The 56,347-nt window shown below is 69.4% G+C and carries 55 protein-coding genes (1 of these 55 cut by a window edge); 30 read left to right on the forward strand and 25 right to left on the reverse strand.

All coding sequences use genetic code 11. The features are described 5' to 3' along the window. The 7 genes from ACWESM_RS27695 to ACWESM_RS27725 all read right to left on the reverse strand — a co-directional run. The coding region (locus tag ACWESM_RS27695; RefSeq protein WP_452494211.1) for an AMP-binding protein at positions 1-822 on the reverse strand (822 nt) is incomplete at its 3' end. Positions 823-873: 51 nt separating this feature from the next. Next, positions 874-2,511 (reverse strand): solute symporter family protein, encoded by a 1,638-nt coding sequence (locus tag ACWESM_RS27700; RefSeq protein ID WP_355078338.1) that lies wholly within the window; start codon positions 2,509-2,511, stop codon positions 874-876. After that, a complete protein-coding gene (locus ACWESM_RS27705; RefSeq protein WP_452494213.1) occupies positions 2,508-2,864 on the reverse strand; it encodes a DUF485 domain-containing protein in 357 nt (118 codons plus the stop codon). Before ACWESM_RS27705 ends, ACWESM_RS27700 begins: the two co-directional genes overlap by 4 nt. A gap of 153 nt (positions 2,865-3,017) precedes the next feature. Beyond that, positions 3,018-4,772 (reverse strand): sodium/solute symporter, encoded by a 1,755-nt coding sequence (locus tag ACWESM_RS27710; protein ID WP_452494215.1) that lies wholly within the window; start codon positions 4,770-4,772, stop codon positions 3,018-3,020. A gap of 139 nt (positions 4,773-4,911) precedes the next feature. Further along, positions 4,912-5,277, reverse strand: coding sequence for a hypothetical protein (locus ACWESM_RS27715; RefSeq protein WP_355078335.1), 366 nt, complete (start codon positions 5,275-5,277; stop codon positions 4,912-4,914). After that, on the reverse strand, positions 5,274-6,071 hold the full coding sequence (locus ACWESM_RS27720; protein WP_452494217.1) for a LytR/AlgR family response regulator transcription factor: 798 nt from the start codon (positions 6,069-6,071) through the stop codon (positions 5,274-5,276). Before ACWESM_RS27720 ends, ACWESM_RS27715 begins: the two co-directional genes overlap by 4 nt. A 393-nt stretch (positions 6,072-6,464) precedes the next feature. Continuing rightward, entirely contained in the window at positions 6,465-7,661 is a 1,197-nt protein-coding gene (locus ACWESM_RS27725; RefSeq protein WP_452494219.1) for a sensor histidine kinase, read from the reverse strand. A 480-nt stretch (positions 7,662-8,141) separates the two neighbouring features. Here ACWESM_RS27725 and dnaE point away from each other — a divergent pair, with 480 nt between their 5' ends. Further along, positions 8,142-11,690, forward strand: a complete 3,549-nt coding sequence (gene dnaE / locus ACWESM_RS27730) for a DNA polymerase III subunit alpha (protein ID WP_355078332.1) — start codon at positions 8,142-8,144, stop codon at positions 11,688-11,690. Between the two features lie 346 nt (positions 11,691-12,036). Here the strand turns inward: dnaE and ACWESM_RS27735 are convergent, their stop codons facing one another. Both ACWESM_RS27735 and ACWESM_RS27740 read right to left on the reverse strand, forming a co-directional pair. Further along, positions 12,037-13,206 carry an epoxide hydrolase family protein gene (locus ACWESM_RS27735; RefSeq protein WP_452494221.1) on the reverse strand — a complete coding sequence of 390 codons (1,170 nt, stop codon included), beginning with the start codon at positions 13,204-13,206 and terminating at the stop codon, positions 12,037-12,039. Positions 13,207-13,491: 285 nt separating this feature from the next. Next, positions 13,492-13,815 carry a rhodanese-like domain-containing protein gene (locus ACWESM_RS27740; protein WP_356967711.1) on the reverse strand — a complete coding sequence of 108 codons (324 nt, stop codon included), beginning with the start codon at positions 13,813-13,815 and terminating at the stop codon, positions 13,492-13,494. Between the two features lie 85 nt (positions 13,816-13,900). Here ACWESM_RS27740 and ACWESM_RS27745 point away from each other — a divergent pair, with 85 nt between their 5' ends. Beyond that, positions 13,901-14,362 (forward strand): MarR family winged helix-turn-helix transcriptional regulator, encoded by a 462-nt coding sequence (locus tag ACWESM_RS27745; RefSeq protein ID WP_355078324.1) that lies wholly within the window; start codon positions 13,901-13,903, stop codon positions 14,360-14,362. A 309-nt stretch (positions 14,363-14,671) separates the two neighbouring features. Here ACWESM_RS27745 and ACWESM_RS27750 read toward each other — a convergent pair whose 3' ends face one another. From ACWESM_RS27750 to ACWESM_RS27760, 3 genes are all read right to left on the reverse strand, one after another. After that, on the reverse strand, positions 14,672-14,872 hold the full coding sequence (locus ACWESM_RS27750) for a hypothetical protein (protein ID WP_364430592.1): 201 nt from the start codon (positions 14,870-14,872) through the stop codon (positions 14,672-14,674). Positions 14,873-15,221: 349 nt separating this feature from the next. Further along, positions 15,222-15,578: a hypothetical protein gene (locus ACWESM_RS27755; protein WP_364430589.1), complete on the reverse strand. Its 357-nt coding sequence runs from the start codon at positions 15,576-15,578 to the stop codon at positions 15,222-15,224. A gap of 118 nt (positions 15,579-15,696) precedes the next feature. Continuing rightward, positions 15,697-15,939, reverse strand: a complete 243-nt coding sequence (locus ACWESM_RS27760) for a hypothetical protein (RefSeq protein WP_452494224.1) — start codon at positions 15,937-15,939, stop codon at positions 15,697-15,699. A 161-nt stretch (positions 15,940-16,100) separates the two neighbouring features. Here ACWESM_RS27760 and ACWESM_RS27765 point away from each other — a divergent pair, with 161 nt between their 5' ends. Both ACWESM_RS27765 and ACWESM_RS27770 read left to right on the forward strand, forming a co-directional pair. Further along, positions 16,101-16,994, forward strand: a complete 894-nt coding sequence (locus ACWESM_RS27765) for a helix-turn-helix domain-containing protein (protein ID WP_452494226.1) — start codon at positions 16,101-16,103, stop codon at positions 16,992-16,994. After that, positions 16,991-17,200 (forward strand): DUF397 domain-containing protein, encoded by a 210-nt coding sequence (locus ACWESM_RS27770; RefSeq protein WP_452494228.1) that lies wholly within the window; start codon positions 16,991-16,993, stop codon positions 17,198-17,200. The genes ACWESM_RS27765 and ACWESM_RS27770 overlap by 4 nt, the downstream gene beginning before the upstream one ends. Before the next feature lie 81 nt (positions 17,201-17,281). On the opposite strand, the gene ACWESM_RS27775 is transcribed toward ACWESM_RS27770, so the two are convergent. Together ACWESM_RS27775 and ACWESM_RS27780 are read right to left on the reverse strand one after the other, a co-directional pair. Continuing rightward, on the reverse strand, positions 17,282-18,481 hold the full coding sequence (locus tag ACWESM_RS27775; RefSeq protein WP_452494230.1) for a Cmx/CmrA family chloramphenicol efflux MFS transporter: 1,200 nt from the start codon (positions 18,479-18,481) through the stop codon (positions 17,282-17,284). Positions 18,482-18,554: 73 nt separating this feature from the next. Then, the gene (locus ACWESM_RS27780; RefSeq protein ID WP_452494232.1) at positions 18,555-19,127 is read right to left on the reverse strand and encodes a TetR/AcrR family transcriptional regulator; all 573 of its coding nucleotides are present in this window, start codon (positions 19,125-19,127) and stop codon (positions 18,555-18,557) included. Positions 19,128-19,283: 156 nt separating this feature from the next. On the opposite strand from ACWESM_RS27780, the gene ACWESM_RS27785 reads away from it, so the two are divergent. After that, on the forward strand, positions 19,284-19,685 hold the full coding sequence (locus tag ACWESM_RS27785; RefSeq protein WP_355078316.1) for a hypothetical protein: 402 nt from the start codon (positions 19,284-19,286) through the stop codon (positions 19,683-19,685). 4 nt (positions 19,686-19,689) lie between these two features. Here ACWESM_RS27785 and ACWESM_RS27790 read toward each other — a convergent pair whose 3' ends face one another. Next, positions 19,690-20,307 (reverse strand): class I SAM-dependent methyltransferase, encoded by a 618-nt coding sequence (locus ACWESM_RS27790; protein ID WP_364430570.1) that lies wholly within the window; start codon positions 20,305-20,307, stop codon positions 19,690-19,692. A gap of 228 nt (positions 20,308-20,535) precedes the next feature. On the opposite strand from ACWESM_RS27790, the gene treZ reads away from it, so the two are divergent. Together treZ and ACWESM_RS27800 are read left to right on the forward strand one after the other, a co-directional pair. Continuing rightward, on the forward strand, positions 20,536-22,275 hold the full coding sequence (gene treZ / locus ACWESM_RS27795; protein WP_452494235.1) for a malto-oligosyltrehalose trehalohydrolase: 1,740 nt from the start codon (positions 20,536-20,538) through the stop codon (positions 22,273-22,275). Positions 22,276-22,388: 113 nt separating this feature from the next. Beyond that, positions 22,389-23,639: a serine hydrolase domain-containing protein gene (locus ACWESM_RS27800; protein ID WP_355078313.1), complete on the forward strand. Its 1,251-nt coding sequence runs from the start codon at positions 22,389-22,391 to the stop codon at positions 23,637-23,639. A 460-nt stretch (positions 23,640-24,099) separates the two neighbouring features. Here the strand turns inward: ACWESM_RS27800 and ilvA are convergent, their stop codons facing one another. Together ilvA and ACWESM_RS27810 are read right to left on the reverse strand one after the other, a co-directional pair. Beyond that, positions 24,100-25,455 (reverse strand): threonine ammonia-lyase IlvA, encoded by a 1,356-nt coding sequence (ilvA, locus tag ACWESM_RS27805; RefSeq protein WP_355078312.1) that lies wholly within the window; start codon positions 25,453-25,455, stop codon positions 24,100-24,102. 75 nt (positions 25,456-25,530) lie between these two features. Continuing rightward, the gene (locus tag ACWESM_RS27810) at positions 25,531-25,965 is read right to left on the reverse strand and encodes a nitroreductase family deazaflavin-dependent oxidoreductase (protein ID WP_355078311.1); all 435 of its coding nucleotides are present in this window, start codon (positions 25,963-25,965) and stop codon (positions 25,531-25,533) included. An 88-nt stretch (positions 25,966-26,053) separates the two neighbouring features. On the opposite strand from ACWESM_RS27810, the gene ACWESM_RS27815 reads away from it, so the two are divergent. Together ACWESM_RS27815 and ACWESM_RS27820 are read left to right on the forward strand one after the other, a co-directional pair. After that, entirely contained in the window at positions 26,054-26,287 is a 234-nt protein-coding gene (locus ACWESM_RS27815) for a hypothetical protein (RefSeq protein WP_452494237.1), read from the forward strand. Between the two features lie 93 nt (positions 26,288-26,380). Continuing rightward, positions 26,381-27,673, forward strand: coding sequence for a DUF2235 domain-containing protein (locus tag ACWESM_RS27820; protein WP_355078309.1), 1,293 nt, complete (start codon positions 26,381-26,383; stop codon positions 27,671-27,673). Here ACWESM_RS27820 and treY read toward each other — a convergent pair. The 3 genes from treY to ACWESM_RS27835 all read right to left on the reverse strand — a co-directional run bounded on the left by treY (position 27,566) and on the right by ACWESM_RS27835 (position 33,495). Further along, the gene (gene treY, locus ACWESM_RS27825) at positions 27,566-29,974 is read right to left on the reverse strand and encodes a malto-oligosyltrehalose synthase (RefSeq protein ID WP_356967888.1); all 2,409 of its coding nucleotides are present in this window, start codon (positions 29,972-29,974) and stop codon (positions 27,566-27,568) included. The genes ACWESM_RS27820 and treY overlap by 108 nt on opposite strands. 35 nt (positions 29,975-30,009) lie before the next feature. After that, on the reverse strand, positions 30,010-32,130 hold the full coding sequence (gene glgX / locus ACWESM_RS27830) for a glycogen debranching protein GlgX (RefSeq protein ID WP_452494238.1): 2,121 nt from the start codon (positions 32,128-32,130) through the stop codon (positions 30,010-30,012). A 429-nt stretch (positions 32,131-32,559) separates the two neighbouring features. Continuing rightward, complete coding sequence (locus ACWESM_RS27835; protein WP_364430559.1) at positions 32,560-33,495, reverse strand: bifunctional helix-turn-helix transcriptional regulator/GNAT family N-acetyltransferase; 936 nt, start codon at positions 33,493-33,495, stop codon at positions 32,560-32,562. A gap of 165 nt (positions 33,496-33,660) precedes the next feature. On the opposite strand from ACWESM_RS27835, the gene ACWESM_RS27840 reads away from it, so the two are divergent. Then, entirely contained in the window at positions 33,661-34,941 is a 1,281-nt protein-coding gene (locus tag ACWESM_RS27840; protein ID WP_355078306.1) for an adenosylmethionine--8-amino-7-oxononanoate transaminase, read from the forward strand. 4 nt (positions 34,942-34,945) lie between these two features. Here the strand turns inward: ACWESM_RS27840 and ACWESM_RS27845 are convergent, their stop codons facing one another. Further along, entirely contained in the window at positions 34,946-35,317 is a 372-nt protein-coding gene (locus ACWESM_RS27845) for a cupin domain-containing protein (protein WP_364430553.1), read from the reverse strand. A 61-nt stretch (positions 35,318-35,378) separates the two neighbouring features. Between ACWESM_RS27845 and ACWESM_RS27850 the strand changes: the two genes are divergently transcribed. Beyond that, positions 35,379-35,861 (forward strand): MarR family winged helix-turn-helix transcriptional regulator, encoded by a 483-nt coding sequence (locus ACWESM_RS27850; protein WP_364430550.1) that lies wholly within the window; start codon positions 35,379-35,381, stop codon positions 35,859-35,861. On the opposite strand, the gene ACWESM_RS27855 is transcribed toward ACWESM_RS27850, so the two are convergent. Next, entirely contained in the window at positions 35,848-36,243 is a 396-nt protein-coding gene (locus ACWESM_RS27855; protein ID WP_355078303.1) for a hypothetical protein, read from the reverse strand. The two genes, ACWESM_RS27850 and ACWESM_RS27855, sit on opposite strands and share 14 nt — an antisense overlap. Positions 36,244-36,302: 59 nt before the next feature. Between ACWESM_RS27855 and ACWESM_RS27860 the strand changes: the two genes are divergently transcribed. The 10 genes from ACWESM_RS27860 (at position 36,303) to ACWESM_RS27905 (ending at position 46,825) form a co-directional block, all read left to right on the forward strand. After that, a complete protein-coding gene (locus ACWESM_RS27860) occupies positions 36,303-37,451 on the forward strand; it encodes an 8-amino-7-oxononanoate synthase (protein WP_397279455.1) in 1,149 nt (382 codons plus the stop codon). Further along, a complete protein-coding gene (bioD, locus tag ACWESM_RS27865) occupies positions 37,448-38,122 on the forward strand; it encodes a dethiobiotin synthase (protein WP_355078301.1) in 675 nt (224 codons plus the stop codon). Before ACWESM_RS27860 ends, bioD begins: the two co-directional genes overlap by 4 nt. Positions 38,123-38,383: 261 nt before the next feature. Further along, a complete protein-coding gene (locus ACWESM_RS27870) occupies positions 38,384-38,590 on the forward strand; it encodes a hypothetical protein (RefSeq protein WP_364430543.1) in 207 nt (68 codons plus the stop codon). A 44-nt stretch (positions 38,591-38,634) separates the two neighbouring features. Beyond that, the gene (locus ACWESM_RS27875; protein WP_364430540.1) at positions 38,635-39,798 is read left to right on the forward strand and encodes an alpha/beta hydrolase; all 1,164 of its coding nucleotides are present in this window, start codon (positions 38,635-38,637) and stop codon (positions 39,796-39,798) included. Between the two features lie 64 nt (positions 39,799-39,862). Then, positions 39,863-40,954: an ABC transporter substrate-binding protein gene (locus tag ACWESM_RS27880; RefSeq protein ID WP_355078298.1), complete on the forward strand. Its 1,092-nt coding sequence runs from the start codon at positions 39,863-39,865 to the stop codon at positions 40,952-40,954. Then, the gene (locus ACWESM_RS27885) at positions 40,954-41,817 is read left to right on the forward strand and encodes an ABC transporter permease (protein WP_364430537.1); all 864 of its coding nucleotides are present in this window, start codon (positions 40,954-40,956) and stop codon (positions 41,815-41,817) included. The genes ACWESM_RS27880 and ACWESM_RS27885 overlap by 1 nt, the downstream gene beginning before the upstream one ends. Further along, positions 41,793-42,545: an ABC transporter ATP-binding protein gene (locus ACWESM_RS27890; protein WP_355078296.1), complete on the forward strand. Its 753-nt coding sequence runs from the start codon at positions 41,793-41,795 to the stop codon at positions 42,543-42,545. Before ACWESM_RS27885 ends, ACWESM_RS27890 begins: the two co-directional genes overlap by 25 nt. Then, positions 42,542-43,891: an LLM class flavin-dependent oxidoreductase gene (locus ACWESM_RS27895; protein ID WP_452494244.1), complete on the forward strand. Its 1,350-nt coding sequence runs from the start codon at positions 42,542-42,544 to the stop codon at positions 43,889-43,891. Before ACWESM_RS27890 ends, ACWESM_RS27895 begins: the two co-directional genes overlap by 4 nt. A gap of 469 nt (positions 43,892-44,360) precedes the next feature. After that, on the forward strand, positions 44,361-45,581 hold the full coding sequence (locus tag ACWESM_RS27900; RefSeq protein ID WP_452494246.1) for an MFS transporter: 1,221 nt from the start codon (positions 44,361-44,363) through the stop codon (positions 45,579-45,581). Between the two features lie 101 nt (positions 45,582-45,682). Continuing rightward, a complete protein-coding gene (locus ACWESM_RS27905; protein ID WP_452494247.1) occupies positions 45,683-46,825 on the forward strand; it encodes an alpha/beta hydrolase family protein in 1,143 nt (380 codons plus the stop codon). A 31-nt stretch (positions 46,826-46,856) separates the two neighbouring features. On the opposite strand, the gene ACWESM_RS27910 is transcribed toward ACWESM_RS27905, so the two are convergent. Further along, positions 46,857-47,441 (reverse strand): TetR/AcrR family transcriptional regulator C-terminal domain-containing protein, encoded by a 585-nt coding sequence (locus ACWESM_RS27910; RefSeq protein ID WP_355078292.1) that lies wholly within the window; start codon positions 47,439-47,441, stop codon positions 46,857-46,859. A 103-nt stretch (positions 47,442-47,544) separates the two neighbouring features. Between ACWESM_RS27910 and bioB the strand changes: the two genes are divergently transcribed. The 6 genes from bioB (at position 47,545) to ACWESM_RS27940 (ending at position 51,112) form a co-directional block, all read left to right on the forward strand. Further along, entirely contained in the window at positions 47,545-48,558 is a 1,014-nt protein-coding gene (gene bioB, locus ACWESM_RS27915; RefSeq protein WP_355078291.1) for a biotin synthase BioB, read from the forward strand. Positions 48,559-48,590: 32 nt separating this feature from the next. Then, on the forward strand, positions 48,591-48,818 hold the full coding sequence (gene bsaP, locus ACWESM_RS27920; protein WP_355078290.1) for a biotin synthase auxiliary protein BsaP: 228 nt from the start codon (positions 48,591-48,593) through the stop codon (positions 48,816-48,818). After that, positions 48,818-49,471 carry a DUF2567 domain-containing protein gene (locus tag ACWESM_RS27925; RefSeq protein WP_397279444.1) on the forward strand — a complete coding sequence of 218 codons (654 nt, stop codon included), beginning with the start codon at positions 48,818-48,820 and terminating at the stop codon, positions 49,469-49,471. The genes bsaP and ACWESM_RS27925 overlap by 1 nt, the downstream gene beginning before the upstream one ends. Before the next feature lie 89 nt (positions 49,472-49,560). Next, entirely contained in the window at positions 49,561-50,094 is a 534-nt protein-coding gene (locus ACWESM_RS27930) for a DUF1353 domain-containing protein (RefSeq protein WP_452494250.1), read from the forward strand. A 152-nt stretch (positions 50,095-50,246) separates the two neighbouring features. Next, positions 50,247-50,792: an AAA family ATPase gene (locus ACWESM_RS27935; RefSeq protein WP_355078287.1), complete on the forward strand. Its 546-nt coding sequence runs from the start codon at positions 50,247-50,249 to the stop codon at positions 50,790-50,792. Between the two features lie 140 nt (positions 50,793-50,932). Further along, positions 50,933-51,112, forward strand: a complete 180-nt coding sequence (locus tag ACWESM_RS27940; protein ID WP_364430515.1) for a hypothetical protein — start codon at positions 50,933-50,935, stop codon at positions 51,110-51,112. Positions 51,113-51,182: 70 nt separating this feature from the next. Here the strand turns inward: ACWESM_RS27940 and ACWESM_RS27945 are convergent, their stop codons facing one another. Beyond that, positions 51,183-51,947: an NUDIX hydrolase gene (locus tag ACWESM_RS27945; RefSeq protein WP_364430512.1), complete on the reverse strand. Its 765-nt coding sequence runs from the start codon at positions 51,945-51,947 to the stop codon at positions 51,183-51,185. A 77-nt stretch (positions 51,948-52,024) separates the two neighbouring features. Here ACWESM_RS27945 and nadA point away from each other — a divergent pair, with 77 nt between their 5' ends. From nadA to nadC, 3 genes are all read left to right on the forward strand, one after another. Then, positions 52,025-53,068: a quinolinate synthase NadA gene (gene nadA / locus ACWESM_RS27950; protein WP_364430509.1), complete on the forward strand. Its 1,044-nt coding sequence runs from the start codon at positions 52,025-52,027 to the stop codon at positions 53,066-53,068. 109 nt (positions 53,069-53,177) lie between these two features. After that, positions 53,178-54,746 (forward strand): L-aspartate oxidase, encoded by a 1,569-nt coding sequence (locus ACWESM_RS27955; protein ID WP_364430506.1) that lies wholly within the window; start codon positions 53,178-53,180, stop codon positions 54,744-54,746. A 67-nt stretch (positions 54,747-54,813) separates the two neighbouring features. Next, positions 54,814-55,674 (forward strand): carboxylating nicotinate-nucleotide diphosphorylase, encoded by an 861-nt coding sequence (nadC, locus tag ACWESM_RS27960; RefSeq protein WP_355078283.1) that lies wholly within the window; start codon positions 54,814-54,816, stop codon positions 55,672-55,674. A 106-nt stretch (positions 55,675-55,780) separates the two neighbouring features. On the opposite strand, the gene ACWESM_RS27965 is transcribed toward nadC, so the two are convergent. Next, positions 55,781-56,347, reverse strand: partial view of a winged helix DNA-binding domain-containing protein gene (locus ACWESM_RS27965; protein ID WP_364430501.1) — the end only. The gene runs 612 nt beyond the window's last position; only the last 567 of its 1,179 coding nucleotides appear in the window; the start codon falls outside the window, past its right edge; the stop codon is at positions 55,781-55,783.

A 56,347-nucleotide genomic window follows, 5' to 3' on the forward strand; every position in this document is an offset into this window, starting at 1 on the left:
GAGGATGCCTTTGGGTTTTCCGGTGGTGCCGGAGGTGTAGAGGATGAACAGGGGGTGTTCGGCGTCGAAGGGTTGGGGTTCGTGGTGGGGTGCGGCGGTGGTGACGGTGTCGTGCCACCACAGGTCGCGGCCTTCGGTCCAGGGGACTTCGATGCCGGTGCGGCGCACCACCAGCACATGCTCGACGGTCGATGGCCCGTCACCCAATGCCTCGTCCACCCCGGCCTTGAGCGGCGCTGCCGTGCCGCGTCGCCACTGCCCGTCGGTGGTGATCACCAGGCGCGCCCCGGCGTCGTCGACGCGCTGGCGCAACGCGGTGGGGGAGAATCCGGCGAAGACGACGGAGTGGGTCAGCCCGAGGCGAGCGCAGGCCAGCATGGACACGATGGCCTCGGGCACCATCGGCATGTAGATGGCCACCCGGTCGCCCGCGACCAGGCCCAGTTCGGTGAACGCGTTGGCGGCCCGGCAGACCTCGTCCCGCAGTTGTTCGTAGGTGATGGCGCGTGAGTCGCCGGGTTCGCCTTCCCAGTGGATGGCGACCTGGTCGCCGTGTCCGTCCAGGACGTGGCGGTCCACGCAGTTGTAGGCGACGTTGAGCTTGCCGCCGACGAACCATTTCGCCACCGGAGCCTCGCTCCAGTCCAGCACCTGGGTCCACGGCTGCTCCCAGTGCAGCCTGCGAGCCTGTTCGGCCCAGAACTCCAGCCGATCGGACCGCGCCCGGTCGTACAGCGCCTCGCTCGCGTTCGCCTGGGCGGCGAACTCCGCGGCGGGCGGGTAGGCGGTGGTGTCGCGGTCATCGGTGGTTGCGCTGGTCACGCGAGATCTCCTAACGAAAGAACAGAGGGGACGAGGAATGCCGGGCAGTGCTCAGTGCACCACCGCCTTCTCGGCGCCGACGCCGGTGAGCGAGCGGACTTCCATCTCCGCGGCCTTGGCCGGGTCCTCGGTCTTGCCTCCCACGAAGGTGCCGATGATGCCGAGCAGGAACGCCAACGGGATGGAAACGATGCCCGGGTTGGACAGCGGGAACCAGTCGAAGTCCGAACCGGGCAGCATGGCGGTCTTGCTGCCGGACACCGCGGGGGAGAACACGATCAGCACGATCGTCGAGATCAGGCCGCCGTACATGCTCCACAGCGCGCCGGTGGTGTTGAACCGCCGCCAGAACAGCGAGTACAGGATGGTCGGCAGGTTCGCCGACGCCGCGACCGCGAACGCCAGCGCCACCAGGAAGGCGACGTTCTGGCCGTTGGCCAGGATGCCCAGCGCGATGGCCAGTATGCCGATCACCACGGCGGTGATCCGGGAGACCCGGACCTGTTCGCGCTCACCGGCTTTCCCGCGCTTGATGACATTCGCGTAGATGTCGTGGGCGAACGACGCCGACGCCGTGATGGTCAGGCCCGCGACCACCGCGAGGATGGTGGCGAAGGCGACCGCCGAGATCACCCCGAGCAGCACCACGCCGCCGAGTTCGAAGGCCAGCAGCGGCGCGGCCGAGTTCTGCCCGCCCGCGGCCGCGAGGATGCGATCGGGCCCGACGATCGCCGCCGCGCCGTAGCCCAGGACCAGGGTGAACAGGTAGAACGCGCCGATCAGGCCGATGGCCCAGACCACCGAGCGTCGCGCCTCTTTGGCGGTGGGCACGGTGTAGAAGCGCATCAGTACGTGCGGCAGGCCCGCGGTGCCGAGCACCAACGCCAGGCCCAGCGAGAGGAAGTTGAGCTTCGAGGTCTCGCTGCCGCCGTACTGCGCGCCGGGTGCGAGCACGTCGCGTGCAGCGACGGCCTTGTTCGCCGAACCGGAGACCGCTTTCTGCGCGGAGCCGAGGATCTCGGAGAAGTCGAAACCGAACTTGGCGAAGACCATGACGGTCATCAGCGCCGCGCCCACGATCAGCAGCACGGCCTTGATGATCTGCACCCATGTGGTGCCCTTCATGCCGCCGACCAGGACGTACACGATCATCAGCACGCCGACGACGGCGATCACGATGGACTGCCCGGTCTTGTCGGTGACATCCAGCAGCAGCGCGACCAGCCCGCCCGCGCCCGCCATCTGCGCGAGCAGGTAGAACAGCGACACCGTCAGCGTGGACAATGCCGCGGCGGTGCGCACCGGGCCTTCTTTCAGCCGGAAGCTCAGCACATCGGCCATGGTGAATTTGCCGGTGTTGCGGAGCATCTCGGCGACCAGCAGCAACGCGACCAGCCAGGCGACCAGGAATCCGATCGAGTAGAGGAATCCGTCGTAGCCGTAGACCGCGATGGCGCCCGCGATGCCGAGGAAGCTGGCGGCCGAGAGGTAGTCGCCCGCGATGGCGACGCCGTTCTGCGGACCGGAGAAGCCGCGCCCGCCGGTGAAGTAGTCGGCGGCGGTGGCGTTGTTCCGGCTGGCGCGGATCACCACGATCATCGTGATCGCGACGAAGACGCCGAAGATGGCGATATTGGCGACCGGGTTGCCGACCGTCGCCGCCGCGGCGTAGGTGTGCACGGTGTTCATGCCCGGTCTCCCTCGAGGTAGCCGCGGATTTTCGCTGCGCGCGGATCCAGTTCCCGGTTGGCGAACCGGACGTACAGCGCGGTGATGGCGAAGGTGGAGACGAATTGGCCGAGGCCGAGCAGCAATCCGGCGTTGATCTCGCCGAAGACGGGGCGGCTCATGAAGTCGTGCGCGTAGGCGCCGAGCAGGACATAACCGAGGTACCAGAGCAGGAACAGCGCGGTCATCGGAAATACGAAGCGGCGCAATCGCGTTCGCAGTTCCTGGAATTGGGGGCTCGCCTGGACTTCGGCGAATTCTGTTGCGCTCGGCGCTCGCCGCCCTGCGGTGTCGTCGAGTTCGGTACTGGTCATGATGGTCCTACCAAGTGACGTGGCTTACTTCTCGAGGACGGTAAGCCAGGGATAGGGGCCACCAGTAGGCTGTGGTGTGGGTCACTCCACGAAGGTGTCCGAATCTGCGGTGAGCGGTCGGTACGGCGCGACGAACGGTCGGCGCGAGCCCGCTCAGTCCGAACGCAGGCTGCGCTCGCGGTCCGCGCCCATGCCCAAGCGCTCCGGCGCGTGCATCCGGACGAAGATCCGGCTCACCGTCCTCGCGCCGAGCCCACGGGTGAACGAACTCACCAGCACCATGGTGGCGAACGCCAGCGGCACGCTGATCGCCGCGGGATAGCTCAGCAACGCGGCGGGCCAGCCGCCCGCCACGTCGTCGGAGAAGCCGCCGGTGACCGAGACGGCGGTCGCGGCGCCCGCCGCGAGCCCGCCCGCGACCAGACCGGCCGCCGCGCCCGTCGCGGTCAGCCCGCGCCACCAGATGCCAAGGACCAGCAGCGGGCACAGCGTGGAGGCGGCCACGGCGAAGGCCAGGCCGACGGTGCGGGACAGATCGAGCGACACCACCGTCAGCGACAACGCCAGCGGTACCGAGCCCGCGACCAGTGCGGCCGTGCGGAAGTCCCGGATGCGCCCGCGCAGCATGTCGGTGCTGAGCACGCCCGCGATGCTCACCAGCAGCCCCGACGACGTGGACAGGAACGCGGCGATCGCGCCCGCCGCGGCCAGCGCCGCGAGCAGCTGACCAGGCAGCCCCGCGACCACCGACCCGGGCAGCAGCACCACCGCGGCGTCGGAGGTTCCGGTGATCAGCAGTTGCGGCACGTACAGCCGGGCGAAAACGCCCAGTAGGACGGGGAACAGATAGAAGAGGCCGACCAGGCCGATCACCGCGAGCGCGGTCGTGCGCGCGGCCCGCCCGTCGGGGTTGGTGTAGAAGCGCACCAGCACGTGCGGAAGGCCCATGGTGCCGAGGAAGGTCGCCAGGATCAGCGAATAGACCTGGTAGCTGGGATGCGGACCGCCGAGTCCGCCGCCCGGCGTCAGCCAGCCCGCGCCGTCGGCGGGGGCGCCGGCCACCACCGGCACCGCCGCTCCGGCCTCGAGCACCAATCGCGTCCCCGCCGCCAGTTCGTGCGTGCCGGGCGTCAGCGGCACCGTGCCGTCGACGGCGTGCTCGTCGATGGTTCCCGTGATCGAAACCTGTTGCGGTGCACCGACCCGCACCACCACGTCGGTGGTCACGTCGACGGTCGTACGTTCGGACACCACCGGCGGTGCGGGCGCGCCGAGCTCCCGTTGGTCGGCGAGGAAGTGCCCGAGCAGCACCAGCGCGGGCAGTGCCACCGCGGTCAGCTTCAACCAATACTGGAACGCCTGGACCAAGGTGATCGAGCGCATCCCGCCACCCACCACATTGGCGATCACGATCGCGCCGACCGCCACCGCGCCCACCCAGTCCGGCACCCCGAGCAGGATGTGCAGCGTGAGTCCCGCTCCCTGGAATTGCGGGATCAGGTACACCGCGCAGATGAGCACCACGACGGTGGCCGCGAGCCTGCGCAAACGCACCGAGCCCAAACGGAATTCGGCGAAGTCGGGCACCGTGTACGCGCCGGAGCGGCGCAGCGGCGCGGCGACGAACAGCAGCAGCGCCAGGTATCCGGCGGTGAAGCCGACCGGGTACCACAGCGCGTCCGCGCCGTATTTCGCGATCAACCCGGCGACCCCGAGAAACGAGGCGGCCGAAAGGTATTCGCCGGAGATCGCGGCCGCGTTCCAGCGCGGCCCCACGCTGCGGGAGGCGACGAGGAAGTCCGAGGTGGTGCGCGCGAGCCGCACGCCGTACGCGCCGATCGCGACGGTCGCCAGGGCCGCGAGGATCAGCGCCGCGATCGTCAGCGCGGGGGCCGTGCCGGAGGTCATGACATACCGATCTCGAACGCGGCGCGCGTGTTCTCGGACCAGGTGCACCGATACGCCGAGCGACGAACGAAGCCCGTCGGACCGGAGCGCATCGATACCGTGGTCCGCGCCGCGGCAGGCATTCGGGCCGGTCGCACCGTCAGTCCTCGGCCAGTTCGAGGAAGTCCTGTTCGTTGCGTTCGGCCAGGCGCACGTAGGTCCGGCCGATCAGGAACAGCAGCGGGTACACGGCGCCGCCGAGCAGCAGCCAGGGCAGCCGGATGCCGAGCACCGTGAACGATCCGATCGAACCGATGCCGAACAGTATGGGCAGCGCGCACAGCAGCGCGATCGTCACCAGGCCCACGCGCAGCGCGAGCCCGAGTTGCGCGCGGATCAGGCCGCCGATGAGCGCCTCGCCGAACTCCGTCTGCTCGGCGACCTCGACTCTCGTGCGCACTCGCCGCGCGCCGCGTCGTTCGGAGAGCACCACGCGCTCGCGCGCCGGACGCTGCGGCGCGGTCACTGAGTGCCCCAGTGTTGCCGGGGCCTGTGCACCAGCCGCTGTTTCAGTTCACGCACCTGCCTTCGGCTCACCGGCAGTTCGACCGCTTGCGCGTCGCCCTCGGCCCGCAGGCACACCACCGTGCCGGAACCTATCGTGCGCAGCCCGGTGACCAGCCGCAACGCCACCAGATACGAGCGGTGCACCCGCAGGAATCCCGCGTCGTGCCAGCGTGCTTCCAACGCCGACAACGGGATCCGCACCAGATGCGATCCGGCGCTCGTGTGCAGCCGCGCGTAATCCCCGTCGGCTTCCACCCAACTCACGCTCGACCTCGGTACCAGCGTGGTCACTCCGCCCAGTTCCACCGGGATGACCTCGCTCGGATCGGCGCGCTCGTCGGCGGCAGGCCGGTGCGGCGCGCTGCGGGACGCCGCGATCCGCCGCACCGCCTCGGCGAGCCGCGCTTCGCGCAGCGGCTTGAGCAGGTAGTCCACCGCGCCCAGATCGAATGCGGCGATCGCCCGGTCGTCGTGGGCGGTCACGAACACCACGGCGGGCGAATTGGCGAACTCCGACAGGATGCCCGCCAGCTCCATGCCGTCCAGGCCGGGCATGTTGATGTCCAAAAACACCGCGTCCACGGGATGAGCGCGCAGCACCCGCAACGCGCTGGTGGCATCGCCCGCCGCGTGGATCTCCCCGATCTCGGCCCGTGCGCGCAGCAGATACACCAGCTCGTCCAGAGCGGGCTTCTCGTCGTCCACGGCGAGCACGCGCAGCGCGCCCGCCGGCTTGCCGGTAACGCGGGTCACAATCGCTCCATCGTAAGGGGCTCGCGCTGGGCAGCCGAGCCGGTGCCGTCGGCGTGAGGCTGCCTACTCGTGTGCGTCCGCGTTCGAGCCGGGATGCCTGGTGGGCACGGGCCCGTGCTTCGAGGCGTTGCATGGGTGGTCTCGTGCCTGCGTCCGGGCGTTGCGTGTGCCGGTTTCGTGGGTGCGGGTAGCCGAAGGCCTCACGCAGTACGTACACCACGCGTTCCTTGGCCGTGAGCGTTCCATGAGCGTGAGCATGGCGATCGACACCGATTCGCGTTGTTGGAGGAATTCCTGGCTGCGGCGGTCAGCGGCCGAACCGACGAGCTGGTGCGGGCCCGATGTGCGTTGTGGGCGCGAGCTGTCCTGCTTAGGGCGCGTCGCGCGCCGGTTTCACGGCCGGATGCCCGCGCGGAATTTCGGAACCCGCAGGCTGACCTTCGTGCCCGCGTCCGGTGCGGTTTCCACGACGAGGCCGTAGTCGTCGCCGAAGGCCGCGCGCAACCGGTCGTCGACGTTGGCCAGTCCGACGTGCGCGGCCTCCCCGGAGCCCGCGGGGCCGGTCCCGGTGTCGACGGCGTCCAGCGCGCCGGAGCGCAAGAGATTCGGGTCCATGCCGACGCCGTCGTCCTCGACGCTGATCACACAGTCGGTGCCCGCGTCGGTGGCGACGATGCTGACGGTGCCGCCGTGGGCGGCGCCCGCCAGTCCGTGCCGCACCGCGTTCTCCACCAGCGGCTGGAGCGCGAGGAAGGGGAGGACCACGCCGAGCACCTCGGGCGCGATCCGCAGCCGGACCTGGAGGGCGTCGCCGAAGCGGGCGCGTTCCAACGCGAGGTAGCGCTCGATGTTGCGCAGCTCGTCCGACAGCACCGTGAACTCGCCCGCGGCGCGGAAGGAGTAGCGGGTGAAGTCGGCGAACTCGAGGATCAGCTCGCGGGCCCGCGCCGGATCGGTGCGGACGAACGAGGCGATGGTGTTCAGCGCGTTGTAGATGAAGTGCGGGCTGATCTGCGCCCGCAGCGCGCGCACCTCGGCCCGGTCCAGCCGGGCCCGCGACGCGTCCAGTTCGGCCAATTCGAGCTGCCCGCAGGCGTACCGCGCCACTTCGGCGACCGCACCCAGCCGCCCCGGCCCCGGCTGCCCGGTATTCACGACGCCCAGCACACCGGCCACGCCGTTCGATTCGATCAGCAACGGTTGCGCGATCAGCGTGCGCCCGGCGTGTTCGCCGCGGCCGGGTCCGGCCACGAGCACCGGACGCTCGCCCGCGACGGCGCGTTCGGCGGCTTCGCCGAAGTACTCGGCCAGTTCGGCGTGCGGCCCGTCCCAGGCGAGCACCGTGCCGTCGGCGTCGGCCAGCGCCAGCGCCTCGGCGCCGGTGAGCGCGCGCAGATGGGGCGCGGCTTCCCGCGCGGACTCCTCGGTCAGCCCGCGCCGCAGCGGAACCGCCGCCAGCGACGCGGTGTGCAGCGCCGAATGCACCGCCCGCTCGGCGGGGGTGGTCACCACTCTGCGGGTGCGCGACCAGATCAGCAACGCACCGGCGATCAACGCGGCCGCGGCCACGACGGCCAGCGCGGTGGTCATGGCCGGCAGCGGCGCGGGGACTTCATGGGCCGATTATCGCGGTGCTCCGATCGCGTGCGGCAGGTGGCGGCCATGTGGTGCGGACGCGGGTGCGCATCCGATCCAGACAGTGCCTGCGCGAACGGGCCGATTCCGGCAACGGGGGCGCAGTGCCGCTTGCCGGGAGATCGTGTGCGGCATGGTGGCGGCCGTGGGCGTGAATACGGGGCGGGCCACCGAGCGCGGGCGCTCGCGCCAGGCGATCGAGACGGCGGTCGGCCGAACGGGCCGAGTCATCGGGGTGTTCCGGCATTCGGCACGATCGCGACACTCGCGGAAATCGGCCGCTCAGACGGCGAGTCGCCAGGACGCGCCGGTGATCTTCCCCACCGACACGCCGGGTGCCCGAGGAGCGCCCGCGAGCCGTTCCGAACCAGTCGGTGCGCCCGCCTAGAATCGGTCCAGCCAACCCCCGTCGAGACCTTGGGAGGAAGGACCGTCTTGGCCGCCTCGTCCGGATCGTTCGTCCATCTGCACAACCACACCGAGTACTCCATGCTCGATGGGGCGGCGAAGATCTCGCCACTGTTCACGGAGGCGAAACGGCTGGGGATGAACGCGGTCGGGATGACCGACCACGGCAACATGTACGGCGCCTCGGAGTTCTACAACTCGGCCAAGAAGCACGACATCAAGCCGATCATCGGCATCGAGGCCTACATCGCGCCCGCCTCGCGGTTCGACACCAAGCGCGTGCAGTGGGGCGATCCGAGCCAGAAGGGCGACGACGTCTCCGGCTCCGGCGCCTACACGCACATGACCATGGTCGCCGAGAACGCGACCGGCCTGCGCAACCTGTTCAAGCTCTCCTCGCTGGCCTCCATCGAGGGGCAGCTCGGCAAGTGGGCGCGCATGGACGCGGAGATCATCGCCCAGTACGCCGAGGGCATCATCGCCACGACCGGCTGCCCCTCCGGCGAGGTGCAGACCCGCCTGCGTCTCGGCCACGACCGTGAGGCGCTGGAGGCCGCCGCGAAGTGGCAGGAGATCTTCGGCAAGGACAATTTCTTCCTCGAGGTCATGGACCACGGCCTGTCCATCGAGCGCCGGGTGCGTGAGGGGTTGCTGAACGTCGGCAAGCAGCTGGGCATTCCGCCGCTGGCCACGAACGACTGCCACTACGTCACCAAGGACCAGTCGAGCAACCACGAGGCGTTGCTGTGTGTGCAGACCGGCAAGACGCTGTCGGACCCCACCCGGTTCAAATTCGACGGTGACGGCTACTACCTGAAGTCCGCCGAGGAGATGCGCGCGCTCTGGGAAGCCGAGGTGCCCGGCGCGTGCGACAACACGGTGCTGATCGGCGAGCGGGTCCAGTCCTACGACGACGTGTGGGCCTTCAAGGACCGCATGCCGGTCTTCCCGGTGCCCGAGGGCGAGGACCAGGATTCCTGGTTGCGCAAAGAGGTCGACCGTGGCCTGGCGCGCCGGTTCCCCGGCGGCGTGCCCGAGGAGTACTACACCCGCGCCTACTTCGAACTCGACGTCATCAAGCAGAAGGGCTTCCCCGCCTACTTCCTCGTCGTCGGCGACCTCGTCAAGCACGCGCGGGAGGTCGGCATCCGGGTCGGTCCCGGCCGTGGTTCGGCGGCCGGTTCGCTGGTGGCCTACGCGCTCGGCATCACCAATATCGACCCGCTGCCGCACGGCCTGCTGTTCGAGCGGTTCCTCAACCCGGAGCGCCCGTCCGCGCCCGATATCGATATCGACTTCGACGATCGCCGCCGCGGTGAGATGGTCCGCTACGCCACCGAGAAGTGGGGCACCGACCGCGTCGCCCAGGTGATCACCTTCGGCACGATTAAAACCAAGGCCGCGATCAAGGACTCCGCGCGCGTCCAGTTCGGCCAGCCCGGTTTCGCCATCGCCGACCAGATCTCCAAGGCGCTGCCGCCGCCGATCATGGCCAAGGACATCCCGCTGTCGGGCATCATGGACCCCGATCACGAGCGGTACAAGGAGGCAGCCGAGGTCCGCGAGCTCATCGGCAGCAACCCGGATGTGGCCAAGATCTACGAGACCGCGCGCGGTCTGGAGGGCCTGATCCGCAACGCCGGTGTGCACGCCTGCGCGGTGATCATGTCCTCCGAGCCGTTGATGGACGCGATCCCGGTGTGGAAGCGGCCCCAGGACGGGGCGATCATCACCGGCTGGGACTACCCGTCCTGCGAGGCCATCGGCCTGCTGAAGATGGACTTCCTCGGCCTGCGCAACCTCACCGTTATCGGTGACGCGCTGGACAACATCAAGGCCAACCGCGGCATCGACCTGGACATGGACAACCTGCCGCTGGACGATCCCGCGACCTACGAATTGCTCTCGCGCGGTGACACGCTCGGCGTCTTCCAGCTCGACGGCGGCCCCATGCGCGACCTGCTGCGCCGCATGCAGCCGACCGGCTTCAACGACATCGTCGCCGTGCTCGCGCTGTACCGGCCCGGCCCGATGGGCATGAACGCGCACAACGACTACGCCGACCGCAAGAACGGGCGGCAGCCGATCAAGCCGATCCATCCGGAGCTGGAGGAGCCGCTCAAGGACATCCTCGCCGAGACCTACGGCCTGATCGTCTACCAAGAGCAGATCATGTTCATCGCGCAGAAGGTCGCCTCCTACTCGATGGGCAAGGCCGACGCGCTGCGCAAGGCCATGGGTAAGAAGAAGCTCGAGGTGCTCGAGGCCGAATACAAGGGCTTCCACGAGGGCATGACCGCCAACGGCTTCTCCGAGGCCGCGGTGAAGGCGCTGTGGGACACCATCCTTCCGTTCGCCGGCTACGCGTTCAACAAGTCGCACGCCGCGGGCTACGGCCTCGTCTCGTTCTGGACCGCCTACCTCAAGGCCAACTATCCGGCCGAGTACATGGCGGGCCTGCTCACCTCCGTCGGTGACGACAAGGACAAGGCCGCGGTCTACCTGTCCGACTGCCGCCGTCTCGGCATCACCGTGCTGCCGCCGGACGTCAACGAGTCCGAGCAGAACTTCGCCTCGGTCGGCAAGGACATCCGCTTCGGTCTCGGCGCGGTGCGCAACGTCGGCGCGAACGTCGTCGCCTCGATCATCCAGGCGCGCAAGGAGAAGTCGAAGTTCACCGACTTCTCCGACTACCTGAACAAGATCGACGCGATCGCCGCGAGCAAGAAGGTCACCGAATCGCTCATCAAGGCGGGCGGTTTCGACTCCCTCGGGCATCCGCGCAAGGGTCTGATGCTGATCCACTCGGACGCCATCGATGCCGTGATGGCCACCAAGAAGGCCGAAGCGATGGGTCAATTCGACCTGTTCGGCGGCTTGGACGCGGACGAGTCGGTGACCTCGGTGTTCAACGTGAAGGTGCCCGAGGACGAGTGGGAGTCCAAGCACCGGCTCGCGCTGGAGCGGGAGATGCTCGGGCTGTACGTATCCGGGCATCCGCTCAACGGCGTCGAGCACGTGCTCGCCGCGCAGGCCGACACGCAGATTCCCGCCATCCTGGAAGGCGACATCAAGGACGGCACTCAGGTGACCGTCGGCGGCATCCTGGCCTCGGTGAACCGGCGCATCAACAAGAACGGTCTGGCCTGGGCCTCGGCGCAGCTGGAAGACCTCACCGGTGGCATCGAGGTGCTGTTCTTCCCGCAGTCGTACTCGGTGTACGGGATGGACGTCGTCGAGGACGCCGTGGTGCTGGTCAAGGCGCGCGTCTCGGTCCGCGACGACCGGATCTCGTTGATCGCCAATGATCTCGCCGTGCCCGACCTCTCCGCCGTCGGCGTGGCCAAGCCACTCGCGGTCACCGTCACCACCCGCATGTGCACACCGGACAAGATCGGCGAACTCAAGCGAGTCTTGTCCAGGCACCCCGGAACGTCGGATGTCCATATCCGGCACGTCGGCGCCCGGGACAAGACCACACTGCTGAAACTCGATGAACGCCTGCGCGTCTCACCGTCGTCGGCGCTGATGGGTGACCTGAAGGCGCTGCTCGGCCCTGGTTGCCTGGCGAGCTGACCGGCGGATTCCGCACAGTCGGGTTCGGGTCGGCGGTCGGGCTGTCCGGCGGTTGTGTGACCCGCAGCGATGCCGGCCCGGGTCGCCGGCCGCTCGTGCCGTCGTCGGGCGGCCTGGGGCCGGTGCGATCGACCGGACAGCCGCGGTGTCGCCGCAATCCGAAAGCAACAGTGTCGGCGCATCCGCTGATGCGCCGACACCACGGACCCCGCCGGATCCAGCCCGGCCTCGATCAGCCGCCTGTATCGCCGATCGGCCGCGTGCCGGCCTCACGTGCGCTTCGCCGCGGCGCGGAGACGGAACGGCACCCGTCAGGGCGAATGGTCACCGCTCCCGCCGTGAGCGATCACCGTTGAGCGGCAAGGCAAGCTCGTCGAGCGGCGCGGGCCTCGGCGACGAACAGTTCTGGTTGTTCCCACGCGGCGAAATGACCACCGCGCGCGGGCTGTCCCCAGTGCACGATGTTGGTGAAGCGCTTGGCTGCCCAGCGCTGTGACGGGCGGGGCACCTCGGCGGGGAACACGCTGCCGGCGGTCGGCACTGTGATCTGGTCGCCGACCGCGGTGGTGAACCACTCGGTGACTTCGGTGATGCTCTCCCAGTAGAGGCGAGTGGAGGAAGCGCCGGTCGCGGTCACCCAGTAGAGCATCACGTTGTCCAATACCCGGTCGCGGTCCAAGACGGTGTCGAGGTCATCTTCGTGGTCGCTCCAGGCCCAGACCTTTTCCATGATCCACGCGCACAGCGCGGCCGGTGAGTCCAGTAACCCATAACCCAGAGTTTGCGGGCGCGTGGCGTGGACCGCCGAGTAGGCGGATCCGGTGCGGGTGCGTTCCTCGAGATCGCTGAGGGCCCGCCGTTCGGCCTCGGTGAGGTGCGCTTCGTTGTGCTCGGGTGCGGCCAGCGGTGGGATGAGGTGCAGGCCCAGCAGTCTGTGCGGTTGCTGCAACGCGATGCTGGTGGAGATGCTGCTGCCCCAGTCGCTGCCTGCGGCTATGAACTTCTCGTAGCCGAGCCGGGTCGTCAACTCGGCCCAGGCATGTGCGATGCGGTGGATGCCCCAGCCCGGCTCGGTGGGACGACCGCTGAAACCGTAGCCCGGCAGGGACGGCGCGACGACGTGGAACGCGTCGGCGGGATCGCCGCCGTGCGCTGCCGGATCGGTGAGCGGGCCGAGGACTTGCTCGAACTCCAGGAACGAGCCGGGCCAGCCGTGAGTGAGGACGAGCGGGACGGCTTCCGGATACGGAGAACGAACGTGGAGCGCGTGTATCGGCACGCTGTCGATCTCGGTGACGATCTGCGGAATTCGGTTCAGCCGCGCTTCGGTGGCCGACCAGTCGTATTCGTCGGCCCAGTACCGGCACAACTCTCGCAGATACGACAGCGGCACACCTTGGGACCAGTCCGTGACCGGCTCACGCTCCGGCCACCGGGTGCGACGGAGCCGTTCGCGCAGGTCACGCAGATCAGCCTCGGGGATATCGATCCGGTAGGGACGAACGCGGTCGGTCATGGTTGTTCTCTCTGCTCTGCCGGTTGAACGGTTTTCACCAGTTGGCGCGCCAGGCCCAGCTAACGGAGTTCGATCCCGACGCCTCCGGTGCGGGGAATCCGCATCCGAGCGGATCACCACATGAACTCGGCGGCAATGGAACCGACCCTCGTCCATTGTCCAGCCACCCCTCGGCAGCGCGGTCCGGCTCTACGCTCGGTCAGGCCCGCGTTCCATCCGTGCGGTCCGACTACCGGATGCCCGGCGGCCCGAAAGGATCCGTCCGCCGGACACCCTCGGATGCGTTCAGCTCTCGACCGGAAGTCCGGCATCGGTCCAATCCTGGATGCCTTCACGGTACTTCCGGACGTTGGTGTAGCCGAGTGCCTCCAGCTTGGTGGCCACGTGCTGGCTGTTGGCGCAGGCGGCATTCGAGCAGTAGGTGACGATCGCGGCGTCCTTTGCCGGAAGGAGTTGCGGGGCTTTGGTTTCCACGTCGGCTTCGACCAGGTTGAGCGCGCCGGGAAGATGCGCTTTGGCGTAGTACTCGGCGCCGAGCGCGTCGATGACGGTCACCGAACCCGCCTCGATCTGCTCGGCGAGTTCCTGGCGCGTGATCAGTTCGGTCATGGCAGTGCCTCCTTCAGGGGAAATTTATGTGCGTGCGCACGCTATTATATGTGTGCGTGTGCACGCAACTGGTATGCTTCGATTCGTGCCGAATTCCGTGAGCCGTTCCCACCCGGCCGTCCGCGCGTGGTCCGCGCTGCTCCAGGTACACGCCAAGCTGGTGCCGGAGCTGGACGCGGAACTACGTCGCGCCACCGCGCTGCCACTGACCTGGTACGACGTCCTTCTGGAACTCGACGGACCGCAGGGGCTGCGGGTGAGCGATCTCGGCGAACGGGTCGTGCTGAGTCGGACGCGGGTGAGTCGCCTGGTCGGCGAACTGGAGTCGCACGGCTTGGTGCGCCGTGAGCCCAATCCGGACGACGGGCGTTCAGCGTTCGTGAGCATCACCGAGGCTGGTCGGCAGCGGCTGCGGGAGGCGGCTCCGCACTATCTGGCCGGGATCGAACGCCGGTTCAGCGGCCTCAGCCCGGACGAACTCCGAGCTCTGGCCGGGGCGCTACGCAAGGCGCTGGGCCCAGCCGACCTGTCCGATCCGAAGCGTTAGCGATCCGGTCGCCGCCGTCTCGCGCTGACGCTGCGCGCGGTCCTGCTTCTGTGCTGCTGCCGCCCGGCGCTGACGCCCGATCGGCTGACCGGCGCTCGAAGCCCTCGATCAATCCCTAGCCGACGCCATCGGGCCTCGCGCAGTGGCCGCCCAGGGCCTCGCCGAGGCAGAACGGCTCGAATGCCACAGGCCGCGGCGCGGCTGGGAGCGCACACCGGTGGCATCGAGGTGCTGTGCGCACCGGCCGCTGCGTTGGCGGCGACTTCGAGGCGCTACCCAGCCCGGGGCGACGCGGCGGGTCGTGCGCGGTCAGGAATGGAGCCACTGCTCGATCTGCTCCAGATTCGCGGCGGAGATGACGTCGTCACCGTTTTCGGCGTCCAGCAGCTTCCAGTCGTGCGGTGACACCGGATCGCGCACCAGGAAATAGCCCGCTCGCGTGGCGCGGTCGGTGAGGTCGCGGAATCGCTCGGAGTTCGGATCCGGTGCGGCCGCTGCGGTTCGATTCATGAGGGATTGCTCCATGGGCGGTGTTGTCGTGCGGAATCCGGCGTGATGCGCCCGGCGGCGACCAACGCGGCGAATGCGGCGCGCTTTCTGGCGCAGTCGTGATCGCGGTGTAACTGCATGGCGTGGTGTGCTGCGGCGACGGTCAGCGGCTGGGCGGGTGCGGCGCATGTCCACGCTTCCGGCCACCGGACCGGGCGCGAATGACTCTGCGAGCGAGTCGGTTTGCGCCGAGGAGCGAATCGGCGCGGCTGATCGGTCGGCCACACGCACCCGACGCCGAGCAGCACAGCGCCACATCCCGCGAATACCGTCACGATGCTCGACAGCAGGGCCCATATCCCCACCCGGCTCACCGCTGGCAGCCGTCGCCGGAACCGGTGCGCAGGTCCTCGGCGAGCTCGTGCAATCCGTCCAGAACCTGCTGGAACGTCCAGAGTTCCGGCGCGGTGTCGGCGTGCGGCAGGTGGCCGGTGTGGTCGGTGGGAAACGCGATACCGCGCCGGTGAGCACGTTCACGCGGGCTCGACTCCTGTGGCACGATCCGGCCGCGCCGTACCAAGGTGTAGAAGGCGACCCACTTCCACGCGCACCGATCGACCCGGCATCCCCGGTGCCGCCGCATAAGCCGGTGCGCCAACTCGACATCAGCCGAGCCGCAGATTCTCGGCGGCGCGACCACCCCGCTGCCTTCCTTCTGATTACGCACGATCTTTCCTATCCCTTCCTGCCCACCCGGGCTGGTGATGTCACGAGTGGCACATGGCTGCGGCATTTCGCGAGTGGGCTCTCCATCATGTGCCGCTGATCTTGAATCTCGGGGGCCTTCACGCTTCGGGTGGGTAAGTAGCCAGCGTGTTTCGGCCGCGGTGGGTGATTTCGTAGCGGTTTCTTCGGGCTCCGGTCACGATGAGGTCGTGGTCGATGAGGTTCGCCAGGGCTTGGCGGGTCTTCCATTCGGTGAGGCTGGCCGACACCTTGATCTGATGTTCGGTGAGCATCCCGCCGCAGTTCAGCGCGCGCAGGATTCGGACTTCGGCGGCGGAGAGGCTTTCATGTCGCGTGGCCATGCGGCTATGTTGCTGCAGGCCAACAGCATCCGGGCTGGGAAAACGGGCGGTCCGATGAAGTCGGCCATCCGCCCAGAGCCCGGACCGGTCCACACGTAGTTCGAAGTCCGAACCGGACCGGCATCTGGGCCGTTTCGGACCGAGCAGGGGAAAGGGGAGCGATGGGGAAGGACGATCAGCCTGGTTCGACATTGCCGCGTCGGCAACTCGGGCGGGCATTACGGGAGGCTCGGGAAGGTGCCGGGTTCACGCTCGAGCGCGCCGCGCAGCTCATGGAAATGGGCAAGACTTCGGTCGGCAGGATCGAGAAAGGGCAGAACGACAAGGTCAGGCTGCGCGACGTAGAGGCGTTCGGCAATCTGTACGGTCTCGGCGCGGAACAGATCGAGGATCTGAAAGTTCTTGCGCAGCAGTCATCTACGAAATCATGGTGGCAGGCGTCGCGTAATCTGATTATGCCTGGATTCAACACATACCTAGGGCTGGAATCCGGTGCATCCCAGCTTGCTATGTACCAACCGCTCGTCATTCCAGGACTACTGCAGGTAGCCGATTACGCGCGAGCAATCGAGCGGCCATACCTTCCGAATGACACTCAGGAGGATATCGAACGCCGTGTCGCACTGCGGTTGCGACGGGCAGCGATCCTGACTCGGCGATCCAAGCCCGTAAGGGCTGAGTTTGTCGTCCACGAAGGGGTTCTGCATACGATCGTGGGATCCCGTGCGGTAATGTCTGCGCAACACCGTCATATGGCAGACATGAGCACTCGTCCAAACGTCACGGTGCGGATACTGCCGTTTACGGCGGGTTTTCCGGGCGACTGCGTTCCCGTATTGCCATACATCATCCTCGATTTCCCGGTAGACGGCCCTGGGGCAGGTGTGGAGCCTCCGGTCGTCTACGCCGAAAACAACACCGGCGCGATGTTTTTCGAGGGCGAAGACGACGTGAAACGCTACCGCGATATTCATGAGACGATCCGGTGCGCCGCGCTGGAGGAACAACTCTCGAGAGACCTGCTCCGGCAGTTGGCAAGGAGATACGAACAGTGACCATCGACCTATCCGGTGCGAAATGGTTCAAGTCGACGCAAAGCGGCACGGGGAACGAGTGCGTCGAAGTCGCCTGGCTCGAGGCGGGGCATGTCGGTGTCCGCGACTCGAAGAACCCGAGCGGTCCGGCGTTGATCTTCGCGCCGGGGCAGTGGGATGCCTTCGCCGCTGGTGTTCGTCACGGCGAGTTCAACCGATTGGGCTGAAGAGGATTCGCACCTGTCCGAAGCAGAGGCCCTGCACCCGATTCGCGCGTTGCCGGGCCAGGGCCGCCGCCTACGTGGGAGCTATCGACCGGCGTCGGCCAGTACCGGGGCGGGTGCGTCGGCCGCAGCCTCGACAACCTCCTTGCGGTGCAGCGCGTGGCTGCAAGCGACGACGGTGAGGGCGGCGAGGCCGAGAATCACGCCGATCCAGGCGACCGCCGGGTAGTCGAGGCCCGCGCTGATGGCCAGGCCGCCGAGCCAGGGACCTGCGGTGATGCCTACGTTGAACGAGGAGATGTTGGTGGCTCCCGCCAGGGTGGGCGCGTTGCCCGCGAGGGTGAAGACGCGGCTGTTCAGGGTCGGGTTGATGCCGAAACCGAAGGCGCCCAAAAGGAACGACAGCAGTACGACGGGGGCGATGTGCTCCATCGTGAGGGCGAGTAGCGCCGAGGTGAGCACGCCGCCGGTAATGCCGACGTACAGGCTGGTCAGCGGGTGATTGTCGGCGGTGCGCCCACCGATGACGATGCCGAGGAACGCGCCGAGTCCGTAGATGCCGAGTACCGCCGGAATCCAGCCGTCCGCCATGCCGGTGGTGCGGGACAGCAGAGCGCCGAGGTAGGCGAAGGTGACCATCAGGGCGGCGATCGCGAGCGCGGTGGTGGCATAGGAAAGCCAGAGCGCGGGGCGCATCATCGTGCGCAGTTCGGTGCTCAGGCGTAGCGGCGCGTCGGTCCGTCCGCCGGGGATCTTCGCCAGCACGCCGATCCCGGCCGCCGCCGACAGCAGCGCGACCGCCCAGAACGCCGCGCGCCAGCCGAGCTGTTGTCCGATCACGGTGCCCGCCGGAAGCCCGATGATGATGGCCAAAGTGAGCCCGCCCGCGACGATGCTCATCGCCTTGCCGCGCGCCGTGGCCGGGACGAGACCGATCGCCGTTGTCGCGGCAACCGCCCAGAACCCGGCGTAGACGAACGCGCCGACGACCCGCGTGGCGAACAGCACCCAGTACTCCGAGGTGAGCGCTCCGACGACGTGAGTGCCGACGAACACCGCGAGGAAGGCGAGCAGTGCGGTGCGCCGCGACCACCGCAGTGTCGCCACCGCCAGCACCGGCGCGCCCACCAGCATGCCCAGTGCGAAGCCCGAGATGAGCAGGCCCGCGCGCGGCACGGAGACGCCCAGGTCTGCGGCCATCTCGGTGAGCAGGCCCGCGAGCATCAGCTCCGAGGTGCCCTGGGCGAAGATCGACAGACCCAGGACGTAGATCGCCACGGGCATCGGTACCTCCTTATTTTGTACTGATCTATCCAAAATTAGGGCGCGGCAAGGGCGTCGCCGAAGCCGACAAGTCTCAGAGGGCGTCGAGGGCGGTGGTCGCGATGGCGGCGAGCGTCTCGCGGTCCGCGCCGCCGCGTGCGGCCACCCGCATCCCTCCGATCGTGGCGATCACGAAGTGCGCCAAGGCGGTCGGTTGTTTGTCCGGCGCGATCTCACCGGCGCGCCTGGCCGTCTCGAACACGTCCGTCAGCACGGCGAGTCGTCGCTGGTAATCGGTGGCGAGAACGGCGGCCAGTTCGGGGTCGCGCGGGGCCAGTTCGATCGTCGAGTTGACCACGAGGCAGCCGAGCGGGTCCTCCTCGGGGGCCTCGACGATCTGCCACAGCAGGGCGCGGATCTTGCCGCGCACCCCAGTCTCGCTGTCGAGCAGGTCGAACGTCGCCGCGTTCTTGGCTGTCATGTAGCGGCGCAGGGCGCGGCCGAACAGGTCCCGCTTGCTGGTGAAGGTGTTGTAGATGCTGCTGCGGCCAAGGCCGGTCGCTGCGCAGAGGTCTTCGGTGGAGGTCGGCTCGTATCCCGCGCGCCAGAACGCGTGCATCGCCGCGTCCACCGCGCGGTCCTCGTCGAAGGTTCTGGGTCGTGGCATGGGTTTACGCTAGCACAGTTTTGAACAGCTCGTTCCAATATACTTCGAAGGGCCTTCTGGCCAGCGTTGTTCCGGAGTCCAAGCGGCTGTTAAGCGTCCGATAGGCGGGCTCGCGGATAGTTCTGAGCGAGTCCACTCCAGGAAACGAGGATCATCATGCAAGCCATCCTGCGCACCCTGCGCCTGCTCGTTCTCGGCGTCACGCTGTTCGTGCCCGCGTTCGCCGTCGCGACGGTCGGCGCGGGCGCCGCGAACGCGGGCGCGGTCGAGCTGATCGAGTTCGCGCCGGGAAGCGATCACGCGTCGGTCGGCGGAGCGGTCGTGCGCGGCGACGCCGACACCTACGTGCTCGAGGCGCGGGCGGGGCAGACCCTGACCACCGAACTCACCTCGGTCGAGGGCAACGCGCGGTTCAGCGCCACCGCCCCGGACGGACGAGTGCTGTGCGCCGAGGAGACCGGGAGCCGGATCACCTTGCCGCAGAACGGTTACTACACGATCTCGGTAGCGCCGAGCCGGGGCAACGCGACCTACACCTTGTCGGTGCGCATCGTCTGAGTCCTCAGGGCGACACCGCGACACCGAGCGTCTGGGCGACCAGGAAGCGGGGAGCGTGCTCCCCGTAGAACGACTCGGCGTCGCGGATCTCGAAACCGGCGTCTGTCACCAGGCCGCGAATGTCGCGGTTGAGGTGGCAGCCGCCGAACAGTCGTTTCTGGACCGGGTTCAGCCGGTTCTGCCACGCCCGCACCTTCTCGTCGGGCGCAAGCCCATGCTCGACGAAATGCAAGGTCCCGCCGGGGACGAGCACCCGGCGCACCTCGGTGAGCGCGGCGGCGATGTCGGGAATGGTGCACATCGTCCAGGTCGACAGCGCGCAGTCGAAGGCGTCGTCCGGGAAGGGCAGCGCCTGCCCGTCCAGCCCGGCCCGCTCGACCGGCACGGTGGCGGCGGCGACGCGTTCGCTCGCCAGCCGCCAGCCGAGATCGGCGGGCTCGACCGCGCGCACCGACGCGACCCCCGCCGGGTAGAACGGGACGTTCAGTCCCGAACCGAAACCGAGTTCCACGACCTGTCCGTGCAGTCCGGCACACACCCGCTCGCGCAGCGGAGCCAACTCCCGCAACCCGCAGGACCGGTTGACGATCCGCGGCAGCACATACTCGGCATAGGCACCCACGTCTTCACTCTGACAGGCATCGCCCATTGCGGACAGGGCTACACGGCCCCAGCCCGACAGATTTCCGCGCCTTTGCGGTCCTCTGCTCGACCCGGCCCCAGTGGCTGCACGGGACCGAGGGAAGCGGCTCCGGCCAGCCGTTCAGGAAGCCGGGACCGTACGCGCCGCTGCGCCTGGGACTGGTGTCCGTATCGGGCGGACCGGGCGTGCCCGTGGGATGCTGGCGCGGTGACTGTGTTCGAAGTCTGGGCACCGCGGCCGGAGTCGGTGCGACTGGATCTGGAGGGTGTCGTCCATTCGATGACGCGGTCGCCGGATGGGTGGTGGCGCGCCGACGTGCCCGCCGCGAAGGGCGCCAGGTACGGCTTCCTGCTCGACGACGATCCGACCGTGCTGCCCGATCCCCGCTCGCCGCGCCAGCCCGACGGCGTGCACGCCCGCTCGGCGCTGCACACCCTCGATCCGGCGGGGTGGACCGATGCGGCGTGGACCGGTCGGCCGCAGGCCGGGGCGGTCTACTACGAACTGCACATCGGGACCTTCACCCCGGAAGGCACCTTCGACGCCGCGATCGAACGGCTCGACCACCTGGTCGGGCTGGGCGTCACCGTGGTCGAAGTGATGCCGGTGAACGCCTTCGACGGCCCGCACAACTGGGGCTACGACGGCGTGCTCTGGTACGCGGTGCAGGAGAGCTACGGCGGGCCCGACGGCCTGCAACGGTTCGTGAACGCCTGTCATGCCCGCGGGCTCGCGGTCTGCCTCGACGTCGTCTACAACCACCTCGGCCCGTCCGGGAACTACCTGCCGCGCTTCGCGCCCTACCTGACCGAGGGCCGCAACACCTGGGGGCAGAGCCTCAATCTCGACGGCCCGCAGTCCGATCACGTGCGCGGGTACGTCATCGACAACGCGGTGCGCTGGCTGCGCGATTTCCACATCGACGCGCTGCGCTTGGACGCGGTGCACGCCCTGGTCGACCGCACCGCCACCCACCTACTGGCCGAACTCGCCGTCGCGACCGAGCGCCTGGCCACCCATGTCCGCAGGCCGCTGACGCTCATCGCGGAGAGCGATCTCAACGATCCGAAGCTGATCACCCCGCGCGCGGCGGGCGGCTACGGCCTGACCGCGCAGTGGAACGACGACCTGCACCACGCCGTGCACACCGCGGTCTCCGGTGAGCGGCAGGGCTATTACGGGGACTTCGGTTCCTTGCGCTGCCTGGCCCACACGTTGAAGCACGGGTTCTTCCACGCCGCAACGTATTCCAGTTTCCGTGGCCGCACGCACGGCCGCCCGATCGATCGCAGCCTGATCCCGGGCAGCGCGCTGCTGGCCTACACCTGCGATCACGACCAGATCGGCAACCGGGCGCTTGGCGAGCGCCCGAGCGCCTATCTCACCGACGGCCAGCTCGCGATCAAGGCCGCCCTGGTGCTGTGCGGACCGTTCACGCCGATGCTGTTCATGGGGGAGGAGTGGGGCGCCCGCACACCGTTCCAGTTCTTCACCTCGCACACCGACCCGGATGTCGCCGCCGCCACCGCATCCGGGCGCAAGAAGGAGTTCGCCCAGCACGGCTGGCCCGAGGGCGAGGTGCCCGACCCGCAGGATGTGAAAACGTTCCTGCGCTCCAAACTCGATTGGACGGAAGCCGACGAGCCGGGCCACGCCCGGCTGCTGTCGTGCTATCGCGCCCTGCTCGCCCTGCGCCGCGCTCGTGCGGAGCTCAGCGATCCCTGGTTGACCCACGTTTCGGTGGACTACGACGAGTCCGCGCGGTGGATCGTCGTGCGCCGGGGCACACTGGCCCTGGTGTGCAACCTCGGCGAGGACCAGGTCGCGGTGCCGATCGCGGGCCTTCCGCTGCTGTCCTGGGAATCCCCGACGATCGGCCGTTCCGCCACAACCGTTCCCGGCCACTCGTTCACCCTGCTGGAGACGGCGCCGCCCGGCCCGCGCTGAGCGCGTGGAACCCCAGCTCGCGGCGGCCTTTCGGGCACTCGCCCGGTAACGGGCGTACAACTGTCCGAGACAGGTACTTTGCCGGAATCGTCCCATGCCATTACCGTGGAGAGATGAGCAACGTCGCTTCCGGGGACTTTGCGGTTCTTCCCCCGGGGATGGGTGGCAGCGCTGCCGCCGAATTCGCACCGTTCGTGCGCGCTTTCGCACGGGCGTTCGGCAATCGCCGGGGCGCGGGGGCGGCGTTCACGCTGCACCGGCACGGAGAGCCGCTGGTGGACATCTGGGTCGGCTCCGGCGGTGACGTTCCGTGGACCAGGGACACCGGCACGATCATCTTCTCGGCCACCAAGGGGATCGCGGCCACCGTCGTGCACCGTCTCGCCGACCGCGGGTTGCTCGATTACTCCGCTCCGGTCGCGGAGTACTGGCCGGAGTTCGGCGCCAACGGCAAGCACAAGATCACCATTCGTCATCTGCTCACCCACCGGGCGGGACTGTCCGCGCTGGCCCCGATCGCCACCGGCGGCCTGGCCGACGTGCTGGACCACGAACTCATGGAACAGCGCCTGGCCGCGGCCAAGCCCGACCGCCTGCTCGGCGTTCCCACCTACCACGCGCTCACCTTCGGCTGGCTGGTCGGAGGCTTGACGCGCGCGATCACCGGCACCGGCCTGGCCGAGCTGATCCGCACCGAGGTCGCCGAGCCGCTCGGCATCGAGGGGCTGCACCTGGGCAGGCCGCCCGCCGGTGCGCCGATCACCTACGCCCCGCTGGCGGGCACCCAGCTGAGTGCGCTCGGAAAGCCGCTCGGCGCCGCGGTTCTCGGCCGTAGCCACCGGATTCCCGGCGCGCTGGGTGCCGCCACCCGCTGCCTGTTCCTGCCCGGTCTGGAAGGCATCCTCGAGGGCGTCAGCCCGCCGATCCTGGACACCGAACTCGGTGCGGGCAACGGTGTGGCCACCGCGCCGGCACTGGCCACGATGTACGGCGCGCTCGCGGGCGACGGCACCGTGGCCGACCACAGGTACCTCGGCCGCCGCACCATGAAGGCGCTGCGCCGCGTCGAGACCTACCAGCCCGATCGCGCGCTGTTCTACCTGCCGATGATGTGGCGTCTGGGCTACCACTCGCTGCCGATGCCGGGCGCCCACGCCGGGTTCGGGCACATCGGCCTCGGCGGCTCCTTCGGCTGGGCCGAACCTCGGCTGGGCCTGTCGGTCGGCTTCGTGCACAACCGGCTCTCCGTCGCGCAGCTCAGCTACGACCAGTCGGCGGCGTTCTGGTTGCTGCCGCTCATGCTGAACTGCCTGCGTTCGTCCCGCCGCCGGATCCCGGCCGCGCAGACGCCCAAGGCCGCGTGAGGCGTCGAGTTTCGGCTGCGCAGACGCCCTAAGGCCGCGTGGCACGTCGGATCCCGGCTGCGCGGGGGCTCTAGCTGCGTGGCATGTCGGATTGCGGTCGCGTGGAGGCCCGAGGCTGCGTGGCACCTCGGATCCCGGCTGCGCAGAGGCCCGAGACTGCGTGACGCCTCGGATTTCGGCTGCGCAGACGCGTAAGGCCGCGTGGCACGTCGGGTCCCGGCTGCGCGGAGGCTCGAGCGTGGCATGTCGGATTGCGGTCGCGCGGAGGCCCGAGGCTGCTTGGCACGCCGGATTTCGGCTGCGCGGAGGCCCGAGGTTGCGTGACGCGTCGGGTCCCAGCTGCGCGGAGGCCCGAGGTGGCGTGACCGTCGGATGCTGGCTGCGCGGAGGCCCGAGGTTGCGTGACCGTCGGATGCTGGCTGCGCGGAGGCCCGAGGTTGCGTGACCGCCGGAGTCGGGCTCAGGTCAGGTAGCGGTAGGCCGGTGAATCGGGCTCGAGGCGCTCGCACTGGATCGGGGAGTGGTGCATCCGTTCCAGCAGCGGCGCCAGCCCGTCGGGGGCGCCCAGTTCGATGCCGACCAGCGCCGCGCCCGTCTCCCGGTTGTTGCGCTTGACGTACTCGAACAGCGTGATGTCGTCTTCCGGGCCGAGCACCTCGTTGAGGAAGCGGCGCAGCGCGCCGGGTTCCTGCGGGAAGTCCACCAGGAAGTAGTGCTTGAGCCCGCTGTGCACGAGCGAGCGCTCGATGATCTCGCCGTAGCGGGAGACGTCGTTGTTGCCGCCGGACACCAGGCACACCACCGTGGAGCCCGGCTCCACGGTGATCTCCGCCAGCGCCGTCGTGGTGAGCGCGCCCGCGGGCTCGGCGATGATGCCCTCGCTCTGGTACAGGTCGAGCATGGTCGTGCAGATCGCGCCTTCGTCGACCTGCATCATCTGGAAAGTGCCCGCGCCCCTGGGGGATTCGGTGGTGGTCAGCAACGGCAGCGAGGCGTGCGAAACCACGCGCCCGCCGAATCCGGACACCGCCGCGTACGGCACGGCGCCTACCCGGCGGACCGCGGCGCCGTCGACGAACGGATCGATCTCCGGCAGCGTGACCGGGCCGCCCGCCACCAGAGCCGCGGTCATCGAGGCCGCGCCCGCGGGCTCCACGCCCAGGATGGCGGTGCGCGGGGATCGGGCGCGCAGGTAGGTGCCGATGCCCGCCAGGCAGCCGCCGCCGCCCACCGGCACGATCACCAGGTCGGGCGTGGTGGGGAGCTGCTCCAGGATCTCCGCGGCGATGGTGCCCTGACCGGCCGCGGTGCGGGTGTCGTCGAACGGCGGCACCATGGTCGCGCCGGTGCGCTCCACGTCGGCCGCGGCGGCCGCGGCGGCGGCGTCGTAGGTCTCGCCGACCGCGATGAGCTCGACGAACTCCCCGCCGTGCACCCGGATGCGGTCACGCTTCTGCTTCGGCGTCGTGGTCGGCACGTAGATGCGGCCCTTGATCCCCATCGCCTGGCAGGCGAACGCGACGCCCTGCGCGTGGTTGCCCGCGCTGGCCGCGACCACGCCGGCGGCGCGTTCCCGCTCGGTCAGCTGGACCACGAGGTTGTAGGCGCCGCGCAGCTTGTAGGAGCGGACCGCGCTGAGATCTTCGCGCTTCAGATAAACGTTCGCCCCGGTCAGCTTGGACAGCCGCTCGCTGCGCTGCAGCGGGGTCGGATCAATGACGTCGGCAATTCGCTTGGCGGCAGCATCGATCTCGTCCGCGGTGAGGGCGGGACGAGAAGCGGTCAGTGCGTCGAGGACATCAAGCGGATCGGACACCCCGAATATGCTGCCACCCGCCGCGGCGGCGAGCTGCGGCGGGTGGCGGTGACACGCGGGCTACCTGCGCAGAAGCTACTGCGGGGTGAGAACGAAGACGGGGATCTGACGATCGGTCTTGGTCTGGTAGTTCGCGTAATCCGGCCACACCTCGACCGCGCGCTCCCACCACTGCGCCTTCTCGTCGCCGAACACCTCGCGGGCGGTGTAGTCCTTGTTGACCGTGCCGTCGCGCAGTTCGACGTGCGGTTCGGCCTTGATGTTGTGGTACCAGACGGGATGCTTCGGCGCGCCGCCCAGCGAGGCCACCACGGCGTACTCGCCGTCGTGCTCCACCCGCATCAGCGGCGTCTTGCGCAGCTTGCCGCTCTTCGCGCCCTTGGTGGTGAGCAGGATGATCGGCACACCTTGCAAGGTCGCGCCCTCGGTGCCGCCGGAGTTCTCGTACTTCTCGGCCTGTTCGCGGGCCCAGTCGGATGTACTCGGTTCGTATTCACCTGTCAGTGGCATATCTGCGGCAACGCCGCGGCGATTACTTGTGTTCCCGGCGACAAAAAGTTCGCTGGCCCGAACTTCCAATTCCGACTACCCTGAGGAGATGGCGGTCGTTCACTCTTCGGCGCGCGGCACCACGATCGACATCGCGGGTAGCGCGTGGCCGGTATACAAGCTCGACGCACTGGTCGTCGGCTTGGTGACCTGCCTCGTCCTGGCCCTGATCACCGGATCGCTGCAACTCGCGGTACTCGTCGCGGCAGCGCTCGGCGCGGCGCGGTGGCTGATCGGCATGGCGGTCGCGGGTCTCGGCGATGGGCCCGGCGGCACGCCGTAGCGCGCCCCGCATTAACGCTTCCCCGCCGCAGGCGATGAATTCGAGTAGTCGAATACGCGGGTTTCGGTGGGATGCCGGCGGGAGGATCAGCGCATGAAACGTCTGGTTGTGTGTTGCGACGGCACCTGGAAGGCCGAATCGAGCAGCACGGTTTCGAACATAGTCAAGATCGCGCAGACGATCCGGTTCGATGCGCCCGGACCGGCGGGGGAGACGATCCAGCAGTGGGTCACCTACGTCTCCGGCCCAGGTGCCCGCGGATTCCTCAGCGATCGCCTGATGGGCGGCGCCTTCGGACTCGGACTCGAGGCGAACCTGTCGTCCGCCTACTGGCATCTGGCCTTGAACTGGGAGAAGGGCGACGAAATCTACATCTTCGGCTTCAGCCGCGGCGCCTTCACCGCCCGCAGCCTGGCCGGCCTGATCAACCGTGTCGGGATCATGACCCCCGAAGCGATGATCGAAGGCAAGTACCCCGACGCCCTGAACATCTATCGGCAGCGACCGCCCGCGCCGACGCGGGAGAACCCCGATCCGGCCGAGCCCGAGCAGTGGCAGGAATTCCGCCGGAAGCATTGTCACCGAGCGAAGATCGATTTCCTCGGCGTGTTCGACACCGTCGGCGCGCTCGGCGTCCCTGGCATCACCTCCCTGCGGCACCGCTTCCACGACGTCAAACTCTCCCGGCACGTGCACTGCGCCCGCCAGGCGCTGGCCATCGACGAGCGGCGGCGCAACTTCGAACCGGCCGTGTGGGAGGTGCCGGTCGAACCGACGGTGAAGTACCGGCGCGGCTTCGAGCGAGTCAAGCAGGTGTGGTTCCCCGGCGTGCACAGCGACATCGGTGGCGGCTACACCGAATGCGGCCTGTCCGACATCACGCTGCAGTGGATGGTCCGCGAGGCGGAGTCGGTCGGGCTGGCCTTCGACCGGGACCGGCTGGCGGCGCTGTCGAAGCGCTGCGACCACACCGACGGCGACCACATGCGGCTGCACGATTCCCTGAGCATCGGCTACCGCGTCCTGAACGTGGTTCGGACGCTGCGTAATCCGCGCAGTCGCCGGTTCCACTGGGATTCCTGGCGCCGGATGTCCATGCCCACCGATCAGGGCGTGCGGTTGTCCGCGAGCGCGCAGGACGCGCTGGACTACCATCCCGCGAATCTGCGACGCTGGCGCGAAGAACTGGGCGGTGTGATCCCGGAAGCCGCTTTCGAGCAGATCCGCGGGGTGTTCTCCAAGAAACTCGAGCAGGCGGGCGCGCCCGTGCCCGAGCCGTCAGCGCACCAGCAGCGCGACCGGCAGCCTGGCGAACATCTTCTCGAGCCTGGCCCGGCCCTGGAAGGTGTGGCCGGTCAGCCGGTCTGTCCAGCTGCCCGCGGGTAGGTCGATGAACGTATCGCTCCAGCCGGTCTCGGCCAGGCTCACGCTGTGGCGGGTGGCGGCGACGATGACCTCGGGGGCCTCGCCCGCGCGGCCGCGGGCGTAGGACACCACCTTGGACGCGTGGTCGCCGGTGGCGAACAGCGGCCGGTACGTGCCGCCGACGAAGCATTCGGGACGTTCGCGGCGCAACCACAGCGCGTAGGCGACGATCCACATCTTCGCCGCGCCGGTGGTGTCCAGCGCGGGCGTGCCGGTGAGCGATTGCAGCATGCCCGCACGGGCGGCGAAGTCCACCGGCCTGCGGTTGTCCGGGTCGACGAGGGAGTCCTCCCACAGCTCGCAGCCCTGGTAGACGTCCGGGATGCCCGGCCCGCACAGCTGTAAGAGCTTCTGCGACAAGGCGTCCGACCAGGCGTGCGGGGCCAGTTCGTGCACCAGGTCGCCGAGTTCGGAGCCCACCGGGCCATCGATCACCGTGTCCAGCCACGCGTGCACCGCGGCCTCGAACTCGGCGTCCGGCTCCTCCCAGGAGGTCTTGCTGTTCGCCTCCCGCATCGCCTTCTCGGCGAACGCGTGCACACGCTCACGCAGGCCGGGCACCGATGCGGCCGGTCGCCCGTCCGCGGGCCACACCCCGAACATGTTCTGCAGCAGGAACAACGCCGTCGCACCGTCCGGCGCGGGGGCGGTCTCCAACCAGGAGTCGACGTTGCGCGCCCAGGTCTCCGCGGCCTGGGACAGCACGCCGATGCGGGCGCGCACGTCCTCGCCGCGCTTGGTGTCGTGCGTGGACAGCGTCGTCAGAGTGGCGGGCCAGCGTTGCGCGCGCTGGCTGTTGGACAGGTGGAACTCGTTGAGCGAGTGGCCGAAGCGCGCCGGGTTGCCGCCGACCTCCTGCAACGAGACCAGCCGCGCGGCCTGATAGAACATGGTGTCCTCGACCGCCTTCGCGGTCACCGCGCCGCAGACCTGGCTGAAGCGCATCGCCGCGGCCCCGTCGGCGGCCAGCGCCGCGACCAGGACCGCCAGCGGCGCGGTGAGTTCGCTGTTGCGCTTCTCCACCTCGGCGATCACCGCGCCCGTCATCCCGGACAGCGGCGCGTAGTCGGCCCGGTAGACCGGCATGAACGCCAGCACCTCGATGGTGGCGTTGGTCAGCGCCATGGTGTCGAAACTCTCGGCGTTCGCGTCCTGTTTGATCGCGGCCACCAGCCGCCGGACCTCCGGTGTCAGAATGGTTTCCGCGACCGCGCGCTTGATCCGGTGTTCGGTCTCGCCGATCCAAGCCCGGTCGCTGCCGTGCCCGGCCACCCGGCGCGAGAGTTCGGTGAGCGCGTGCTCCCCGCGCGGATCGATCAGCACGCCGCCGAAGTCGGCCAGCGCCTCGTAGCCGGTGGTGCCGTCGATGGGCAGCGTCGCGTCCAGCGGCTCGCGGTTGGCCAGGATCTTCTCCACCAGCAACAGCCGGTGCGGGCCGATCAGTCTGCGCAGCCGGGTGAGGTAACCGGCGGGATCGGCCAGACCGTCCGGATGGTCGACCCGCACGCCGTCGATCAAGTCGTGCTCGCACCACGCGGCGAGCTCGCGGTGGGTGAGCTCGAAGACCTCCGGGTTCTCCTGACGGATCGCGGCCAGGCTGCTCACCGCGAAGAAACGCCGATAGGTGCACAGCCCGGCCTTCCAGCTCACCAACCGGTAGTGCTGTTTGTCGTGGATGCGCAGGGCGTTGTCGCCGTCGGTGCCGGGCGCGATCGGGAAACGCAGATCGTGCAGCGCGAGCATCGGCTCGGCGCCGGTGCGGTCCACGGTCAGGGCGGCCGGGTCGTTCTCGCTCTGCAACACCGGCAGCGCCAGCCTGCCGCCCGCGCCGTTGCCGGGGCTCCAGTCGATGTCGAAATACGGCGCGAACCGCGACTCCTGGCCATTCCGCAGCACGTCCCACCACCAGGCGTTCTGTCGCGGATCGGCGACGCCGACGTGATTGGGCACCAGGTCGACGATCAGTCCCATGCCGCGGCTGCGCACCTCGTCGGCGAGTGCCTTGAGCCCCGTCGGCCCGCCGAGGGCGGCGGAGACCGTGGTCGGGTCGGTGACGTCGTAACCGTGCGTCGAACCGTGCGCCGCGGTCAGGATCGGCGACAGGTACAGGTGCGAGATGCCCAGCTGCTGAAGGTATTCCGCGATGGCGCGGGCCTCGGCGAAGGTCAATGCGTCCGGTCGCAGCTGTAGCCGGTAGGCGCTGCGGATCGTCGTCTGGCGGGCGGGCTTGCGTCGGAGGGACACCGGGTCGGTCACGTGCATCTCGGTGGGATCGGGTGCGTTCATCGGCATTCGGGTCAGGCGGCCTGGCGGAGGACGAGGAGACAGCGAGCTTCGACGGTGACGGCCGCGCCGCCGGGATACCTGGCGTCGGTCATGCCGGTCGGGGTCGAGCAATCCAGTGCCACCGACCATTCCGCGCCGTCGCCGGTGCTCGGTAGCACGAAGTCGATAGCCGCGTCGTGGGCGTTGAAACACAACAGGAACGAGTCGTCGGTGATCCGCTCGCCTCGCGGGCCCGGCTCGGGGATCGCCTCGCCGTTGAGGTAGACCGCCAGCGACTTGCCGAATCCGCTGTCCCAGTCCGCCCCGGTCATCTCCTCGCCGGACGGGGTGAGCCAGGCGATGTCGCGGGCGTTGTCCGCCGAACGGACCGGGCCGCCCGCGAAGAAGCGACGGCGCCGGAAGACGGGGTGCCGGGTGCGCAACGCGACCACCGCGCGGGTGAACTCCAGCAGATCGGCGTTCTTCTCCCGCAGCGACCAGTCCATCCAGGCCAGCGGCGAGTCCTGGCAGTAGACGTTGTTGTTGCCGTGCTGGGTGCGGCCCATCTCGTCGCCGTGCGCCAGCATCGGCACACCCTGGCTGAGCATGAGCGTGGCCAGCAGGTTGCGGCTCTGCCGGTCGCGCAGGGCGAGGATGTCCTGGTCGTCGGTCGGGCCTTCGACACCGCAGTTCCAGGAGCGGTTCCAGCTCTCGCCGTCGCGGTTGTCCTCGCCGTTGGCCGCGTTGTGTTTCTCGTTGTAGGACACCAGATCCCGCAGCGTGAACCCGTCGTGCGCGGTGACGAAGTTGATGCTCGCGCTCGGCCTGCGGCCGGTGGCCTCGTACAGGTCCGAGGAACCGGTGAGCCGAGAGGCGAACTCGCCCAGCGTCGCCGGTTCGCCGCGCCAGTAGTCCCGCACGGTGTCGCGGTACTTGCCGTTCCACTCCGTCCACAGGCCGGGGAAATTGCCCACCTGGTAGCCGCCCTCGCCGACGTCCCACGGTTCGGCGATGAGTTTGACCTGGCTCACCACCGGATCCTGCTGCACCAGGTCGAAGAACGTCGACAGCCGGTCCACGTCGTGCAGTTCCCGCGCCAGCGTCGCGGCCAGATCGAAGCGGAAGCCGTCGACGTGCATCTCCAGGATCCAGTAGCGCAGGGAGTCCATGATCAGCTGCAAGGTGTGCGGGTGGCGCACGTTGAGACTGTTTCCGGTGCCCGTGTAATCCATGTAGTGCGACGGATCGTCGTCGACCAAGCGGTAGTAGGCGGCATTGTCGATGCCGCGGAAGCAGATCGTGGGGCCGTTTTGGTTGCCCTCGGCGGTGTGGTTGTAGACGACGTCGAGGATCACCTCGATGCCCTCGGCGTGCAGCGCGCGCACCATCGCCTTGAACTCGGTGACCGCCGACCCGGCGCGATCCATCGTCGCGTACTCGCTGTGCGGCGCGAGGTAGCCGAAGCTGTTGTAGCCCCAATAGTTCCGCAGTCCCTGGTCCAGCAGCACGCGGTCCTGCAGGAACTGGTGCACCGGCATCAGTTCGATCGCGGTGACCCCCAACCCCTTCAGATGGTCGACGACCGCCGGGTGCGCGATGCCGGAATAGGTGCCGCGCAATTCCTCGGGCACCTCGGGATGCGTCATCGTCATGCCCTTGACGTGCGCCTCGTAGATCACCGTCTCGTGGTACGGCCGGTTGGGCGGCCGGTCGGCGCCCCAGTCGAAGTACGGGTTGATCACCACGCCGGTCATGGTGTGGCCGAGCGAGTCGAGCCCGTGGGTGTAGAGCGAGGGGTGATCGTCGAAGTCGCCGTCGAAAGCCTTGCCGTACGGATCGAGCAGCAACTTGCTCGGGTCGCAGCGCAACCCCCGGTCGGGGTCGTATGGGCCGTGCACGCGGAATCCATAGCGCTGACCAGGGTCGATTCCGGGCAGGTAGGCATGCCAGACGTACCCGTCCACCTCATCGAGCGCGATCCGGTTCTCGGCTCCGTCGGCGTCGATCAGGCAGAGTTCGACCGCGTCGGCAACCTCGGAGAACACCGAGAAATTGGTGCCTGCGCCGTCGTAGGTGGCCCCGAGGGGATAGGCGGTGCCGGGCCAGACACCCAGAGGTGCCGCGTCACCGGGCGCTGCGTCGGGCTGAGCCATGGCAACGACAGTAGCGTCAGCCGGGCGTCCAGCGGTGCGGGTGGTTGTGGGTGACCGGATCGGACGAGGTCGGAGGCATTTTTCGCGCCATCGGGGGAATGGTGCGAGCACCGAGCACGGCCCGCGGTGGCAACGCCGCGCAGTCTCGCGGCACAGCACGGGCGAACGGACCCAACGCCGCGTCGGCCTTGCCCCGCGCGGGGCGCGGTGGTCGCGAGCTCATCCGTAGCGGCGGTCGCGATGACGCGAGCCCTCGCCGGACGCGTCCGAGGTGCTGCGGCACGCGGTGCGTTGATACGGGTCACTGACGGCCCGGCACGCGGTGCGTCGATACGGATCACTGACAGCGACGGGCCGTGTGGTGCTCGACATAGCGGAAGCGCATGCGACCCGGCGCATCGTGTGGCGGCTCGTGAGCGGGCGCGCGGCTCACTTCGCGGATGTGAGCGACCGCCGCCAGGTCTGGCCGACCAGGTCGTGCCCCCAGCTGTGATGCGGGCTCTGGTCGACGAGCTCGAATCCCGCGCGCTGGTAGACGCGCCGCGCGGCGGTGAGCACGTCGTTGGTCCACAGCACGATCTCCCGGTAGCCCGCCGCCGTGGCGAATCGCAGGCATTCGTCCACCAGCGCCGAGCCGACGCCGAGACCGCGGACGGTCGGCTCGACCAGGAGCAACCGCAGGCGCGCGGTGGTGTCGTCCTCGCGAACGCAGAAGACGCTACCCACCGGGCGGCCGTCGGATTCCGCGATCCAGGCGCGCTCGCGCTGCTCGTCGCGGGAAGTCAGATAGTCGGCCACGATGCGCACGATCAGTTCCTCGTAGGTCGCGTCCCAGCCGTATTCGTTCGCGTAGAGCTCGGCATGACGCTGGATCACCCAGCCGTAATCACCGGAGCGCGGGCGTCGCAGCGAGAAAGCAGGTGCGTCGGCGGGCCGGTCCAAAATCTGCTGAATGGTTCGCATCGCCGTGATCAGGCGCGCGCGGGTCGCTTGCGGCTGCGCGTCGAGCAGCGCGCCCACTTCGTCGCTGGAGCGCTGATCGAGCGTCGCGAAGATCTCCCTGCCCCGATCGGTCAGCCGGACCTCCTGGCGGCGGCCGTCACTGCCGGAGCGGTTGCGCCGCACCAGGCCGGACTGCTCGAACCGGGCCAAAATGCGGCTGAGGTAGCCCGCGTCCAGGTCGAGGGCGTGGCGTAGCGCGACCACTTCGGTGGCGTCGGACGCGGCCAGCTCGAACAGTATCCGCGCCTCGGTGAGCGAGTAGCGGCTGTCGTGCAGTCCTTCGCGCAGCACGCCGATCACGCGCGTGTAGTGGCGGTTGAACTCGCGGACGGCGGCGATGTCGGCGGGGGCGGCAGCGGTCACGGCGGCTCCAATCTTTGACTTTGTCAAAGAATATTCCGCCGCGACGCCACCGGGCTGGGAAACGGCCGAACTCGGCCACCCTTGCGAACCCGACCAGCTCGGGTGCTAACTTGAACGGTGTTCAAGCCGCTCCGGGGCGACCCGGGCCGTGACGCGAGGATTCCTGTGGCACTGACCCCCGACCAGATCACCGCCCTCGACGCCGAGCACGTCTGGCATCCGTACGGCGGCTTCCCCGCGACGACCGAACCGCTGGTGGTGGCCGCCGCCGCGGGGACCAGGCTGACCCTGGCCGACGGACGCGAGCTGGTCGACGGCATGAGTTCCTGGTGGGCCGCCATCCACGGTTACCGGCACCCGGTGCTCGACGCCGCGCTGGTCGACCAGTCGCGGCGGATGAGTCATGTGATGTTCGGCGGGCTCACCCACGAGCCGGCGGCCCGGCTGGCCGAGCTGCTGGTCGAATCGACACCGGCCGGGCTGGACAAGGTGTTCCTGTGCGACTCCGGCTCGGTGTCGGTCGAGGTCGCCGTGAAGATGTGCCTGCAGTACTGGCGTTCGCTGGGCAAGCCGGAGAAGCGGCGGCTGCTCACCTGGCGCGGCGGCTACCACGGCGACACCTTCACCCCGATGAGCGTGTGCGACCCCGAGGGCGGCATGCACTCGCTGTGGACCGACATCCTGGCGAATCAGCTGTTCGCGCCGGTGCCGCCGAGCGAGTACCACCCGGAATACACGGCGGAACTGGAGCGCATGATCGCCGCGCACGCGGGCGAACTCGCGGCGGTCATCGTGGAGCCGATCGTCCAAGGGGCGGGCGGGATGCGCTGGCATCATCCTGGCTATCTCGCCGACCTGCGCAGGTTGTGCGACGAGCACGGGGTGCTGCTCGTCTTCGACGAAATCGCGACCGGATTCGGTCGCACCGGAACGCTTTTCGCGGCCGACCTGGCCGGGGTGAGCCCGGATGTGATGTGCGTGGGCAAGGCGCTGACCGGCGGTTACCTCACCCTGGCCGCCGCGCTGTGCACCACGCGGATCGCCGAGACGATCAGCGCGGCGCACGGCGGGCTCATGCACGGCCCCACGTTCATGGGCAACCCGCTGGCCTGCGCGGTCGCCGTCGCGTCGATCGAGTTGCTGCGCTCGCGCGACTGGCGCGGCGAGGTGACCCGGATCGAAGCGGAGCTGGCTGCGGGCCTGGCCCCGGCGCGCGAGCTGCCGGGCGTGATCGAGGCGCGTGTGCTCGGTGCGATCGGTGTGGTCGAGCTGGACCACCCGGTCGACATGCGCGCCGCGACCGACGCCGCGGTGGCGGCCGGGGTGTGGCTGCGTCCGTTCCGCAACCTCGTCTACACCATGCCGCCGTTCATCAGCACGTCCGGCGACATCGCCACGATCACCGCCGGCATGCGCGCCGCGGTCGCCGCGGGGATCGGTCGGTGACCGGTCAGGCGATCCAGGGCGGGACGATGGTGCCGTCGCTGTCCGGTGTGCCTGCCCGCGCCCCCGCGGGCGCGGTGACGATGGCGGTGAAGCCGTCGCCGGTGTGCACCTGTCGCAGCGTGTTCGGCGGGAGGATCACCGTATCCCCTTCGGCCGCGGTGAGTTCCGTGCCGTCGAGCGTGACGTCGAGCCGTCCGGCGAGGACGGTCCAGATCTGCTCGGCGTCGATGAAGTGCAGCGGTCCCGCGGTGTCGGCGGGCACCTCGACCCGCCACAACGCGAGTCCGGAGCCGCCCTGGGTGGGGGAGGCGAGCGTGGTCATGACACCGCCAGGGGTTTCGGTGCGGCGGGTGTCGGAGTGTCGGATGACGGTCATCTGGCTACCACCTCTATAATAGACAACATGGTTGTCTATATAGTCAACGAGGTTGTCCATCATGTCAAGTGACAGGGGTGGCTATGAGCTGCCGCTGCGCATGCTGCTCGGCTTCCGGGCTGTGATCGACGAGGTGCACGCGGATCTGGCCGAGCACGGTCACGCCGAGTTGCGGCCGATGCACGGCTTCGTCTTCCAGGCGATCGGCCGCGCGGGCGGGCCGCACGGTTGCACGGCCGCCGACCTGGGGCGCGCGCTCGGTGTCTCGAAACAGGCCGCGGGCAAGCATATCGAGGCGTTGGAGCGGCTGGGCTACCTTCGCCGCGGGCACGATCCGTCCGACGCGCGGCGCAAGGTCTACACGCTCACCGAACGCGCCGATGACGTGCTGACCCGATCGGCGCGAACGTTCGACCGGATCCACGATCGCTGGTCGGAACTGCTCGGCGCGGATCGGCTGGCCGACCTGGAGCGCGATCTGCGCTCGCTGACGCCCGGCGAGGTGTTCCGGCTGGATACGCCGAACTGGTTCACCGGTCCGTGAGCCGATCGGACGAATTAGGGCGGCCGTCGGCGAGGTCGGGACGATCGCTGTCGGACAGCATCTCCCACACCCGGAAGATGCAGTGGTAGTCGTCCGACCAGCCGCGCACCATCAGTAGATAGGTGTCACCGTCGCGGAGCACGACGCGGCGACCCCGCAGCTTGGGATGCTCCGGGGTGTAGGTGGGCAGCACTCCGGCCAGTTTCGCCAGCGCTTGTGCGCGCGTGCCGACCACTTCCGTCAGGATTCGGGGTGACCAGCGCTTGTGATCGCCCGAGCCCGTTGTTTCCTCGACGACTATCGCCCACCGCGGCATCCGGCCGTGTACCTCCCGGTGCAGCTTGTCACCGCGGGCCGGTGACACCACCAACGATGGGCTCAACGGTACCAGCGGACCTGCGGGAGAGTGCCCTGAACGGTGTTCAAGTATGCTTCGGAGCTGTGACTACCGATCCGTTGAGCTGGTTGGACGAACGCGCTTCCGCGCGCGTGGCCGCGGGACTGCGCCGCGAGCTGCGGCCGCGCGCCCCGCAGGCGCCGTCGATCGATCTCGCCTCCAACGACTATCTCGGCCTGGTGCGCCACCCCGAGGTGATCGAAGGCGCGATCGAGGCGGTGCGCCGCTGGGGTGCGGGGTCGACCGGGTCGCGGCTGGTCACCGGCACCACCACCGAGCACGAACTGCTGGAGACCGAGTTGGCCGAATTCGTCGGCGTCGAAGCGGGACTCGTGTTCGCCTCCGGATACGCGGCCAACCTCGGCGCGGTGACCGCGCTGGCCGGGCGCGGTTCGCTGGTGATCTCCGACGCGGGCAGCCACGCCTCGCTGGTGGACGCGTGCAGGCTCTCCCGCGCCAGGGTGGAGATCGCGCCGCATCGCGACGTCGCGGCGGTGGAGCGGCTGCTGTCGGAGCGCGTCGAGGAACGTGCGCTGGTGCTAACGGATTCGGTGTTCAGCGCCGACGGCGATCTCGCGCCGTTGACCGAACTGCACCGGGTGACCAGGGCCAACGGGGCGGTGCTCGTGGTGGACGAGGCACACGGCATCGGTGTGCGCGGGGCGGGCGGACGCGGGTTGGCGCACGAGTCGGGCCTGGCGGGGGCGCCGGATCTGGTGATCACCGCGACGCTGTCGAAATCCCTTGCCGCGCAGGGCGGTGTGGTGCTGAGCAGTGGCCGGGTGCGCGCCCACCTGATCGACGCCGCGCGCACGTTCATCTTCGACACCGGTCTCGCGCCCGCCGCCGTCGGCGCCGCGCGGGCCGCGTTGCGGGTGCTGCGCGCCCAGCCGGAGCTGGCCGAGCGGGTGCTGGCGCGCGCCGCGGACATCGCCGGGATCGCCGGTGTGCCCGCGCCGCCTTCGGCGGTGGTGTCGGTCGTGCTCGGTCCGGCGCAAGTGGCCTTCGACGCCGCGCAGGCGTGCCGAGCGCACGGGCTGGACGTTGGCTGCTTCCGTCCGCCGACGGTTCCGGAAGGCACGTCGCGACTGCGCTTGACCGCGCGGGCGAATCTCACACCGGCCGAACTCGACTCCATCGCGACGGTGCTCGGCGAAGTGCTGGCGCAGGCGCGAGAGGCGGTGGCGGCATGACCGTCCTGCTGATCACCGGAACCTCCACCGATGTCGGCAAGACCGTCGTCACCGCGGCCGTCGCCGCCGCGGCGATGGCGAACGGCCGTTCGGTGGCGGTGTGCAAGCCGGGCCAGACCGGTGTCGCGGTGGGCGAACCCGGAGACCTCGCGGAGATCCAACGGTTGTCCGGCGTCACCCGCACGCTCGAACTCGCCCGCTACCCGGACCCGCTGGCGCCCGACACCGCCGCCCGCCGGGCCGGGCTGCCGGAGCTGACACTCGCCGAGACCGCCGCCGCCGTCGATTCCCTGACCGACGCCGACCTCGTCCTGGTCGAGGGCGCGGGCGGATTGCTGGTGCGCCTAGGCGATTTCACCCTGCTCGACCTCGCCCAGAAACTCGGCGCGCCCGTCCTGCTGGTCACCGCGGCCGGGCTGGGGACGCTCAACCACACCGAACTGACCACCCGCGCACTGCAATCGGCGGGCGTGCGGTGCCAAGGCCTGGTGATCGGCTCTTGGCCCGCCGAACCGGATCTCGCCGCCGAATGCAATCGCATCGACCTGCCGCGCGTCAGCGGCGTCGACCTGGTGGGTTCGGTGCCGCAAGGCGCGGGCGGCTGGGAGCGTGCGCGATTCATCGCCGCCGCCCCGGGGTGGTTCGAGCCCGCCTGGTCGCCTTTCCGCTGATCGATGGCGTTTCCGCGACGCGAGTCTCCCCGAACGTGTCGGTGACCCCGCTGAGTGCGGACGCGCGACCCGTGTTCGGTGGCATCTGCGCGCGGAAGCGGTGCGGCAGTGGATGGTGCCAGACGGCAGGACCGGACACGTGCGCGAATTCGATGCCCGGAGAGGTCGGCGTGTTCCGAATCACGCTCGCTTGCGCGACGAGTCCACGGTAGCGGCAAGGCCACCGCGCACAGCATTTCGCGCGGCCCGCACGAGCACGTGGTGCAGATCATCGAATTCACGACCTGCGATCCGTCGGTGGCGACGAGCACACTGTCAGCTACCTTGCGCTATGTCGAGGGCGCCACCGACATCCAGGAGGTACCCGACGGTCTGTCGAGCTTAATCGCGCTCGACGACAACAAATCGGTCGGCGGAACTCGCTGGGCAAACTCGCGGCCAAGGCCGAGGCGGCACGCTGAACGATAGCGGGCTCATGGCGACCGCCCGCACCCGTGCCTACAGTGGGATGGATGTCGCCGATGGACGAGAGGCACCCGTCCACCGTCTCCGACTGGGATGACGCGCGACGCCGATCTCGGCTGCGGGACACGAGCCTGGGGCACGGGTGGAAGACGTTGCGCCGCACCAGGGTGACGCTGCTTCGGGTGGCCGCACTGCTGCTGGCCGGACTCGTGGTGTTCGCGCAGTACTGGAAGTACGACGTCGCGCCGGAACAGGCGCGACTGGCGCGCACCGAGCCCGCCATCCTGCCCGTCGCCCCGCCGGTGGACCCGCAGAACTGGGACACCGTCGTGGTGGATCTGGTCGGGCTCGGCGGGCTCGACGCCAGTGGCACCGCCGCCGCGCTGCCCGCTCTGCGCAGGATGGGCATGGTGTGGGCGATCCGCTACGACAATCAAGGTATCGACACCAAGGTGATCGCCGACCTCGTCGTGCGCGCCGCCGAACTGTCGGGCCTGCGCAACATCGTGCTCGTCGGCCACAGCATGGGCGGCGTGATCGCACTGGAGGTCGCCGAGCACATCCACCGGGACAGCGACCGCAGACTGGTCGGGGTGATCCTGGACTGCACGCCGGTCGACCTGAACGCGGTCCGTCCGGAGAGTCGCGGGCGCGGTGAGGACATGCTGCGGTGGATGGGCTGGCTGCCCGGTGCGCGGGAAAGCCGCATGCTCCGGCTGGCCGTGGAGACCTACGCTCGCCGGGACCGTTTCGTCGACCGGGGCGACGGGCTGCCCGGCATCCGGTTCGGCCAACTGGGCCAGGTGCTGGCGGAAGTGATGCGGGAGAAGATCGTCTCGCGCGACGCGGCGAGCAACGGTCTGATCGAATCCCAGTTCACCGCAATCGTGGCCGGTGGCGCGACGGACGACCTGCGCGCCCTCGCCCAGCCCGTGGCCGACAAGCCACGGCCCGCCATCGTCTTCATCCGGCCGCGCGACGCGAGCGCCGACCGCGTGGTCGACGTCGAGTACTCCCATCGGGTGCTGATCGAGCGGTCCGGCGGAGTGGACGGCACGCTGCTGGTGGTGCTGGCGCGAAACACCGGGCACGCGAATCCGATGCAGCGGCCCCGGGAATACAACACGGTGATCGAGCAGCAGATTCTGCCGTTCGTGCAGCGCTACCAGCAGCAGGTCCGGTCGACGACGGTGGCAGCGCCGCCCCGCTGAGGGGTTCGAACCAGGCTGAGACAAACCGTTTTCGCGCCGGTTTCGTCTTGTTCTAATTCGCCTTATGTTCCGACCAAGTACGTTCCGGTCCGGCCTCCGTGGCCGCGCGACCGCCGCATTGCTCGCCGTGGCGACCGTTGCGACCCTCGGACTCACCGGCTGCGCGAAGGACGACAAGCCGGTCGGTCCCACCGCCGAAGGACCACTGCCGACCGAGGTTCCCGCAGGCACCACCCTCGTGGTCGCCGACCAATCCGAGCGCCTGCAATCGGTGCTGCGCATCTCCGGCGAGCTCGACAAGCTTCCGTTCAAGGTGGAGTTCGCCAACTTCGTCGGTGGTCCCGCCATCCTGGAGGCGTTCCGGGCGGGCGCCGCCGACGTCGCCCAGGTCGGCGACGTCCCGCCGATCCACGCCTTGGTGGCCGGGCAGGACGTCCCGATCATCGCGTCCTACCAGACCAGCACCACCGCCCTGAAACTCGCGGTGGCGCCGGGCAAGTCGGTGACGAAGCTCGCGGATCTGAAGGGCAAGAAGATCGCCTACGCGGAGGGCACGGCACAGCAGGCCGCCGTGCTGCGCGCCATCGACAAGGCCGGGCTCACCACCTCCGACGTGCAGCTGGTCCGGCTGCAACTGGCCGAGTTCCTCGATGCCGTGCGCACCGGCCAGGTCGACGTCGCGCCGCTGATCGAGCCGAACGTCACCCGGTTCCTGCGCACGCCGGGCACCTCGCTGGTCCCCGACTCCGAGACCGTAGGTCTCTATGGCGGTCTCGCCTATCTGTACGCCCGCCGCGCGGTCGTGCGGGATCCGGCGAAGGCGGCCGCCACCCGGGCGCTGGTCGGCGCGTTCGTCCGCGCCTACCAGTGGGCCAACACCCACCCGGAGGACTGGGCGCGCCGCTACTACGTGGACAACCAGAAGGTGAGCGCCGACGACGCCAAGCGCATCGTCGACTCGCTGGGCACCTACGTCTTCCCGCATCTGGACCAGCAGTTGGTCGACCGGCAGCAGGCCACCATCGACGCCATCGCCAAGGCGGGCGAACTGCCCAAGAAGGTGCAGGCGTCCAACGGCTTCGACCTGCGCTTCGACGCCGCGATCACGCAAGCGGTCACCGAGAGCGGCGCGTCGTTCGAACCGAAGGCACGCTGATGGCGACCCTCGACGCCGGGGTGCTGCGCCGCTTCGGCCTCGGCCGCTCCACGGCGGAACCGATACTGGGGAAACGCAAACCGACCCGCCCGCGCCTCGGTCCTGGCCGCCCCATCCCGTTCGGCATCGCGGTGGGACCGGCGTTGCTGATCGCCGCCTGGGTGGCCGGTTCGGCCACGGGCGCTTTGGATCCGGAGACCCTGCCCGCGCCGTGGACGGTCGCCGAGACCGCCGGTGACCTGCTCGCCGACGGCCGTTTACAGAGCAATCTGCTGACCTCGGTGCAGCGCGCCGTGATCGGGCTCGGGCTCGGTGTCGCGATCGGCCTGGTGCTGGCGCTGCTGGCCGGGCTGAGCCGGGTCGGTGAAGCGTTGGTGGACGGGCCGATCCAGATCAAGCGCGCCATTCCGACGCTCGCGCTGATTCCGCTGTTCATCGTGTGGTTCGGCATCGGCGAGGAAATGAAGCTGGTGGTGATCACCACCAGCGTGGCGATCCCGATCTACCTGAATACGCACGCGCACCTGCGCAGCGTCGACGCCAGGTATGTGGAACTCGCCCAGACCGTCGGACTGTCGCGGTGGGGATTCGTCCGCCGGATCGCGCTGCCGGGATCGCTGCCCGGCTTCTTCACCGGCCTGCGGCTGGCCGTCACGATCTCCTGGCTGGCGCTGGTCGTGGTGGAACAGGTCAACGCCACCAGCGGTATCGGTTACCTGATGACCCAGGCCCGCACCTACGGCCAGATCGACATCATCGTGGTCGGCCTGGTGATCTACGGCCTGCTCGGCCTGTTCGGCGACATCCTGGTGCGCGCGGTGGAAAGGAAGGCGCTGTCATGGCGGCAGACACTCGGGGACTGAACGTAGTCCGCGCCCGGCGGCTGCGCCGTGGCTTCGGCGACCGGGTGGTGCTGCGCGACATCGACATCGACATCGCGCGCGGCGAGTTCGTCGCGCTGCTCGGCCGCAGCGGTTCGGGCAAGAGCACGCTGCTGCGGGCGCTCGCCGAATTGGACTACGACGTGCCGGGTTCCGGCGAATTGAGCGTGCCCACCGAGCGTTCGGTGGTGTTCCAGGACTCCCGGTTGCTGCCTTGGGTGCGGGTGCTCGACAATGTGACCCTCGGTCTAGGAGGTTCGGACGCCGCCGGTCGCGGTCGCGCGGCACTGGCCGAGGTCGGGCTCGCGGGCCGGGAGAAGGCCTGGCCCAAGGAGCTTTCCGGTGGCGAGCAACAGCGTGTCGCCCTGGCGCGTTCGCTGGTGCGCGAACCCGAGCTGCTGCTGGCGGACGAACCGTTCGGCGCGCTGGACGCGCTGACCCGGATCAAGATGCACGCACTGCTGCAGGACCTGTGCGCCGAGCATCGGCCCGCCGTGCTGCTGGTCACCCACGACGTGGACGAGGCGGTGCTGCTGGCCGACCGTGTCCTGGTGCTCGACGACGGGCGCATCGCGGTGGACCAGCGCATCGACCTGGAACGCCCCCGCCGCCACGGCGATCCCGCCTTCCTGCGGCACCGTTCCCTGCTGCTGGCCAGCCTGGGCGTCGACGTCGTCGACACGCCCACCGACGAGAAGAAAGCCTCATGACCGCACCGCGCCAACTCAGCCTCAACGCCTTCATCTACCCCTCCGGCCACCACGAGGCGGCATGGCGGCATCCGTGGAGCAGCCCCGAACGGATCTACGACGTCGCCTACTACCAGGAGATCGGACGCACCGCCGAAGCGGCGAAACTGGACGCGGTGTTCTTCGCCGACGGACCCGCCCTGCACAACAACGTGAAGCACAACGCGACCTCCGGCCTGGAACCGATCACCCTGCTCACCGCGATCGCCACCGCGACGTCGCATCTCGGCCTCATCGCCACCGCGTCGACCACGTACTACGAGCCCTACAACCTGGCCAGGCTGTTCTCCACGCTGGACCACATCTCCCGCGGCCGGGCGGGCTGGAACATCGTCACCACCGGCACCGATCTCGCCGCGGCGAACTTCGGTCTGGACAAGCATCCCGACCATGCCGAACGGTACGCCCGTGCTAGGGAATTCGTCGACGCCGTGGTGGCGCTGTGGGACAGCTGGGAGGACGACGCCATCGTCCTGGACCAGGCCTCAGGCGTGTACGCCGACCCGGAGAAGATCCACCAGATCGACTTCGCCGGCGAATACCTGCGGGTGCGTGGACCGTTCAACGCGCCGCGCACGCCGCAGGGCCACCCGGTGCTGGTGCAGGCGGGCGCGTCGAACGACGGGCGGGCGTTCGCGGGCAAGTACGCCGAGGCGATCTTCACCGCGCATCAGCGGCTCAGCGACGCCCAGGCGTTCTACGCCGACATCAAGGAGCGGGCCCGTGGCTTCGGCCGCGACCCCGAGCACATCAAGATCCTGCCGGGGATCAGCCCGTTCATCGCCGACACCGAGGCGGCGGCCAAGAAATTGGAGCAGGAGTTCAACGAGCTCACCGTGCCGGAATACGGCCTGGCCCAGTTGGAGGGCATCGTCGGGATCAGCCTGCGGCACCTGCCGCTGGACGAGCCGATCCCGGTCGATTTGTTCGACGCGGCGGGCGATGTGACCGACAACGGGAAGAGCCGCTTGCAGGTCGTGGCGGGCATCGTGCAGCGCGAACGGCCGACCGTGCGCGGCCTGCTGCACCGCCTCGCCGGTGCGCGCGGCCACCGGGTGTTCGCCGGAACCCCCGAGCAGGTCGCCGACACCATCGAGGAATGGTTCCGCAACGGCGCGGCCGACGGGTTCAACGTCATGCCGCCGTACTACCCGGGCGGACTGGAGATCTTCGCCGAGACGGTCGTGCCGATCCTGCAGGAACGCGGCCTGTTCCGCACCGAGTACACCGGCACCACGCTGCGCGACCACTTCGGCCTGCCCCGCCCCGACAGCCGTTTCGCCCCGCAGCCCGCGCTGGCCCGGTGAGCGGCGCCGACGAAAGCGACTGTCCGCCTGGGCGCCGGGCTGTCCGCCACAGGACGGCACCGGTGCATGCGATGGGTCGGCCCCGCGCGTTCGGTGCGGGGCCGGCCGACGCCGTGCCCCGCTCACGGGTCGGGCATTCGAAGTCGGTCGCGCACGCTAGCGTGCGCGTCTTCGATCCACACGCTGTGCTGGTCGACTCGAACCAGCGAGTCGGGTTCCAGGGCAATGCGAGCCAGGTGCGCTCCGGGTGCTGGTGGTCGGCCGGTTCCGAGTCTCCTGCTGTCGTGTCGCGGGTTGCCTCCACCACGCCTACCGCGTGCCGTGAACCAGCTGCCTGCGGCCGCCCTCCGGTAGCGAGGTTCGCTGGAAATGGGGAATGGCAATCGGCGCGCGGTCTCGCCTCGGGCGGCGGCTTCGGGCTGAATGTGATCGGGCGGAGCGCGGCCTCGCGGCATCGATCGGCGATGCGATGAGCGAGCGGTCCGTCGTAGCGGGCGACATCGGCGGCGTGCGGTTGCGGTCGCTGACCTGGACGGTGTTCGTGCCGATGGTGGTGTACGGCATCGGGTCCGGCGCGGCGGCGCCGATGTACGCGCTGCGCGCGCTCGACCTGGGCGCGTCGGCCGGGCTGGCGGGGATCATCGTCGCGTTGTCCGGGTTGGGCATGGTGCTCACCGACCTGCCCGCGGGGCGGGTCGTCGCGACCATCGGGGAACGCGGTGCGCTTGCGGTGGGTTCGGTGCTCGGTGCGATCGGCGTGCTCGCGGCGATCATCGCGCCGAATGTCGGCGTGCTCGCGCTGGGCATGCTGCTGGGCGGCGCGGCGGGCGCGGTGTGGGGCCTGGCTCGCCAGTCCTATCTGGTTGCCGTGGTGCCCCCGAACGACCTCGGCCGCGCGATGTCGACGCTGGCCGGTTCCATGCGGTTGGGGTTCTTCTGCGGACCGTTCCTCGGTGCGGCCGTGGTGCATTCGCTCGGTCCCAACGGCGCGTTGTGGTTGCAGTTGGTGACCACGGTGGCGGCCGGCGCGGCCATGGCGGCGATCCGATCGCCGGAGGGATCGGGCGAGGCGGGCGCGGGGCACGCGCTGACGGCGATCGTGGTCGAGCACCGCAGGACCCTCGGCACGCTCGGCCTGGCCGCGCTGCTGGTCGGGGCCGCGCGTGCGGCCCGGCTGGCGCTGCTTCCGTTGTGGGCCGCGCACATCGGACTGAGCGCGTCGACCACCAGTTTGGTGTTCGGCCTGGCGGGCGCGGTGGACGTGCTGATGTCGTATCCGGCGGGCGTGTGGCTGGATCGCTACGGCAGGCGGGCGACCGGCGTGCCGTCGATGGTCCTGTTCGCCGCCGGTTTCGGTGTGCTGCCGTGCACCTCCTCGGTGCTCGGGCTCGGTTGCGCCGCCGTGCTGCTCGGGCTGGCCAACGGCATGAGCAACGGGCTGATCATGACGGTCGGCGCTGATGTCGCGCCCGACGGGCAGCGGGCCGAGTTCCTCGGGGCCTGGCGGCTCACCCACGACATCGGCATGTTCGTCGGACCGGTGGCGGTCGGCGCGATCAGCGCCGTGACCGTGCTCGGCGGAGCGGCCATCGCGCTCGCGCTCACCGCCGCGGCGGGCGCCTACGCGATGCATCGCTGGTTTCCGGGCGTGGTCGGGGCGCCAGGGCGGCGGTCGGCCCGGACCGGGTAGGCGCTCGCCCTCGCCGCCGTTGCGCGGGATTCGAGAATTTCCACTGGTGGCACGTGTCGCTAGGGTCTGGTCATCGGCGTGCGTCGGTATGGTGCTGCGGCATGTCCCTATCGTTCCTTCGGCGATCCGGCCTGGTCGCCGCCTCGATAAGTATGTGCGTCGCGGTCACGCTCGGGGTGGCCCCTGCGACAGCGGAAAGCCCGACGACCGGGCAATTGAGCGGGATCGAGCTGCTCGATCCCGCGTGGACTTTCCCCAAGGCCGCGGTGTCGCTCGGGATCGGTTACACCACGACCGATCAGCACGGCGCACCCGCGCAGGCATCCGGTGCGCTCTATCTGCCCCCGGGCCTGCCGCCGCAGGGAGGATGGCCGCTGGTGGTGTGGGCACACGGAACCGCGGGCATCGGCGATGCCTGCGCGCCGTCGCGCCGCCCGCAGTCCGAGCGGAACATCACCTATTTCGACCAGATCCTGGAGAACGGGTACGCGGTACTGGCTCCCGACTATCAAGGCCTCGGCACCCGCGGGCAGTTCAGCTACTACAACACGAACGTCGAGGGGATGTCGATAATCGACGCGGTCGCGGCGGTGCGCACGACTCCGATTCCGCTATCACGCAGATGGGCCTTGGTCGGTCAGTCGGAGGGAGCGCACGCGGTGATGAGCGCGGCCGGTCTGTATGCCGAGAAAGGCGGTTCCGCTACGGGGTTGAGCGGAGTGGTGGCCACCGGGCTGCGCACCGACCCGAGCAAGAGCCTGCCGGAGATGTTCCGGGCGGACTCGACCGGCTCCAAGAACCAGATCGCCTACGCCGCGTACTATCTGGCCTCGCTGGAGGAACTGAACCCAGGCAGCGTCACCCCGTACCTGTCCGATTTCGGCAAGGACTTCGTGGAAAAGGCCGCCCACGAATGCCTTTCGCATCTGGTCGAGCGCGCCGACGGCCGCCGACCGTCGGCGCTCGTCGCCGACCCCGACCGGCCGACGCCCACCTTCGCCGAAGACATCGCCGCCCTGACGGGATATCCGGAAGACCGGTTCACCAGCGATCTCCTGATCGGCTACGGCACCGCGGACATCGATGTGCCTCCGACCGACACCGCGAACTACGGGAAGAAACTGCAAGAGCTGAACCCCGGAATACGGGTGACGGTCCAGCAGTACCCCGGCCAGGACCACAGCGGCGCGTTCCTGGCATCGCTCCCGGACGCGTTGGACTTCCTGAACACGCACCTGCGCTGAGGTTCGGAACGGCGCGGTCACCCGCCCGGCGTCAGCGGACGCGGGTGCCGAGCAAGTGCCGCACACCCGCGACGAACAATTGCAGGCCGAAGTCGAAACGGGCGGTGGGGTCGGTGGTCTCCTCCAACGGCGAGGCGCCCTCCGGCAGGGCGCCCGCCGAGTCCATCTGCATCCTGGACTGCTCGTCCACGGTCTCGCCGAGGACGTAGTAGAGCAACGTGAACGCCGCGAGTTCGGCCTCCTGGCGCGGCATGCCCGCGCGGATGGCGGCGCTCACCAGCCGTTCTCGCCCTTTGCTCGTGGTGAGCCGGGACGCGTAGGTCGCCGACACCAATTCGGCGCCGTCGCGATAGGCCAGCAAGCAGTCGCGCAGCCGGTGCGCCAGTTCGGTGATCTGCCCGGACCATTCCTCGGCCGCGATCGGGTCCTCCATGGGCGCGAGGATCTTGTCCGCGACCGCGCCGAGCAGCGCCTGCTTGTTCGGAAAGTGCCAATACAACGCGCCGGGCTGCACCTGGAGCGAGCCGGCCAACCTGCGCATGGTGAGGTCGGCCAGGCCGTATCGGTCCAGAATCGCGATGGCTCCGTCGACCACGTCCGCCCGGTGCAGCTGCACTCGATGCCCTTCCCGTCGTGCTTTGACTCACTCCTACCGCTACCCTAGCCTGAACACCGTTCAAGTTGCACGGCCACCTCGGCCGGACGAAGGGATTCGTGCAGTGACCCAGGCACCTGTAGACACCGAAATCTTGTCGATCGCCCGCGAGCAGGTGCTCGAGCGCGGGGTGGGGCTGACCCAGGAGCAGACGCTGGAGGTGCTACGGCTCGGTGACGACCGGCTGGAGGAGTTGCTCGCCCTGGCGCACGAGGTGCGCATGAAGTGGTGCGGCCCCGAGGTCGAGGTCGAGGGCATCATCAGCCTCAAGACCGGCGGTTGCCCGGAGGACTGCCACTTCTGCTCGCAGTCGGGCCTGTTCCAGTCGCCGGTGCGCGCCGCGTGGCTGGACATTCCCAGCCTGGTGGAAGCCGCCAAGCAGACCGCGAAGACCGGCGCCACCGAGTTCTGCATCGTGGCGGCCGTGCGCGGTCCCGACGAGCGCCTGATGGCCCAGGTGGCCGCCGGTGTCGAGGCGATTCGCAACGAGGTGGACATCCAGGTCGCCTGCTCGCTGGGCATGCTCACCCAGGAGCAGGTGGACCAGTTGGCCGCCATGGGTGTGCACCGCTACAACCACAACCTGGAGACCTCGCGGTCCTACTTCCCGAACGTGGTGACAACGCACACCTGGGAGGAGCGCTGGGACACCCTGCGCATGGTCCGCGAAGCGGGCATGGAGGTCTGCTGCGGCGGCATCCTCGGCATGGGCGAGACGCTGGAGCAACGCGCCGAGTTCGCCGCGAACCTGGCCCAACTCGAGCCCGACGAGGTGCCGCTGAACTTCCTCAACCCGCGTCCGGGTACGCCCTTCGGCGACCTGGAGGTGCTGCCCGCGTCCGACGCGCTGCGCGCCGTGGCCGCGTTCCGGCTCGCGCTGCCGCGCACCATGCTGCGCTTCGCGGGCGGCCGGGAGATCACCCTCGGTGACCTCGGCGCCAAGCAGGGCATCCTGGGCGGCATCAACGCCGTCATCGTCGGCAACTACCTGACCACCCTCGGCCGCCCGGCCGAACAGGACCTGGACCTGCTCGGCGAGCTGAAGATGCCGATCAAGGCGCTCAACGAAACGCTCTGACCGGCTCGGTTGCGACGAAGAGGCGAGCGAGCATGAGTACTGTCATGGACATGGACGAGCGCTACAACCCGTTCACCGGCAAGCGAATCGTGCCGGGCCTCGACGACGCGATCCCGGCCGCCGCCGCGCTGGGCCTGGAGCCGCCGCGCTTCTGCGAACAGTGCGGACGCCGCATGATCGTGCAGGTGAGCCCGGACGGCTGGTGGGCCAAGTGCTCCCGGCACGGCGTCGTCGACTCGGCCGAACTGGAACGCCGCTAGTGGCGTCGCCGTTGCGCGGTGAGGTGCGGGCGGCGGCTGTGGTCGCCGTCGCCGTGGTGGTGGTGAGCGCGCTCGCCGGTGTCGGCTGGGGCCTGCTCGCGCCGACCGAGCGGCTGCTCGTGGTCGAGCCGGGTCGCGGTGTCGGACTGACCGGGGAGAGTGCGCATCAGTTCGACGCGCTGGCGTTGTTCGTCCTCGCGGGGGCGGTGCTCGGATTGCTGTGCGCACTGGCCGTGTGGCGCTGGCGCTCGGCGCGTGGGCCGCTGTTGCAGCTGGGCCTGCTGATCGGTTCCGGCCTGGGTGCGGTGGTGATGGCCGGTGTAGGGGAGCAGGTCGCCGAGTGGTCGCATCCGCGCCCGCACGACCCGCCGGTGGGCCAGATCGTCACCTTGCCGATCGAACTCGGCAGCGACCTCGCGCTGATCGTGCAGCCGCTGATCGCGTCGTTCGTCATGCTGTTCCTCGCGGCGCTGAGTACCTCGGCGGATCTCGGCAGTGGCCGCCGCGCCGCCCGGAAGGAGGAAGCCTCCTACGACGGCCAGGGCGCCTTCATGCCCTATGGTGACGCTGCGAGCAGCGCAGAGCTGCCCTATGGTGGCTACCAGCCTGCCCCAGAGGGATATTCGCTGCCCGAATATCGCCAGCGCCGCTGACGCGTCGTCCGGCACGTCGCCGCGACGGGGAAGGCTTTCCGAACCACTTCGGGGTCGGGAACTCGTGGCGTGCTGGGAAGGAATGGGACGTGGCCTTCGTGGGTGGCGGTCCGGTCGTCGAAGAGCTCGACGCCAAGTTCTGGCGGGTGACCGAACCAATGGTCTATCGCGGTGCGAGTGAGGAATTCGTGGTCCCAGCTGGTTTCCGGACGGACTTCGCCTCGGTGCCGCGCCCGTTGATCTGGCTGATTCCCCGCTACGGCAGCTATACCCGTGCCGCCATCCTGCACGACTACCTGCTGAGCACGAACACGGTCGGCGTGGCCGACGCCGACGGCATCTTCCGCCGATGCCTGCACGAACTCGGAGTCTCCCTGCCACGCCGCTGGATGATGTGGGCGGCCGTGCGCGCGGCGCACCGGTTACGCGGCGCGAGTGCGGGCGACGTCGCCCGGTTCGTCGTCGTCGCGGTCCCTTCGGTGTTCTTCCTCGCCGTTCCCGCGACCGTGGTGACGGTGTTCCTCCTGTTGTTCTGGTTGGTGGAGTTGGCCTTCTGGGCCGGGTCGCGCCTAACGCAGCGGACCGAAGCTCCGCCGCCCGGTCCGCAGATGAAGACCGCCTGACCGACCTGGGGTCTCGGTGCGAACTTCGTGCGCGCTGCTGGCGAGCCTCGCGCCGGCGAGCCCGGCCGGGTCGCCGGATCCGCGCGGGCAACCCGCCACCGGCGCGGACGAGTTCTCGGCTGCCGCAGCGGCGCACGAGTTACGGTGCCGATATGAGCGACGGATCGCCCAGGCTCCCCACCCTCGTCGTCGTCAGTGGCCCGCCGGGGTCGGGCAAGACGACGCTCGCGCACGCTCTCGCCCGGGCGATCGGCTGCCCAGCCATCTGCCGGGACGAGATCAAGGAGGGCATGGTCCACGCGACGGAGAACTACGCCCCGAGCCGCTCGAACGAGCTGAACCTCCGCACGCTGCCGGTGTTCTTCCAGACGCTGGAACTGCTCCTGCGGGCCGGTGTCACGGTGGTGGCCGAAGCCGCCTTCCAAGACCGGCTGTGGCGTCCCGGCCTCACACCGCTGCGCGCCCACGCCCAGCTCCGCATCGTGCACTGCACGATCGATCCAGCTCTCGCGACACAGCGAATCCACCAGCGCCACCGTTCGGATCCGCTCCGCCGCGCCCACGACGATCCAGACCACCCCGCACCCGCCGCCTTCCAGCGCATCTCCCTCGACGCGCCGACACTCGAGGTCGACACCACCTCCGCCTACCGCCCCGACCTCCCGGCGATCGTCGCCTTCCTCGACGCCTCCTCATGATCAACGGCACACGACGGAGGGCCTTCTCGCGAAACGCCGCAACCATGTGCCGCTGATCTTGAAAACCCGTTGGAGCCGACGTGGGCGCGAGGATATGGTGGGCGGCCGGAGTGGCCGAGGGTTGTCGGAAAGGGGCTGGGGTGGTGAAGACCGCGCACGCGGTGGAGGACGGGGCGGCTTCTGCGCGGGGCGAACGGGCCGATCTGGCGGCGTGGCGGCGGCGGGATGCGCTGCGGCGCGGTAATGCGGCGCGGCCCATTCCGAGCAAACGGCAGTACCGTCGCCGGGACAAGCATCGCAAGACTGCGGCAGAAGGCTGAGCGATGCCTGACCGCCGCTTCCGCGGCCGGCATCTGGCGTACCCGCCGATATCGCCGGCTTTCCGGCCGGTTACGAAGGGCCGGGTGGGCGCAGCGCCGCGAATTCGTCTGTCACGCGCAGGCCGGAGTCGGTGAAGCGGTACACCGCGGCGGGGCGGCCGCCCGCGCGGCCGGGGGCGGCGGTGGCTCCGGTGGGGGTGATCACCTTGCGGCGGGAGAGAACTCGCTGAAGGTTCGTAGTGTCCACGTCGTAACCGAGTGCGGCGCAATAGATTTCGCGCAGTGTCGACATGGTGAACCGGTCCGGCGCGAGAGCGAAGGCGATGTTGGTGTAGGACAGTTTCGCCGCCAGCCGGGTGCGGGCGTGGTCGACTACCGTGCGGTGGTCGAAGGACATGTCCGGCAGTGCCGACACCGGGTGCCAGGCGGTGTCCGGGGGCAGCTGCGGGTCGGCGGTCAGCGGGACCAGCCCGAGGTAGGCCGAGGCGATGCGGCGCGGGCTCGGCACCCGGTCGGGGGCGCTGAACACGGAGAGCTGTTCCAGATGACTCAGCTCGCGCACGTCGACCTTCTCGGCGAGCTGGCGGCGCGCGGAGGCGTCGAGGTCCTCGTCGTCGCCGAGACGTCCGCCGGGGAGCGACCAGGTGCCCTTCTGCGGGTCGAGTGCGCGTTCCCACAACAACACCGCGAGTTCGGTCCGCTGGTCGGGCGGGCAACGTAGCAGCATGCCTTCTGCCCGGTCGGCAGGGGCGTGACCTGCGGCGATGTCCCGGGGGTAGCGACGAACCTGGAACACCGCGGTGAGCGATTCGTGGATGGTGCTACTATGGGCCACGTTTTCGATTATAAGTCGAAAACCTGGTTTGGTGCGAATCGGCGGTGTAGCCGACCGCACGAGGAAGGGAGCCATCCATGGCGACGACGGGTGCGAAACTGGCGCCCCCGCTGATGGGGCAGGTGTTCGACGGACCCTCCGGGTTCGCGGGTGTCGAGGCGACGCCGGAGTGGGCGCAGGAAGTCAAGCGTCTGGCCAGGGAGCGCAACGCGACAATCCTGGCGCACAACTATCAGCTGCCGGAGATCCAGGACGTGGCCGACCACGTCGGCGACTCGCTGGCGCTGTCGCGGATCGCGGCCGAGGCGCCCGAGGACACCATCGTGTTCTGCGGCGTGCACTTCATGGCCGAGACCGCCAAGATCCTGAGCCCGGCGAAGACCGTGCTCATCCCCGATCAGCGTGCGGGATGTTCGCTCGCGGATTCGATCAGCGCCGACGAACTGCGCGCCTGGAAGGCCGAGCACCCGAACGCGGTGGTCGTGTCCTACGTGAACACCACGGCCGAGGTGAAGGCGCTCACCGACATCTGCTGCACCTCCTCCAACGCGGTGGACGTGGTCGCCTCGATCGACCCGGACCGCGAGGTGCTGTTCCTGCCGGACCAGTTCCTCGGCGCGCACGTCAAGCGGGTCACCGGCCGCACGAACATGCACATCTGGGCGGGCGAGTGCCACGTGCACGCGGGCATCAACGGCGACGAGCTCACCGAGCAGGCGCGTACCCACCCGGACGCGGAACTGTTCGTGCACCCCGAATGCGGGTGCGCCACCTCGGCGCTGTACCTCGCGGGCGAGGGAGCGTTCCCGGCCGATCGGGTGCACATCCTGTCCACCGGAGGCATGATCGACGCGGCCAAGGCGGCGAAGTCGAATCAGGTGCTCGTGGCCACCGAGGTCGGCATGCTGCACCAGCTGCGCAAGGCCGCCCCCGGCATCGACTTCCAGGCCGTGAACGACCGGGCGTCCTGCAAGTACATGAAGATGATCACTCCGGCGGCCCTGCTGCGCTGCCTGGTCGAGGGCCGTGACGAGGTCCACGTCGATCCGGAAACCGCCGCGCTGGGCCGCAACTCGGTGCAGCGGATGATCGCGATCGGCAATCCCGGCGGCGGTGAATGAGTCCGACCGCTGCCCTCGCGGCGGCGGGTCGCTCTCCGGCGCAACGCGCTGACCACAGCGCCCGCGCCGCGGAACGTTCGCGGATCGGAAGACAGAGAGGCGCGGGGCGATGACAACCCGGGTTTCCATCGACTGGGAGGCCGAGGCCGATCTGGTCGTGATCGGCGGTGGCGTCGCGGGACTGACCGCGGCGCGCACCGCGTCACTGCGCGGGCTGCGGGTGCTCACGCTCAGCAAGGGCGGGCCGACGGATACGTCCACCCAGTACGCCCAGGGCGGCATCGCCGTCGTGGCGCCGCACGGTGACTCGGTCGAGTCACACGTGCACGACACGGTGGAGGCGGGCGTCGGCCTGTGCGACGTGGACGCCGTGCGCTCCATCGTCGAGGGCGGGCAGGACGCGGTGGCCGCGCTGACCGACCTGGGCGCGGTGTTCGACCTCGGCCGCGACGGCCAGATCTCGCGGACCCGCGAGGGCGGCCACAGCACCCGCCGGATCATCCATGCCGGGGGCGACGCCACCGGCGCCGAGGTGCAGCGGGCGCTGAACGAAGCCGGCTTGCCGGTGCTGTTCGGCGCGGCCGTCGGCGAGATCGTCACGGGGCCGAACGGTGTGCGGGGCGTGGTCGCGCTGTCGGACCGAGGTTTCGGTGTCGTGCACGCGCCCGCTGTGTTGCTGGCCACCGGCGGGCTCGGCCAGTTGTACGCGCTGAGCACCAATCCGCCGGGCGCCACCGCCGACGGCATCGCGCTCGGGCTGTGGGCCGGTGCCGCCGTCGCCGACCTCGAATTCGTGCAGTTCCACCCGACGGTGCTGTACACCCCGGGCGGTATCGGGCGCAGGCCGCTGATCAGCGAAGCGGTGCGCGGCGAAGGCGCGACATTGGTCGACACCGAAGGCAACGCGGTGACCGAGGGGGTGCATCCACGGGGCGATCTCGCGCCTCGCGATGTCGTCTCCCGCGCCATCGCCGCGCGCATGCGGGCGCTGGGCACCGAGCACGTCTATCTCGACGCCCGCTCGATCGACGGTTTCCCGCAGCGGTTTCCGACGATCACCGCCTCGTGCCTGGCGGCGGGCATCGATCCGCGCACCGACCTCATCCCGGTCGCGCCTGCCGCGCATTACCAGTGCGGGGGCGTCGTCACCGACACTCACGGCCGTACCGGAGTGCCCGGCCTGTACGCGGCCGGAGAGGTCGCGCGCACCGGACTGCACGGGGCGAACCGGTTGGCGTCCAACAGTCTGCTGGAGGGGCTGGTGGTCGGCGAGCGTGCCGGAGCCGCCGCCGCCGAGCGGCTCGGTGAGCGGGCCCGGGTGAGTGAGATTCCCACTCGCGTAGCCGAATACGTCGACCGCGACGTAGTGCAGCACCTGATGACCACGCACGCCTCGGTGGTCCGCGACCGCGCCGGACTCGCGGAAGCGCTCAAGCGACTCGACGACGTGGTCACCAACCGCGACACGCTCGCCGCCGCCACCCACCCGATCGCCGGAATCGAGGACGCCGCACTCACTCTCGCGGCCCGCGCGCTGCTGCTGGCCGCGCTCGCCCGCACCGAGAGCCGCGGCTGTCACACCCGGTCCGATCACCCGGACGCCCTGCCCGAACTCCGCCACAGCCTCCCGATCCGGCTCAACGGCGACGGCGTCCCCGAGTACGCCCCCATTCCCTGACCACACGCACCGAGCGCGGCATCCGGTGGACCGCGAGAACCCCGCTCGGTCAGAGAGGAACGCTTCGATGGCTCTGGACGACGCCCTGGATCGCGACGAGGTGCTGCGCGTCATCCGCGCCGCGCTGGACGAGGACCTGCGCTACGGCCCGGACGTCACGACGACGGCCACCGTGCCCGCGGACGCGGTGATCAAGGCATCGGTGGTGTCGCGGGAACCGGGAACCGTGGCCGGGCTCGACGCCGGGCTGCTGGTGCTCGACGAGGTGATCGGCGCGGACGCCTACGAGATCACCGACCGCGTCGCCGACGGCACCCGGGTGTCGCCCGGACAGTCCGTGCTGACCTTGATCGCGCCCACCCGTGGGCTGCTCACCGCGGAGCGCACCATGCTCAACCTGGTGTGCCATCTGTCCGGCATCGCGACGGCGACAGCCGCCTGGGTGGACGCCGTCGCGGGCACCCGCTGCCGCATCCGGGACAGCCGCAAGACGCTGCCCGGACTGCGCGCGCTGCAGAAGTACGCCGTGCGGGTCGGCGGCGGCGTCAACCACCGGATGGGTCTCGGCGACGCCGCCCTGATCAAGGACAACCACGTGGTCGCCGCGGGGTCGGTGGTCGAGGCGCTGCGCGCGGTCCGCGCCGCCGCCCCCGACATCGCCTGCGAGGTCGAGGTCGACAGCCTCGAACAGCTCGACGCCGTGCTCGCCGAGAACGTGGAACTGGTACTGCTGGACAATTTCCCGCTCTGGCAGACCCAGGCGGCAGTGCAGCGCCGCAACGCCGCGTCACCGCGGACGAAACTGGAGTCCTCCGGCGGCCTGAGCCTGGACGTCGCCGCCGACTACGCCCGCACCGGCGTCGACTACCTGGCCGTCGGCGCGCTCACCCACTCGGTCCGCGTCCTCGACCTCGGACTGGACATGTAGGTACCCGCCCGAACGCGCAAGCCGCGCAGCGTGGCTCGGTCGGACTCGGCGAATGCGCGAATCTCCATGTCGCCCGAGCTACCCGGCGGTGCGCCGGGGCGCTCGGTCAGGCGGTGAGTTCCCGTTCCAGCGGCGTCCGGAAACGGGGAATGGCGCGCACGTCGCCGTACCATTCGGCGACTCGCTGCGCCTGCGCGGCGATCATCGCCTCGGCGTCGGTCCCCACGTCTTCGAGCAGGCGGTAGACGATCTCGCCGTCACCGCGCTGCGCCCAGCCGCCCACGATGCGCCCGTCCCACCAGACGGTGGGCCCGATGTTCCCGTTGCGATCGAACAGGTTCGGTGCGTGGGGGCCGAGGAACCATTCTCGAGCCTGCCAGCCCATGGGCGTCGGATCGAGCGCGGGAAGCAATGCCGCCCATGGCTCCGGGGCGGCGACCGGCTCCGCGTCGTCGGCCAGTAGTACGCCCGTCACGCCGTCGAGGTCGACCTCGATCAGCTCGAGCGCGCCGAGCGCCGCGCGCACCTCGCCCAGCGTCCACCCGGTCCACCACTTGATGTCGGACACCGGCGCGGGACCGAACGCGCGCAACCAGCGGCGGACCAGCTCGGCGCGGGCTTCTGCGGCCGGAATCACGGGGACGGGGTCCGGCAACCACGATTCGATCGGCGC

The organism is Nocardia sp. NPDC003999, from assembly GCF_053604885.1.

What these genes read in the sequence shown, in the direction of transcription:
- ACWESM_RS27700 (WP_355078338.1), bottom strand. Translation starts at nt 2,511, where the DNA reads ATGAACACCGTGCACACCTACGCCGCGGCGGCGACGGTCGGCAACCCG.
- ACWESM_RS27705 (WP_452494213.1), bottom strand. Translation starts at nt 2,864, where the DNA reads ATGACCAGTACCGAACTCGACGACACCGCAGGGCGGCGAGCGCCGAGC.
- ACWESM_RS27710 (WP_452494215.1), bottom strand. Translation starts at nt 4,772, where the DNA reads ATGACCTCCGGCACGGCCCCCGCGCTGACGATCGCGGCGCTGATCCTC.
- ACWESM_RS27725 (WP_452494219.1), bottom strand. Translation starts at nt 7,661, where the DNA reads ATGACCACCGCGCTGGCCGTCGTGGCCGCGGCCGCGTTGATCGCCGGT.
- ACWESM_RS27735 (WP_452494221.1), bottom strand. Translation starts at nt 13,206, where the DNA reads ATGACCGACCGCGTTCGTCCCTACCGGATCGATATCCCCGAGGCTGAT.
- ACWESM_RS27740 (WP_356967711.1), bottom strand. Translation starts at nt 13,815, where the DNA reads ATGACCGAACTGATCACGCGCCAGGAACTCGCCGAGCAGATCGAGGCG.
- ACWESM_RS27750 (WP_364430592.1), bottom strand. Translation starts at nt 14,872, where the DNA reads ATGAATCGAACCGCAGCGGCCGCACCGGATCCGAACTCCGAGCGATTC.
- ACWESM_RS27760 (WP_452494224.1), bottom strand. Translation starts at nt 15,939, where the DNA reads ATGGCCACGCGACATGAAAGCCTCTCCGCCGCCGAAGTCCGAATCCTG.
- ACWESM_RS27765 (WP_452494226.1), top strand. Translation starts at nt 16,101, where the DNA reads ATGGGGAAGGACGATCAGCCTGGTTCGACATTGCCGCGTCGGCAACTC.
- ACWESM_RS27775 (WP_452494230.1), bottom strand. Translation starts at nt 18,481, where the DNA reads ATGCCCGTGGCGATCTACGTCCTGGGTCTGTCGATCTTCGCCCAGGGC.
- ACWESM_RS27780 (WP_452494232.1), bottom strand. Translation starts at nt 19,127, where the DNA reads ATGCCACGACCCAGAACCTTCGACGAGGACCGCGCGGTGGACGCGGCG.
- ACWESM_RS27785 (WP_355078316.1), top strand. Translation starts at nt 19,284, where the DNA reads ATGCAAGCCATCCTGCGCACCCTGCGCCTGCTCGTTCTCGGCGTCACG.
- ACWESM_RS27800 (WP_355078313.1), top strand. Translation starts at nt 22,389, where the DNA reads ATGAGCAACGTCGCTTCCGGGGACTTTGCGGTTCTTCCCCCGGGGATG.
- ACWESM_RS27810 (WP_355078311.1), bottom strand. Translation starts at nt 25,965, where the DNA reads ATGCCACTGACAGGTGAATACGAACCGAGTACATCCGACTGGGCCCGC.
- ACWESM_RS27815 (WP_452494237.1), top strand. Translation starts at nt 26,054, where the DNA reads ATGGCGGTCGTTCACTCTTCGGCGCGCGGCACCACGATCGACATCGCG.
- ACWESM_RS27820 (WP_355078309.1), top strand. Translation starts at nt 26,381, where the DNA reads ATGAAACGTCTGGTTGTGTGTTGCGACGGCACCTGGAAGGCCGAATCG.
- treY (WP_356967888.1), bottom strand. Translation starts at nt 29,974, where the DNA reads ATGCACGTGACCGACCCGGTGTCCCTCCGACGCAAGCCCGCCCGCCAG.
- glgX (WP_452494238.1), bottom strand. Translation starts at nt 32,130, where the DNA reads ATGGCTCAGCCCGACGCAGCGCCCGGTGACGCGGCACCTCTGGGTGTC.
- ACWESM_RS27845 (WP_364430553.1), bottom strand. Translation starts at nt 35,317, where the DNA reads ATGACCGTCATCCGACACTCCGACACCCGCCGCACCGAAACCCCTGGC.
- ACWESM_RS27850 (WP_364430550.1), top strand. Translation starts at nt 35,379, where the DNA reads ATGTCAAGTGACAGGGGTGGCTATGAGCTGCCGCTGCGCATGCTGCTC.
- bioD (WP_355078301.1), top strand. Translation starts at nt 37,448, where the DNA reads ATGACCGTCCTGCTGATCACCGGAACCTCCACCGATGTCGGCAAGACC.
- ACWESM_RS27875 (WP_364430540.1), top strand. Translation starts at nt 38,635, where the DNA reads ATGTCGCCGATGGACGAGAGGCACCCGTCCACCGTCTCCGACTGGGAT.
- ACWESM_RS27880 (WP_355078298.1), top strand. Translation starts at nt 39,863, where the DNA reads ATGTTCCGACCAAGTACGTTCCGGTCCGGCCTCCGTGGCCGCGCGACC.
- ACWESM_RS27885 (WP_364430537.1), top strand. Translation starts at nt 40,954, where the DNA reads ATGGCGACCCTCGACGCCGGGGTGCTGCGCCGCTTCGGCCTCGGCCGC.
- ACWESM_RS27890 (WP_355078296.1), top strand. Translation starts at nt 41,793, where the DNA reads ATGGCGGCAGACACTCGGGGACTGAACGTAGTCCGCGCCCGGCGGCTG.
- ACWESM_RS27895 (WP_452494244.1), top strand. Translation starts at nt 42,542, where the DNA reads ATGACCGCACCGCGCCAACTCAGCCTCAACGCCTTCATCTACCCCTCC.
- ACWESM_RS27900 (WP_452494246.1), top strand. Translation starts at nt 44,361, where the DNA reads ATGAGCGAGCGGTCCGTCGTAGCGGGCGACATCGGCGGCGTGCGGTTG.
- ACWESM_RS27905 (WP_452494247.1), top strand. Translation starts at nt 45,683, where the DNA reads ATGTCCCTATCGTTCCTTCGGCGATCCGGCCTGGTCGCCGCCTCGATA.
- bsaP (WP_355078290.1), top strand. Translation starts at nt 48,591, where the DNA reads ATGAGTACTGTCATGGACATGGACGAGCGCTACAACCCGTTCACCGGC.
- ACWESM_RS27935 (WP_355078287.1), top strand. Translation starts at nt 50,247, where the DNA reads ATGAGCGACGGATCGCCCAGGCTCCCCACCCTCGTCGTCGTCAGTGGC.
- nadA (WP_364430509.1), top strand. Translation starts at nt 52,025, where the DNA reads ATGGCGACGACGGGTGCGAAACTGGCGCCCCCGCTGATGGGGCAGGTG.
- ACWESM_RS27955 (WP_364430506.1), top strand. Translation starts at nt 53,178, where the DNA reads ATGACAACCCGGGTTTCCATCGACTGGGAGGCCGAGGCCGATCTGGTC.
- nadC (WP_355078283.1), top strand. Translation starts at nt 54,814, where the DNA reads ATGGCTCTGGACGACGCCCTGGATCGCGACGAGGTGCTGCGCGTCATC.